The 54,692-nt window shown below is 69.9% G+C and carries 51 protein-coding genes; 26 read left to right on the top strand and 25 right to left on the bottom strand.

Going from position 1 to position 54,692, the window contains the following annotated elements; translation table 11 throughout:
• Positions 1-228: 228 nt before the first annotated feature.
• A complete protein-coding gene (locus VGO10_RS02485) occupies positions 229-1,353 on the bottom strand; it encodes a YbhN family protein (RefSeq protein ID WP_327464796.1) in 1,125 nt (374 codons plus the stop codon).
• Between the two features lie 50 nt (positions 1,354-1,403).
• On the opposite strand from VGO10_RS02485, the gene trpA reads away from it, so the two are divergent.
• The 9 genes from trpA (at position 1,404) to VGO10_RS02440 (ending at position 8,872) form a co-directional block, all read left to right on the top strand.
• On the top strand, positions 1,404-2,204 hold the full coding sequence (gene trpA / locus VGO10_RS02480) for a tryptophan synthase subunit alpha (protein ID WP_327464794.1): 801 nt from the start codon (positions 1,404-1,406) through the stop codon (positions 2,202-2,204).
• A 5-nt stretch (positions 2,205-2,209) separates the two neighbouring features.
• Complete coding sequence (locus VGO10_RS02475) at positions 2,210-3,118, top strand: DUF1835 domain-containing protein (RefSeq protein ID WP_327464792.1); 909 nt, start codon at positions 2,210-2,212, stop codon at positions 3,116-3,118.
• 21 nt (positions 3,119-3,139) lie between these two features.
• The gene (locus tag VGO10_RS02470; RefSeq protein ID WP_327464790.1) at positions 3,140-3,304 is read left to right on the top strand and encodes a hypothetical protein; all 165 of its coding nucleotides are present in this window, start codon (positions 3,140-3,142) and stop codon (positions 3,302-3,304) included.
• 144 nt (positions 3,305-3,448) lie between these two features.
• The gene (locus tag VGO10_RS02465; RefSeq protein WP_327464787.1) at positions 3,449-4,711 is read left to right on the top strand and encodes a branched-chain amino acid ABC transporter substrate-binding protein; all 1,263 of its coding nucleotides are present in this window, start codon (positions 3,449-3,451) and stop codon (positions 4,709-4,711) included.
• A gap of 72 nt (positions 4,712-4,783) precedes the next feature.
• Positions 4,784-5,842 carry a branched-chain amino acid ABC transporter permease gene (locus tag VGO10_RS02460; protein WP_327464785.1) on the top strand — a complete coding sequence of 353 codons (1,059 nt, stop codon included), beginning with the start codon at positions 4,784-4,786 and terminating at the stop codon, positions 5,840-5,842.
• Positions 5,843-5,847: 5 nt separating this feature from the next.
• Complete coding sequence (locus VGO10_RS02455; protein WP_327464783.1) at positions 5,848-7,065, top strand: branched-chain amino acid ABC transporter permease; 1,218 nt, start codon at positions 5,848-5,850, stop codon at positions 7,063-7,065.
• A gap of 58 nt (positions 7,066-7,123) precedes the next feature.
• Positions 7,124-7,879, top strand: coding sequence for an ABC transporter ATP-binding protein (locus VGO10_RS02450; protein WP_349258912.1), 756 nt, complete (start codon positions 7,124-7,126; stop codon positions 7,877-7,879).
• Complete coding sequence (locus tag VGO10_RS02445; protein WP_327464780.1) at positions 7,876-8,607, top strand: ABC transporter ATP-binding protein; 732 nt, start codon at positions 7,876-7,878, stop codon at positions 8,605-8,607. Before VGO10_RS02450 ends, VGO10_RS02445 begins: the two co-directional genes overlap by 4 nt.
• Before the next feature lies 1 nt (position 8,608).
• Positions 8,609-8,872: a hypothetical protein gene (locus VGO10_RS02440; protein WP_327464778.1), complete on the top strand. Its 264-nt coding sequence runs from the start codon at positions 8,609-8,611 to the stop codon at positions 8,870-8,872.
• Between the two features lie 15 nt (positions 8,873-8,887).
• On the opposite strand, the gene VGO10_RS02435 is transcribed toward VGO10_RS02440, so the two are convergent.
• Complete coding sequence (locus tag VGO10_RS02435; protein ID WP_327464776.1) at positions 8,888-9,799, bottom strand: TIGR01777 family oxidoreductase; 912 nt, start codon at positions 9,797-9,799, stop codon at positions 8,888-8,890.
• A 107-nt stretch (positions 9,800-9,906) separates the two neighbouring features.
• Positions 9,907-11,373 (bottom strand): NAD-dependent malic enzyme, encoded by a 1,467-nt coding sequence (locus VGO10_RS02430; RefSeq protein ID WP_327464774.1) that lies wholly within the window; start codon positions 11,371-11,373, stop codon positions 9,907-9,909.
• Between the two features lie 117 nt (positions 11,374-11,490).
• Here VGO10_RS02430 and VGO10_RS02425 point away from each other — a divergent pair, with 117 nt between their 5' ends.
• A complete protein-coding gene (locus VGO10_RS02425) occupies positions 11,491-14,106 on the top strand; it encodes a DNA polymerase I (RefSeq protein ID WP_327464772.1) in 2,616 nt (871 codons plus the stop codon).
• 14 nt (positions 14,107-14,120) lie between these two features.
• Here VGO10_RS02425 and VGO10_RS02420 read toward each other — a convergent pair whose 3' ends face one another.
• Positions 14,121-15,323, bottom strand: coding sequence for an NAD(P)/FAD-dependent oxidoreductase (locus VGO10_RS02420; RefSeq protein WP_327464770.1), 1,203 nt, complete (start codon positions 15,321-15,323; stop codon positions 14,121-14,123).
• Positions 15,324-15,408: 85 nt separating this feature from the next.
• Between VGO10_RS02420 and rpsA the strand changes: the two genes are divergently transcribed.
• From rpsA to VGO10_RS02405, 3 genes are read left to right on the top strand one after another with little or no spacing between them, the layout of a single operon-like run.
• The gene (gene rpsA / locus VGO10_RS02415; RefSeq protein WP_327464768.1) at positions 15,409-17,019 is read left to right on the top strand and encodes a 30S ribosomal protein S1; all 1,611 of its coding nucleotides are present in this window, start codon (positions 15,409-15,411) and stop codon (positions 17,017-17,019) included.
• A gap of 12 nt (positions 17,020-17,031) precedes the next feature.
• On the top strand, positions 17,032-17,700 hold the full coding sequence (coaE, locus tag VGO10_RS02410) for a dephospho-CoA kinase (RefSeq protein WP_327464766.1): 669 nt from the start codon (positions 17,032-17,034) through the stop codon (positions 17,698-17,700).
• The gene (locus VGO10_RS02405; RefSeq protein ID WP_327464764.1) at positions 17,697-18,356 is read left to right on the top strand and encodes a lytic transglycosylase domain-containing protein; all 660 of its coding nucleotides are present in this window, start codon (positions 17,697-17,699) and stop codon (positions 18,354-18,356) included. Before coaE ends, VGO10_RS02405 begins: the two co-directional genes overlap by 4 nt.
• A 100-nt stretch (positions 18,357-18,456) precedes the next feature.
• On the opposite strand, the gene VGO10_RS02400 is transcribed toward VGO10_RS02405, so the two are convergent.
• From VGO10_RS02400 to VGO10_RS02385, 4 genes are read right to left on the bottom strand one after another with little or no spacing between them, the layout of a single operon-like run.
• Positions 18,457-19,701 carry a sugar ABC transporter permease gene (locus tag VGO10_RS02400; protein WP_327464762.1) on the bottom strand — a complete coding sequence of 415 codons (1,245 nt, stop codon included), beginning with the start codon at positions 19,699-19,701 and terminating at the stop codon, positions 18,457-18,459.
• Complete coding sequence (locus VGO10_RS02395) at positions 19,698-20,474, bottom strand: ATP-binding cassette domain-containing protein (protein WP_327464760.1); 777 nt, start codon at positions 20,472-20,474, stop codon at positions 19,698-19,700. The genes VGO10_RS02400 and VGO10_RS02395 overlap by 4 nt, the downstream gene beginning before the upstream one ends.
• A 27-nt stretch (positions 20,475-20,501) precedes the next feature.
• Positions 20,502-21,629 (bottom strand): sugar ABC transporter substrate-binding protein, encoded by a 1,128-nt coding sequence (locus tag VGO10_RS02390; protein WP_327464758.1) that lies wholly within the window; start codon positions 21,627-21,629, stop codon positions 20,502-20,504.
• A gap of 54 nt (positions 21,630-21,683) precedes the next feature.
• A complete protein-coding gene (locus VGO10_RS02385; protein WP_327464756.1) occupies positions 21,684-22,898 on the bottom strand; it encodes an ROK family transcriptional regulator in 1,215 nt (404 codons plus the stop codon).
• Between the two features lie 234 nt (positions 22,899-23,132).
• On the opposite strand from VGO10_RS02385, the gene VGO10_RS02380 reads away from it, so the two are divergent.
• From VGO10_RS02380 to VGO10_RS02370, 3 genes are read left to right on the top strand one after another with little or no spacing between them, the layout of a single operon-like run.
• Entirely contained in the window at positions 23,133-24,548 is a 1,416-nt protein-coding gene (locus tag VGO10_RS02380; RefSeq protein WP_327464754.1) for a hypothetical protein, read from the top strand.
• Positions 24,548-25,279, top strand: coding sequence for a PulJ/GspJ family protein (locus tag VGO10_RS02375; RefSeq protein ID WP_327464752.1), 732 nt, complete (start codon positions 24,548-24,550; stop codon positions 25,277-25,279). Before VGO10_RS02380 ends, VGO10_RS02375 begins: the two co-directional genes overlap by 1 nt.
• Positions 25,279-26,898, top strand: a complete 1,620-nt coding sequence (locus VGO10_RS02370; RefSeq protein WP_327464750.1) for a hypothetical protein — start codon at positions 25,279-25,281, stop codon at positions 26,896-26,898. Before VGO10_RS02375 ends, VGO10_RS02370 begins: the two co-directional genes overlap by 1 nt.
• On the opposite strand, the gene VGO10_RS02365 is transcribed toward VGO10_RS02370, so the two are convergent.
• Positions 26,895-27,203: a metalloregulator ArsR/SmtB family transcription factor gene (locus VGO10_RS02365; RefSeq protein ID WP_327464748.1), complete on the bottom strand. Its 309-nt coding sequence runs from the start codon at positions 27,201-27,203 to the stop codon at positions 26,895-26,897. The two genes, VGO10_RS02370 and VGO10_RS02365, sit on opposite strands and share 4 nt — an antisense overlap.
• Before the next feature lie 82 nt (positions 27,204-27,285).
• Here VGO10_RS02365 and VGO10_RS02360 point away from each other — a divergent pair, with 82 nt between their 5' ends.
• Positions 27,286-28,245, top strand: coding sequence for a DMT family transporter (locus tag VGO10_RS02360; protein ID WP_327464746.1), 960 nt, complete (start codon positions 27,286-27,288; stop codon positions 28,243-28,245).
• An 8-nt stretch (positions 28,246-28,253) separates the two neighbouring features.
• Here VGO10_RS02360 and VGO10_RS02355 read toward each other — a convergent pair whose 3' ends face one another.
• Complete coding sequence (locus VGO10_RS02355; RefSeq protein WP_327464744.1) at positions 28,254-29,756, bottom strand: amino acid permease; 1,503 nt, start codon at positions 29,754-29,756, stop codon at positions 28,254-28,256.
• Between the two features lie 79 nt (positions 29,757-29,835).
• Between VGO10_RS02355 and uvrB the strand changes: the two genes are divergently transcribed.
• The 5 genes from uvrB to uvrA all read left to right on the top strand — a co-directional run bounded on the left by uvrB (position 29,836) and on the right by uvrA (position 37,752).
• A complete protein-coding gene (gene uvrB / locus VGO10_RS02350) occupies positions 29,836-31,860 on the top strand; it encodes an excinuclease ABC subunit UvrB (RefSeq protein ID WP_327464742.1) in 2,025 nt (674 codons plus the stop codon).
• Positions 31,861-31,862: 2 nt separating this feature from the next.
• Positions 31,863-32,624 carry an A/G-specific adenine glycosylase gene (locus tag VGO10_RS02345; protein ID WP_327464741.1) on the top strand — a complete coding sequence of 254 codons (762 nt, stop codon included), beginning with the start codon at positions 31,863-31,865 and terminating at the stop codon, positions 32,622-32,624.
• A 62-nt stretch (positions 32,625-32,686) separates the two neighbouring features.
• Positions 32,687-33,556 (top strand): DivIVA domain-containing protein, encoded by an 870-nt coding sequence (locus tag VGO10_RS02340; protein WP_327464740.1) that lies wholly within the window; start codon positions 32,687-32,689, stop codon positions 33,554-33,556.
• A gap of 96 nt (positions 33,557-33,652) precedes the next feature.
• Positions 33,653-34,738 (top strand): hypothetical protein, encoded by a 1,086-nt coding sequence (locus tag VGO10_RS02335; protein WP_327464739.1) that lies wholly within the window; start codon positions 33,653-33,655, stop codon positions 34,736-34,738.
• A 71-nt stretch (positions 34,739-34,809) separates the two neighbouring features.
• On the top strand, positions 34,810-37,752 hold the full coding sequence (gene uvrA, locus VGO10_RS02330) for an excinuclease ABC subunit UvrA (RefSeq protein WP_327464738.1): 2,943 nt from the start codon (positions 34,810-34,812) through the stop codon (positions 37,750-37,752).
• Positions 37,753-37,841: 89 nt separating this feature from the next.
• On the opposite strand, the gene VGO10_RS02325 is transcribed toward uvrA, so the two are convergent.
• The 3 genes from VGO10_RS02325 to VGO10_RS02315 all read right to left on the bottom strand — a co-directional run bounded on the left by VGO10_RS02325 (position 37,842) and on the right by VGO10_RS02315 (position 41,549).
• Positions 37,842-38,924, bottom strand: a complete 1,083-nt coding sequence (locus VGO10_RS02325; RefSeq protein ID WP_327464736.1) for a LysM peptidoglycan-binding domain-containing protein — start codon at positions 38,922-38,924, stop codon at positions 37,842-37,844.
• A 321-nt stretch (positions 38,925-39,245) separates the two neighbouring features.
• Positions 39,246-40,805: a sigma-70 family RNA polymerase sigma factor gene (locus tag VGO10_RS02320; protein WP_327464734.1), complete on the bottom strand. Its 1,560-nt coding sequence runs from the start codon at positions 40,803-40,805 to the stop codon at positions 39,246-39,248.
• 111 nt (positions 40,806-40,916) lie between these two features.
• Positions 40,917-41,549 (bottom strand): hypothetical protein, encoded by a 633-nt coding sequence (locus VGO10_RS02315; RefSeq protein ID WP_327464732.1) that lies wholly within the window; start codon positions 41,547-41,549, stop codon positions 40,917-40,919.
• A gap of 121 nt (positions 41,550-41,670) precedes the next feature.
• Between VGO10_RS02315 and VGO10_RS02310 the strand changes: the two genes are divergently transcribed.
• Together VGO10_RS02310 and VGO10_RS02305 are read left to right on the top strand one after the other, a co-directional pair.
• Positions 41,671-42,789 (top strand): hypothetical protein, encoded by a 1,119-nt coding sequence (locus tag VGO10_RS02310; protein ID WP_327464730.1) that lies wholly within the window; start codon positions 41,671-41,673, stop codon positions 42,787-42,789.
• Positions 42,786-43,406 (top strand): acyltransferase, encoded by a 621-nt coding sequence (locus tag VGO10_RS02305; RefSeq protein ID WP_327464728.1) that lies wholly within the window; start codon positions 42,786-42,788, stop codon positions 43,404-43,406. The genes VGO10_RS02310 and VGO10_RS02305 overlap by 4 nt, the downstream gene beginning before the upstream one ends.
• Positions 43,407-43,408: 2 nt before the next feature.
• On the opposite strand, the gene VGO10_RS02300 is transcribed toward VGO10_RS02305, so the two are convergent.
• From VGO10_RS02300 to VGO10_RS02270, 7 genes are all read right to left on the bottom strand, one after another.
• Positions 43,409-43,645: a hypothetical protein gene (locus VGO10_RS02300; RefSeq protein WP_327464726.1), complete on the bottom strand. Its 237-nt coding sequence runs from the start codon at positions 43,643-43,645 to the stop codon at positions 43,409-43,411.
• A 1-nt stretch (position 43,646) separates the two neighbouring features.
• Positions 43,647-44,756 (bottom strand): inorganic phosphate transporter, encoded by a 1,110-nt coding sequence (locus tag VGO10_RS02295; RefSeq protein ID WP_327464724.1) that lies wholly within the window; start codon positions 44,754-44,756, stop codon positions 43,647-43,649.
• Between the two features lie 7 nt (positions 44,757-44,763).
• The gene (locus VGO10_RS02290; RefSeq protein ID WP_327464721.1) at positions 44,764-45,390 is read right to left on the bottom strand and encodes a DUF47 domain-containing protein; all 627 of its coding nucleotides are present in this window, start codon (positions 45,388-45,390) and stop codon (positions 44,764-44,766) included.
• Between the two features lie 86 nt (positions 45,391-45,476).
• A complete protein-coding gene (gene panB, locus VGO10_RS02285; protein WP_327464719.1) occupies positions 45,477-46,367 on the bottom strand; it encodes a 3-methyl-2-oxobutanoate hydroxymethyltransferase in 891 nt (296 codons plus the stop codon).
• A 42-nt stretch (positions 46,368-46,409) separates the two neighbouring features.
• Positions 46,410-46,793 (bottom strand): aspartate 1-decarboxylase, encoded by a 384-nt coding sequence (gene panD, locus VGO10_RS02280; RefSeq protein ID WP_327464717.1) that lies wholly within the window; start codon positions 46,791-46,793, stop codon positions 46,410-46,412.
• A 6-nt stretch (positions 46,794-46,799) separates the two neighbouring features.
• The gene (gene panC, locus VGO10_RS02275; protein ID WP_327464715.1) at positions 46,800-47,660 is read right to left on the bottom strand and encodes a pantoate--beta-alanine ligase; all 861 of its coding nucleotides are present in this window, start codon (positions 47,658-47,660) and stop codon (positions 46,800-46,802) included.
• Complete coding sequence (locus VGO10_RS02270) at positions 47,657-48,376, bottom strand: DUF2520 domain-containing protein (protein WP_327464713.1); 720 nt, start codon at positions 48,374-48,376, stop codon at positions 47,657-47,659. Before VGO10_RS02270 ends, panC begins: the two co-directional genes overlap by 4 nt.
• Positions 48,377-48,503: 127 nt before the next feature.
• Here VGO10_RS02270 and VGO10_RS02265 point away from each other — a divergent pair, with 127 nt between their 5' ends.
• The gene (locus tag VGO10_RS02265) at positions 48,504-49,283 is read left to right on the top strand and encodes a uracil-DNA glycosylase (protein ID WP_327464711.1); all 780 of its coding nucleotides are present in this window, start codon (positions 48,504-48,506) and stop codon (positions 49,281-49,283) included.
• Between the two features lies 1 nt (position 49,284).
• Positions 49,285-49,827: a DUF1697 domain-containing protein gene (locus VGO10_RS02260; RefSeq protein WP_327464709.1), complete on the top strand. Its 543-nt coding sequence runs from the start codon at positions 49,285-49,287 to the stop codon at positions 49,825-49,827.
• On the opposite strand, the gene VGO10_RS02255 is transcribed toward VGO10_RS02260, so the two are convergent.
• From VGO10_RS02255 to VGO10_RS02235, 5 genes are all read right to left on the bottom strand, one after another.
• On the bottom strand, positions 49,824-50,492 hold the full coding sequence (locus VGO10_RS02255; protein WP_327464707.1) for an HD domain-containing protein: 669 nt from the start codon (positions 50,490-50,492) through the stop codon (positions 49,824-49,826). The two genes, VGO10_RS02260 and VGO10_RS02255, sit on opposite strands and share 4 nt — an antisense overlap.
• Before the next feature lie 10 nt (positions 50,493-50,502).
• Complete coding sequence (locus VGO10_RS02250; protein ID WP_327464705.1) at positions 50,503-51,273, bottom strand: hypothetical protein; 771 nt, start codon at positions 51,271-51,273, stop codon at positions 50,503-50,505.
• Positions 51,274-51,375: 102 nt separating this feature from the next.
• Positions 51,376-52,428: an LLM class flavin-dependent oxidoreductase gene (locus VGO10_RS02245; protein WP_327464704.1), complete on the bottom strand. Its 1,053-nt coding sequence runs from the start codon at positions 52,426-52,428 to the stop codon at positions 51,376-51,378.
• 10 nt (positions 52,429-52,438) lie between these two features.
• On the bottom strand, positions 52,439-53,329 hold the full coding sequence (locus VGO10_RS02240; protein ID WP_327464703.1) for a glycosyltransferase family 2 protein: 891 nt from the start codon (positions 53,327-53,329) through the stop codon (positions 52,439-52,441).
• 43 nt (positions 53,330-53,372) lie between these two features.
• Positions 53,373-54,365: a glycosyltransferase family 1 protein gene (locus tag VGO10_RS02235; protein ID WP_327464702.1), complete on the bottom strand. Its 993-nt coding sequence runs from the start codon at positions 54,363-54,365 to the stop codon at positions 53,373-53,375.
• Positions 54,366-54,692: the final 327 nt, after the last annotated feature.

The following is a 54,692-nucleotide window of genomic DNA, read 5'->3' as shown; positions in this document are numbered from 1 at the left end:
CGTCTGGTGCCCCTCAGAGGGACACCAGACGACCCGGATCTCTGGCGAGCAATATTTGGGGACCGAATCGCCCGCCCGGACGCACGCGGACGACCCCATGCGCCACGCACCCCCGGCCCCGCTCACTCCTTCGCCGCCGACAGACCACGCAACGCGGCGCCGACCACAACCCGCGCTGAGCGCCATCATCGCTGCGACGTGGAGCGTCCGCGGACGACCGAAACAGACTCACGCCGCATCCGGCTCAGCGTCATCCTCCTCAATGACCTCAGCCCCATCCGCCGCCCGCCGCAGCGTCGCCAGCGCCAGCACCCCAGGCAGCGCGGGCAGCCACACCGAGATCGCCCGATAGGCCAGCACCGCCACCAACGCGATCTCGGCATCGATGCCAAACGCCGCGCATGCGCCGACCATCCCACCCTCGACGCCACCAACACCACCCGGCAGCGGCAGCAGATTCCCGAGCATGCCCAACAAGTAGGCCATCGTCAGCTCCGCGACGTTCGGGTGCCCACCGAACGCCCAGAAGCACGCCCACAACGTCGCCACATCAAAGACCCACCACACCACCGTGCCGAGCAACCCAAGCTCGCGGCGGCGGACCAACTCGATGGTGAAGTGCGTGCCGTCGGCCAGCGCCTGCGGCGCCGCCAGTAGCGCCTGCCGCCAACGCCCCCCGCCCTGGCCCAACCGCCGCTGCAGCGCATCCGGCGCCTGGATCGCGATTCCGTAGGCGGCGAACAACAGCGCGCCCAACACCGCAGGCACAGCGCTGAGCAAAGGCTCCGCGCCCGCGATCGCCAGGCCGGTGCCAAACAGGACGATCGCGCCGACGAAGACCGCATAGGTCGCGACCAGGTGCGACGACACCTGCTTGGCCGCGCCCTTCGGACCATGACCGGCGCGCGACAGCGCCCACGTCGTCACCGCGATTCCACCCGCGCCACCGGCGGCCAGCAGGCGCGTGGCCGCGGTTGCTGCGAGCGTGATCTGGGCCGAGCGACGAAAGCCGAGCACGACCCGGTCGGCCGCGCTGACCGCCGCGACGTTCCACGCATAGCCCGCGTAGGAGATGGCCTCCAACCCGATCGCGGCAGCCAGCCAGGCCGGCGATCCGTCGCGGATGCGGTTCCACGTGTCCTCGATCCCCGCCAGGTGCGGTACCAGCAGATAGACGATGAGGATCAGCGCCGCGGTCGCCCCGAACCACACCAGCGCTCGGCGGCCGGTGGGCCCTGGCATGGGCAGCGCGGTCAGGACGCCGCGACGGCGATCGGCGTCTTCTTCCAGCGCAGAGCCGTCAGGCGGAAGGTCGTGCCGACGGGCTTCGGTGTCGTCGTCGTGGGCGGCCACGGGCGCAGCGAGCATAGGACGCGGTCTGGTCGTAGGCTTGCACGCTCCTCATGGACGGCCCCCAGCGCATCGCCGACGCCTTCGCCAACGCCAAGGGCCGCGCGGCCCTCATGCCCTATTTGATGGGCGGTTTCCCGACGCTCGGGGACTCGATCCGGATCGGCGAGGCCTATGTCGACGGCGGTGCTGATCTCATCGAACTCGGGGTGCCGTTCTCCGACCCGCTGGCCGACGGCCCGGTGATCCATGCCGCAGGGACCGAGGCGCTGCGCGCCGGCACGACGGTCGCGGGGGTCCTCACCGTCTGCCACACGCTCTCCCAGCGCGTCCCGGTCGTGATGATGATGTACGCCAACCTCATCTTCGCCAAGGGCCCTGACGCATTCGTCGGCGAACTCGCCGGCGCCGGTGCCAGCGGCCTGATCGTCCCCGACATGCCGTTGGAGGAGGGCGACGAGGTACTGGCGGCATGCGACGCCGCCGGCGTCGCCCTGGTCCCGCTCGTGGCGCCGACGACGCCCGACGAGCGCCTGGCCCGCATCGGCGCCCGCGCCCGCGGCTTCGTCTACACCGTCTCGGTCACCGGCACGACCGGCGAGCGCGCGACGCTCTCGGCGACCTACGGCTCGGTCATCGCCCGCACCAAGGCGCACACCAACGTGCCCGTCGCGCTGGGCTTCGGCATCGGCTCGCCCGAACAGGCCGCCCAGGCCGCCGAGGCCGGCGCCGACGGGGTGATCATCGGCAGCCGCCTGGTGCGCGCCGCCGCCGAGGCCGACGATCCGGCCGCTGCCGTGCGGGACCTGGTCAAGGGGTTCTCCGCGGCCTTGGCGGAGCCCGCGCCGAGCTGAGCCCAATGGCCGTCCTGCACGTCACCAACGGCGCGGCCGTCGCCGCTGACCTCCGCTCCCTCGGCGAGGTGCTGACGTGGGACGACGTGCTGCACGAGGGCCCGGTCCCGGCGCTGGATCCGGCGGCGCTGCGCGAGGTCCGAGCGCGCTTTCTGGCCGACGCGGGCCTCACCGACCTGGCCCAGGCACGCGCGCGGCTGACGGTCCGTGACGAGCGCCTCGACGCCGTCGACTTCTCCACGCGGATCGTCCTGTGGTTCGAGGACGATCTCTACGACCAACTGCAGTTGCTGCAGATCCTCGACCGTCTCGCCGCATCGGCCGAGAGCCGGCGTAGCCGCCCGGCCGGGCCGGTCGAGCTGGTCCGCCTCGCCCGCGGCCCGCGCAGCTTCCTGCGCGACCGGCTTGCCGCCGCGCGACCGCTCGGCGAGGGCGAGCACGAGCTGGCACGGCGGCTCTGGGCCGCGTTCACCTCGACCGATCCGCTACAGGTGCAGGAGGCCTGGCTGGCCGGCACGCCCGGCCTGCCCGACGTCGCACCCGCCCTCGGTCGCCTGCTCGAGGAGCACCCGGCCACGACCGACGGGTTGGCACGCACCGAGCGCCAGATCCTCGCCGCGCTGGCCGACGGCCCGCTGCCGCCCGCCGCGCTCTTCGCCGCGGCGACCACGCAAGAAGAGCGACCGTTTCTGGGCGACGCGACGCTGTGGTGGCGCGCCGCGCGCCTGACGCCGTTGGTCCGGCGAACCGACCAGGGTGTCTTCGCGCTGACCAGCGACGGTGCGCGCGTGTTCGCCGGAGAGGCAGATGCGGCCGCGCTGCTTGCTCCATTTGATCGCTGGGTCGGCGGCGTCCACCACACCGGTGCGCCCGCGGTGCGGTGGGATCCGGCGACGCGCCGCCTGCACCGCTAGGACGATAGGATCCGCCCAGCCATGGGACTCGTGTACTCCATCGTCGCCTCGCTCTGCCTCTGGATCGTCCTCTGGGCACTGGGCGCCAAGGCCCTCGACAGCTTCCTGCTGGCGGCACTGTTGATCATCATCGCCGTGACCGTCCAGATGCTGCAGAAGTACAACCCCTCCAAGCGCCAGCGCTGAGCGCGCTCGCCCTGCGCGAGCACCCATACGGTGGTCAACCAACGTTTCCACCTTGTGGTGTGGAGGGGTGACCATTGCGCGGCGTCCCTGACCCTGTTTAGACTCGCGCTCTCTCCGTATTCGATCCCTTGAGGAGGGGACACGTTGCGCGCACGACATGTGGCAGCCTCCGGCTGTCTTCTGGCTGCGCTGTCGTTCGGAGTTGCCGCTTGCGGCAGCGACGACAACAGCGGCAGCAGCAGTACCGGTAGCTCGGGTTCGAGCTCCGGATCCAAGAGCCTGACCATCTACTCCAGCCTCCCGTTGCAGGGCGACTCGCGAGCGCAGTCGCTCTCGGTCGTCAACGGCGAGAAGCTGGCGCTGGAGAGCCAGGGTGGCAAGGTCGGCGACTACACCATCAAGTACGTCAGCCTCGACGACTCCACCGCCGCAGCCGGCAAGTGGGATCCGGGCGCCACGTCGGGCGACGCCCGCAAGGCCGCTCAGGACAAGTCCACCATCGGCTACCTCGGTGAGTTCAACTCGGGCGCGTCGGCGATCTCGATCCCGATCCTGAACGAGGCCGGCGTCCTGCAGGTCTCGCCGTCGAACACCGCGACGGGTCTGACCCGTTCGCTTGGTGCCGACAAGGGCGAGCCGGACAAGTACTACCCGTCCGGCAAGCGCACCTACGGGCGCGTCGTCCCGGCTGACCACATCCAGGGCGCAGCCCAGGTCAGCTACCAGAAGGACAACGGCTGCAAGAAGACCTACTTGTTGAACGACAAGGAGGTCTACGGCTCCGGTCTCGTCAAGAACGTCGTCGCCGCAGCCAAGACCCAGGGCCTGCCGATCGCCGGCAACACCGGCATCGATCCCAAGGCCGCCAACTACCGCTCGGTCGCCACGACCATCAAGGCCACGGGCGCCGACTGCGTGTTCTTCGGTGGCATCACCGACAACAACGCGGTCCAGCTGTTCAAGGACCTCCACGCAGCGATGCCGACGGCGAAGCTGTTCGGCCCCGACGGCGTGGCGGAGACGGCGTTCACGACCAAGCTCGGCTCGTCGGTCGAGAAGGTCACCTACGTCACCAACCCGACGTTGGACCCGAAGCTCTACCCGGCCTCCGGCCAGGAGTTCTTCAAGAACTACAAGGCGAAGTACGGCGCCGATCCCGAGGCATACGCGATCTATGGCTATGAGGCCATGGGCGTGATGCTCGAGGCGATCAAGAACGCCGGCGCGAAGGGCAACGATCGCCAGGCGGTCATCGACGCCTTCTTCAAGATCAAGAACCGGGAGTCCGTGTTGGGCACCTACTCGATCGACGAGAACGGCGACACGACGCTGTCGGACTACGGCGGAGATCGCGTGGTCGACGGCAAGCTGGTGTTCGACAAGGTCATCAAGGCCCAGACCAGCTGACCCAACTCGTGACGTACCGGCCGGGACCTCGTGTCCCGGCCGGCGCCACGGGGTACTCGGCAAAAGGACCACATGGAAGCCGCATCCATCACCGAGACGGCGTCGGCGGGTCCACCCGCCCGCAAGCTCTCTGATGTCGTCAACGCCTACGCGTTGCCCCTGCTGCTGGTCGTGGCGCTGGCCGCCCAGTTCGTGCATTCACCCCATGACACGCTGGACGACGTCAAAACCGGACTTTCCAACGGCACCATCTGGGCGCTGATCGCGCTCGGGTACACGCTGGTCTACGGGATCGTCGAGCTCATCAACTTCGCCCACGGCGAGGTCTTCATGATCGGCTCGTTCGTCTCGGTGTCGCTGTGGGCCACCTTCGGCGTCGACGAGCAGACGGCCAAGCCGCTCATGGTCCTGTCGATCGTGGTGGTGCTGGCGCTGGCGATGTTCGCCAGCGGCACGCTGAACGTGCTGATCGAACGCGTCGCCTATCGGCCGCTGCGCAACGCGCCCAAGCTGGCGCCGCTGATCACGGCCATCGGGATGAGCTTCATCCTGCAGAACGTCGGCCTGCTGTGGCGCCCGACGCCAGACAGCGCGCCCGACCTCATCGGCTCCCAGAAGAACTACTTCACCGTCTTCAACGTCGGCATCGAGCACTCCGACGTCTTCGCCGTCATCGTGACGGCCCCGCTCCTCATCGCCCTGCTCTGGTTCGTCGGCTCGACGCGCTACGGCAAGGCCATGCGCGCCACCGCGCAGGATCCCGACGCGGCGCGCCTGATGGGCATCGACGTCGACCGCACGATCCAGCTGACCTTCCTGCTCGGCGGTTTGATGGCCGGTGCCGCCGGCCTCATCTACGCGCTCTACAACGGCACGATCCGCTTCAACCAGGGCTTCACCGCCGGGCTGATCGCGTTCACCGCGGCGGTTATGGGCGGCATCGGCAACCTCAAGGGCGCGGTGGTCGGCGGCCTGATCATCGGCGTGATCCAGGCCGTCTCGGACTCTGGTGACTACCTCGGGCTGCCGCTCGGCCCGCAGTGGACACCCGCCGTCGTCTTCGGCGTGCTGATCCTGGTCATGGTCTTCCGACCACAAGGCCTCTTCGGCGAAGAGACGCGGGAGGGCTGAGCGCCATGCTCGATGCCAGCCGCAGGCAGTTCAACCAGATGACGCGGCTGCTGCCGCCATCGGTGTGGATGGCCATCGGCCTCCTCCTGGCGATCCTCTTCCCGTACGTCGCGGGCACGGGGTCGCTGCTGGACGCCTCGATCCAGACGCTGGCCTACGTGATCATGGCGTTGGGGCTGAACATCGTGGTCGGCTTCGCCGGCCTGCTCGACCTGGGCTACGTCGCCTTCTACGCCATCGGCGCGTTCGTGATCGGCTGGTTCGGCTCCCAGCAGTTCCCGGATGTCAACGGCGGCAAGGGCATCCACATCCTGTCGAGCGATCGCGCGACCTTCCAGCTCAAGCTCAACGGCACCCACGCCGAGATCCCCGGCATCCACATCAACTTCTTCATCGTGGCGTTCATCGCGATGGGGATCACCGCGGTGTGGGGCATCCTCCTCGGCGCTCCGACGCTGCGTCTGCGCGGCGACTACCTGGCGATCGTGACGCTCGCCTTCGGCGAGATCGTGCCGCGCATCTTCGAGAACAGCACGAGCGGCCTGTTCGGCATCGGCACGACCGACTTCTCCAACGGCCGCCAGGGCATCACCCCGATCGACACCATCAACCTGCCGTGGTCCAAAGACCTGGTCTATTCGGACTTCAACTTGAAACCCGCGTATTGGGTGGCGCTCGCGATGGTCGTGTTCACGATCTTCGTCAACCGCCGCCTGCGCGACTCCCGGCTCGGACGGGCCTGGATCGCGGTGCGCGAAGACGAGGTCGCGGCGGCGTCGATGGGCGTCAACCTCGTGCGCACGAAGCTCTGGGCCTACGCCATCGGCGCGGCATTCGGCGGCTTTGCGGGCGCGTTCCTGGGCTCCTACAACAACACCGTCAACGTCGATCAGTTCGAGTTCGGCTTCTCGGTCTTCGTGCTGGCGATGATCATCATCGGCGGCATGGGCAACATCTGGGGCGTCATCGTCGGGGCGGTCGCCCTCTCGATGCTCAACCGCTACGGGTTGCCCGAGCTCAACCAGCTGCCGATCGGCTTTGACCCGACATCCGTGTCCTACGGCGTCTTCGGCTTCTTCTTGTTGATCATGATGGTGCTCCGTCCCGAAGGGCTCATCCCGTCCGGCCGAAGAAAGCTCGAGCTGCACGAGGGCGAGATCGAGGGCGAGGAGGCCGAGATGGTTGGCGACATGGCGCAGATGTACGAGGTGCACAGTGAGTGAGCAGGAGCAGTTCACCACCAACCTGGACGGCACGCAGGTCGACCACAGCGGCCCGCCGGTGCTCGACGCGACCGGCGTGTCGAAGGTCTTCGGCGGCCTTGTCGCCGTCAACGACGTCGACTTCGTCGTCCCGCGCAAGTCGATCGTCTCGCTGATCGGGCCCAACGGCGCGGGCAAGACCACGTTCTTCAACTGCCTCACCGGGCTCTACCGGCCCACGACGGGGCGTGTGATCTTCGAGGGCCAGGACATCACCGCCAAGCGCGCTGACCTCGTCACGGCGGCGGGCGTGGCACGCACCTTTCAGAACATCAAGCTCTTCCGGACCATGACGGCGATCGAGAACGTCCAGGTCGGGATGCACCCGCGGCTGAAGTCGCGGGTGACCGGCATGGTCCTGCGCACGCCGTTCGTGCGGCGCGAGGAGAAGGCCGCCACGCAGCGGGCGATCGAACTGCTCGACTTCGTCGGCCTCAAGCGCAAGGACGAGCTGGCCATGAACCTGCCCTACGGGGACCAGCGGCGGCTGGAGATCGCGCGTGCGCTGGCGTCGGACCCCAAGCTCCTGCTGCTCGATGAGCCCACGGCCGGCATGAACGCCGCCGAGTCCGAGGAGCTGCGCCGCCTGATGGACCGGCTGCGCACCGAGCAGGACATGTCGATCCTGCTGATCGAGCACGACATGAAGGTCGTCATGAACGTCTCTGACCACATCACGGTCCTCGATCACGGCGAGAAGATCGCCGAGGGGTCGCCGCAGACCGTCCGCCAGGATCCGAAGGTCATCGAGGCCTACCTGGGGAGTCAGGCATGAGCGACGGCAACGGCGCCACGCCGGTCCTGCACGTCGACAACATCCACTCCTTCTACGGCGCGATCCAGGCGCTCAAGGGCATCTCGCTCGAGGTCTACGAGGGTGAGATCGTCACGCTGATCGGCTCCAACGGCGCGGGCAAGACGACGACGCTGCGCTCGATCTCGGGCATTGTCCCGCCACGCGAGGGCGCGATCTACTACCTGGGCAACGACATCACCGGCATGCCCGGGCACCAGGTCGCCTCGATCGGCATCGCCCATTCGCCCGAGGGCCGGCGCATCTTCCCCCGCATGACGGTGCTGGAGAACCTCGAGATGGGGGCCTTCACCCGCAAGGACAACGCGGCGATCCGTGCTGACGTCGAACGCGTCTATGAGATGTTCCCGCGGCTGAAGGAGCGCCAGAAGCAGAAGGCCGGCACGATGTCGGGCGGCGAGCAGCAGATGCTCGCGATGGGCCGTGCGCTGATGGCCCAGCCCAAGCTCCTGCTCCTCGACGAGCCGTCGCTCGGCCTCGCGCCCGTGATCGTGGACAAGATCTACGAGATCATCCGCGAGATCAACCAGCAGGGCGTCACGATCCTGCTCGTCGAGCAGAACGCCAACTACGCGCTCGACGTCTCCTCACGAGGCTACGTCCTGGAGACCGGGACCGTCGCGCTCTCTGACAAGTCCTCCGCGCTGCGAACCGACGAGCGCGTGATGGCCGCCTACCTGGGGACCTGACATGACCGCCTCGCTCATCGTCGCCGCCATCGGCGTCAAGGCCTTCTACTTGTTGTACATCTGGCTCGTCTCGGCGTGGGTGGCCAGCTGGCTGTCGAACCGCAAGGGCTACGGCGAGAAGTGGGGCCTGGGCACCGGGCTGTTGCTCAGCGCGATCGGCGTGCTGATCTGGCTCGTGGTCCCGGCCAAGACCACGTCGATCGTCTCCCAGCGCAAGCTGCGCAAGGAGCAGGAAGAGCAGGCGGAGGCGGAAGCGCAGGGCTGAGCCCGGCGGCCGGCGCTACCTCAGCGCGTCGGCCAATGCCGCGTCGAGGTCTGCGTACTTGTAGGTGAACCCGGCGGCCAGGGCGTGCTCGGGTACGGCGCGCTGGCCCTCGGTGACGATCTCGGCCATGTCGCCGTAGAGCAGGCGGATCGCAAAGGCCGGGACCGGCGCGACGGCCGGGCGATGGAGCGCTCGCCCGAGGGCCTTGCTGAAAGCCTTGTTGGTCACCGGCTCGGGGGCGGCGCCGTTGTAGGCACCGCTCCAGGACGCGTCAGTGGCCGCGTGCAGGTAGAGGCTGACGAGGTCGTCGACGTGGATCCACGGCAGGTACTGGTTGCCGCTGGCGACCGGCCCGCCGACGCCGAGCTTGAACGGCGGCAGCATCGTCTTCAGCGCGCCGCCGCTCTTGTCGAGCACGACGCCGGTGCGGATCTTGACGACGCGCGGGTGGGTCGGGGCGTCTGCCGCGGCGTCGGCCTCGCGCTCCCACACGACGCAGACGCGCGCCAGGAAGTCGTCGCCGGCGGGAGAGGACTCGGGCACGCGCTCGTCGCCGTGCTTGCCGTAGTAGCCGACGGCAGAGCTGCTGACCAGCACCTTCGGGCCGTCCGCGCCAGCGGCGGCCATTCCCGCCACGAGGTTGCGGGTGCCGACCTCGCGGCTCTCGAGGATCCGGCGCTTGACCTCGTCGTTCCACCGCTGGGCGACCGGTTCGCCGGCGAGGTGGATGACCGCATCGCGGCCGCGCAGCGCCTCGGCGGGCGCGGGGCCCGACAGCGGATCCCAGGCGATGGCCTCGACGCCGAGCGCCGCCTGCGCCTTCTCGGGCGAGCGCGACAGCACCGTGACGGTGTCGCCGTGGTCGCGCAGCGCGCGGACGAGCTTGGTGCCGATCAGGCCGGTGGCGCCGGTGAGGGTGACGTGCATCTCCTCACCGTACGACCAATCTGTGTCGGCGGATCAGGGCCGCGGTGTGGGAGCCTCTGGCGAGCACCCGCCGCTGAACGAGCGCTCTACGCGAGGCTCAGCCTGGATCAGTTGCGCAGCTGCTCGATGTCGAGCGCCGCGAAACCGATGGTGTCACCGGCGCGGTCGTCACCGGCGCGACGGGCCTCGGCGGCGACGGCGTCGGCGACGGCGGGCGCGACATCGCGGTTGAAGACCGACGGGATGATGTAGTCCTCGCGCAGCTCGGACTCGGGCACGATGTTGGCGATGGCAGTCGCGGCAGCCATCTTCATCGCCTCGGTGATCTGCGGCGCGCGGACATCCAGCGCGCCGCGGAAGATGCCTGGGAACGCGAGCACGTTGTTGATCTGGTTGGGGTAGTCACTGCGGCCGGTGGCGACGATGCGGCAGTAGGGCGCGGCCTCCTCGGGGGAGACCTCGGGCGTCGGGTTGGCCATCGCGAAGACCATCGCGTCCTTGTTCATGCGCGCCAGCGCCTCGGCCGGGAAGACCTTGGCACCGGAGAGGCCGATCATGAGGTCCATGCCGTCGATGACCGACGCCGGCGTTCCACCGAGGCGGTCCGGGTTGGTCGCCTCCGCGTACCAGCGCTTGATCGGCGGCATCGAGCCGTCCTGGTAATCGCCGCGGTCGGTTGACAGCACGCCACACGAGTCGGCGCCGACGACGTGCCGAACGCCGGCCTCCATGAGGATCTTGGTGACCGCGACGCCGGCGGCGCCCAGGCCGATCACCAGGACACGCAGGTCGGCGAGCGACTTGCCGGTTAGCTTGCAGGCGTTGATCAGCGCGGCGAGCGTGACGATTGCGGTGCCGTGCTGGTCGTCATGGAAGACGGGGATGTCGAGCTCGGCCTTCAGCCGGTCCTCGATCTCAAAGCAGCGCGGGGCGGAGATGTCCTCCAAGTTGATCCCGCCGAAGGTCGGCGCGATCTGCTTGACCGCCGCGACGATCTCGTCGGGGTCCTTGGTGTCCAGGCAGATCGGGAACGCGTCGACGTTGGCGAACTCCTTGAAGAGCATGGCCTTGCCCTCCATCACGGGCATCGCCGCGCGCGGGCCGATGTCGCCGAGGCCCAGGACCGCGGTGCCGTCGCTGACGACGGCCACCGTGTTGCGCTTGATCGTGTACTGAAACGCCTTGTCGGGATCGTCGTGGATCGCCATGCAGACCCGCGCGACGCCCGGGGTGTAGGCCATCGACAGGTCCGCGCGCGTCTTCAGCGGCGACTTGTTGTGCTGCTCGATCTTGCCGCCGATGTGCAACAGGAACGTGCGGTCGGTCGTGTCGACCACCGTCACGCCGTCGAGCGCCGCAAGCGCACCGACGATCTGGTCCCAGTGCTCGGCGCCCGTCGCGTCGACGGTGATGTCACGCAGCAGCACGTTCTCCTTGACCTCGACCAGGTCGATCGACCCGATGCTCGCCCCAACCTCGCCGATCGCGCTCGCCACCAGCCCGAGCATGCCGGGGCGGTCGGCGATCTCGACGCGGATCGTGAGGCTGTATTGGGCAGAGGGAGAAGGGGACATCTGCGCGAGACTCTAGGGGGTCGTCGGTCTGCGAAGCCGTCAGGCCACCTGCGTACTTGTATGGCACGCGCCTGCGGAGATCCCGACGCTCGCCCACCCCCGCTAGGGTCCTCTGCGATGTCGGAGAACGGGTCAGCCAGCAGCCATGACGAGCTCTACCTGATCGACGGCAGCTCGCTCGCCTACCGGGCGTTCTTCGCGCTGCCGGAGTCGATCGCGACCTCGACGGGCGTGCCGACCAACGCGATCTTCGGGTTCGCGTCGATGCTCGTGAAGCTGCTGACCGAGCATGGCGTCAAGCCGACGATCGTCGTGTGGGACGCGGGCCACTCCGGACGCAAGGAGATCTCGGTCGACTACAAGGCGACGCGCCAGTCGCGGCCCGATCTGCTCAAGGAGCAGTGGCCCCATCTCGCGCCGCTGGTCGAGGCGTTCGGCTACCGCAACGTCACCGTCGACGGCTACGAGGCCGACGACGTCATCGCCTCGATCGCCGAGAAGGCGCGCGCGCAGGACGTGCCGGTGGTCATCGTCACGGGCGACCGCGACATCTTCCAGCTGATCGATCCGGACTCGAAGGTCCGCGTGATGGCGACCGGCCGCGGCATCACCGACACCAAGTTGTACGACTACCAGGCGGTCATCGACCGCTACGGCCTGCCGCCCGAGTCGATCCCGGACTTCTACGGCCTCAAGGGCGACACGTCCGACAACATTCCCGGCGTCCCGGGCATCGGCGACAAGACCGCCGCGACCCTGCTGCAGCAGTTCAACGACCTCGAGACGGTGCTCGCCTCGGTCGACCAGATCTCCGGCGCCAAGCGCAAGGAGAACCTCGTCAATCACGCCGATGACGCCCGTATCTCCAAGCAGCTGGCGACGATCATGCGCGACGTCCCGGTCGACGTCGACCCCGCCCAGGAGGCCGCGCGCGAGCCCGACCGCTCCAAGCTGCGCGACGTCTTCCGCCAGTTCGAGCTGCGCGCGCCGCTCGCGCGGCTCGAAGATGCGCTGGCTGCTGACGATCAGGCCGGCGTCCCCGCGGCGATGCCCGCCGAGGCCGCGACGGTCCGCGTGCGCGTCCGCGAGGGCGGCGTCGCCGAGGTCCGGGCGCTGGGGCCGGCGGGCTCGGAGGTCACGCTCGCGCTGGAGGCGCCGGTCGTCGACGAAGGCCAGCTGCTTGCGCAGGATCCGCTCTGGAAGTTCGGCGCGGTCGTGGGGGAGGAGGCCGTCGTCGGCGCCGTCGCCGACCCCGCCGAGCTGATCGCCGCGCTCGGCGAGCGCCCCGTCATCGGCTACGACGCCAAGGCGTGGGGCGCGGTCCCGCCCAACCTGACGCACGACCTGCTGCTCGCCGCCTACCTGCTCGAGCCCGCGCGCCGCGGCTTCCCGTTCGCCGAGATCTGCGAGGAGCGCGGGCTGAAGACCGAGGCGTCCGAGCCGCTCGCGGCCGCCGCCGCGCTCGGCCAGGCGCTGGCCGCGTGGCAGCGCGAGCAGCTCGACGACCGCGGGCTCACCGGCCTGATGGACGAGGTCGAGCTGCCGCTCGTCGCGGTGCTCCGCGACATGGAGGTCGCCGGCGTGCGGCTCAACAAGGAGCGCTTGGCGCTGATCCGCACGCGCGTGCTGGACGAGATCGCCGACCTCGAGCGCGAGATCTTCCGGCTGGCCGACGAGGAGTTCACCATCGGCTCGCCCCAGCAGCTCGGCGCCATCCTGTTCGACAAGCTCGGGCTGTCGCGCAAGCGCCGCGGCAAGACCGGCTTCTCGACCGACGCGCGGGTGCTGCAGGCGATCCGTGGCGAGCACGAGATCATCCCCTCGATCGAGCGCTGGCGTGAGCTCAACCAGCTCATGAAGACCTACCTCGACGTTCTGCCGCAGCTGACCGACGCCGAGTCGCGCATCCACACCACCTTCGTGCAGGCCGCCGCGACCACGGGCCGCCTCGCCTCGACCAATCCCAACCTGCAGAACGTGCCGGTGCGCACCGAGCTCGGCCGCGAGATCCGCGGCTGCTTCGAGGCTGCGCCTGGCAACGTGCTCGTCAGCGCCGACTACTCCCAGGTCGAGCTGCGCGTCATGGCCTTCATCGCCGACGAGCCCGTGCTCAAGGAGATCTTCGTCCGGGGCGAGGACGTGCACACCGCCACGGCCTCGACGGTCTTCGACAAGCCGGCTGCAGAGCTCACGCCGATGGATCGCTCCAAGGCCAAGATGATCAACTACGGGATCGTGTACGGGTTGAGCGACTACGGCCTGGCCGATCGCCTCAACATCGCGCGCGAAGAGGCCAAGCTGTTCATCGACACCTACCTGGAGCGCTTCTCGCGGGTCGCCGCGTTCATGGCCTTGACGATCGAGCAGGCCAAAGAGCAGGGCTACGTCACGACGCTCTTCGGCCGCCGTCGTCAGATCCCCGAGTTGCGGGCCCGCAACTACCAGGTGCGGACGCTCGGCGAGCGGCTGGCGGTCAACACCGTCATCCAGGGCACGGCGGCCGACATCATGAAGCTGGCGATGATCGGCGTGCACCGCGCGCTGCTCGCCTCAGGAATGACCACGCGGATGATCCTCACGATCCACGACGAGCTGCTCTTCGAGGGCCCGCCCCAGGAGGCCGACCGCGTCAAGGAGATCGTCGAGCGCGAGATGATCGCGCCGTGGGGCGACCGCACGCCGCCGCTGGCGGTGGACGCGGGTTCCGGCCTCACCTGGCTCGCGGCCAAGTAGGGCTTGAGCGGCTGTTAGGCCGCGGCCAGCGTGCCGACGCCGTCGGGCGCCCTGAGCATGAGCGGCTCCGCCGGCTCTTCCCACGGCGCGCTCGACCATGGGCTCGCGCCGTCGAGCGCGAACGATGGCGGTGCGATGTTGAGGTAGTGCCGGAAGGCCCAGCGGATGAACCGGGGCCGGCTCATCAGATCGAGCGCCGTGTCCATCGCGGGGTACTTGTTGATCCCGCTGACGACGGTCTGCACGCGCCACAGCCAGTCGAAGGCGTAGCGGTGCTCCTCGTTGAAGGCGTGGTAGCGGACCAGCGCCTGCTCGCGGGTCTGGCGGCCGTCGAGCACCTTGCGCAGCTCGCGGCCGACGGCCAGCCCGAAGTAGAGCGCGGTGCGGATGCCCTCGGCCGTCGTCGGCAGGCAGTGGCCGGCGCTGTCGCCGGCGAAGAAGACGCCGTCGCCCGTCGCCGGCCGCAGGCGGTGGGGGATCCAGTTGCCCTGATAGCCGCCCTCGAGGCCGATGCCGAGATCGTGGGCGAGCTGGACGGTGGGCTCCTTGACCTTGATGTGCGGGTCGAAGGAACCGACGCCGGTGCGTAGCTCGTCGCCGGCGGGGAAGGCCCAGGAGTAGCCGGGGACGATGTACTTCGGATCGAGCCACAGCTCGAGGTCGTCGCCGGTGGCCGGCGGGTGGACTTCGAGGCCGCGCGACAGGCGGGCCTCCGGCGGCTGGATCGCGTCGCGCTGCTCGCTCAGCACGCGGCGCCAGCCGAGCGCGTCGACGACCAGCGGCGCGCGCAGATCGCCGCGATCGGTGTGGACGGTGTGGACCGTCCCGCGCGTGATGCCGTCGACCTTGGCGGTGTCGAAGGTGAAGTCGCCCTGGGCGGCCAGGAGCTCGCAGAGCTGCGCGTAGTCGAAGGTCGAGAACGACCACGACAGCGTCCACCGATACGTCTTCTCCGGGCGGTGCATGACGAGGTCGCGGAAGGTCTGGCGGATCGAAGCCTCGAGCCCGAGGTTGACCAGCCACTCGGTCGGCGCCGCGCAGGCCGAGGTCTGGCGCTCGCCGATCTCGTAGCGGTCGACGATCAGCACCCGCGCGCCGCTGCCGCTGAGCTCGCGGGCGACCGCGAGGCCCGCGAAGGACGCCCCGCAGATCACCACGTCGTACTCGCCGCCGAGCGGGGTACGCTCGGCCCCTCTCTTCGTCGCGCGAACGGGCATCCGACGCCCGATCGTATCCGTGCCCGGCGGGCGCGTGAGCGCAGGGTTCCCATGTGCGGTTTCGCGCTACCCTCTCTGGTCGCACATGACCCAGACCATCACACCTACCCCCGAGGCGAAGATCGTCGAGGGCAGCAATGGATTGCTGCTCGAAATCGACGGTCATATCGTCCCGAATTACGACGCTACGTTCTCACCCTTTGAAGAGGGTGACGTTGTCAGTGGCCGCGTAGTTCGCATCGATAACGACGAGGTTCTCGTCGATATCGGCTACAAGTCCGAGGGCGTTATCCCCTCGAACGAGCTGTCGATCCGCAAGAACGTGGATCCGCATGACGAGGTGGAGCTCGGCGAAGAAGTCGACGCCCTCGTCCTTACCAAGGAGGATCAGGACGGCCGCCTGATCGTCTCCAAGAAGCGCGCGCGCTTCGAGAAGGCATGGCGCAACATCGAGGCCGCTGCGGAGTCGGGTCAGCCCGTCACCGGCACGGTCATCGAGGTCGTCAAGGGCGGACTGATCGTGGACCTCGGTGTCCGCGGCTTCCTGCCTGCCTCGCTGGTCGACATTCGCCGGGTGCCCAACCTCGATGAGTACATGGGCCAACCGATCGAGTGCAAAGTTATAGAGCTTAATCGGTCGCGAAACAATGTGGTCCTGTCGCGACGGGCCGTGCTGGAAGAGGAGCGCAAGGAGCAGCGTCAGGAGATCTTGGATCGCCTGCAGCCTGGCCTTGTTGTCGAGGGCGTTATCTCGAACATCGTCGATTTCGGCGCGTTCGTGGATCTGAACGGCATCGACGGACTCATCCACATCTCCGAGTTGTCGTGGTCGCACGTCAACCACCCCTCGGAAATTCTGAACATCGGTGACACCGTGCAGGTCAAGGTCCTTGACATCGACCGTGACCGCCAGCGCATCTCCCTCGGTCTCAAGCAGACCCAGGAGGATCCGTGGCAGCGGGTCGTCGACACCTACAACGTCGGTGACGAGCTCGAGGGCACCGTCACGAAGGTCGTCACGTTCGGCGCGTTCGTCGAGATCCTCGACGGTGTCGAGGGCCTCGTGCACATCTCCGAGCTTGCCGCCCATCACGTGGAGAACCCGCGTGAGGTCGTCCAGCCGGGCGACGTCGTGCGCGTGAAGATCCTCGAGATCGACTCCGAGCGGCGCCGTTTGTCGCTCTCGATCAAGCGTGTCGAGGGTCAGGTCCTGCCGAGCGAGACCCGCGCCCGCGAGGCCGGCCTCCCGCTGCCCGGCGAGGGCCAGCCGCCCGCCAGTGCCGGCGATCTGGACGACGTGGCCGACCTCGGCCTGTCCGAGGACGTCTTCGCCGGTCAGGGCGATCCGGACGCCGCGGTTGCGGTGGACGGCGCTGAGGCTGAGGCCGATGCGATCGACCCCGCCGACGCTGCCGCCGAGGAGTCCGGGCTGCCGATCGAGGCTGCCGGTGACGCCGAGGTCGAGGCCGCCGACGAGCCGGTCGCCGAGGCCAGCGACGAGCCTGCCGAGGAGGCCGCGGTTGCGGTCGCCGACGAGGAGCCGGTTGCCGAGGCATCGGTCGACGCCGAGGGCGACGCGCCCGAGCCTGCCGACGAGCCCGCCGCCGAGGCGAGCGACGAGCCGGCCGCCGAGGTCGAGGTCGAGGCCACCGACGAGCCGGAGGCCGCCGCATCCGGCGACCAGCCGGACGCGTGAAGGCCGCGGCTCGTGGCCGCATTCCCTGAGCAGGACGCTTCACCCAGCGGCCGCACCGATTCCGGTGCGGCCGCTGGTCGTCGCAGTGGGGTGCCCTTCGTCGCGCTGACCGGCGGGATGGGTTCGGGCAAGTCGACCGCCTGCGCGGCGCTGGAGCGCCTCGGTGCGGCGACGATCTCGACCGATGCCGTCGTGCACGGGCTCTACGGCTCGGCCAAGGTGCGCGATGCCGTCGTCGCGCGCTGGGGCGAGGAGGTCGCGCCCGGTGGGGTCGTCGATCGCGGTGCGATCGCCCGCCATGTCTTCGGCGCACCCGCCGAGCGCGAGTGGCTCGAGGGGCTGTTGTGGCCGCTGGTCGGCGAACGTGTCTGGGCGTTCAAGCTGGAGCAGGAGGCTGCCGACCCGGCGCCGAAGGCCGCGGTGGTGGAGACCCCGCTGCTCTTCGAGGCCGGCATGGACGGCATCTACGACGCGACGATCGCGGTGATCGCCGACGAGGACGTGCGCCGTGAGCGGGCAGCCGCGCGGGGGCACGAGGCCGTCGACGAGCGCGCCGCACGCCAGCTCTCGCAGGACGAGAAGGCGCAACGTGCGACCTTCGTGGTGCGCAACGACGGTACGGAAGCTGACCTCGAGGCCACGCTGTCCTCGGTGCTTGACAAGCTGGGCCCCGTCGCATGAGCACCCGCACCGCCGCCGCCACGCGCCGCAGTTCCCCGGCGCCCAGGGTTGCCGAACGCCGGCGCCGCGCCCAACTGCGCCGCCGTCGTCTGATTGCGATCGCCGCGGCGGTCGGCGTCACGCTTGCCGCCGTCTTCGCGCTGCAGCCGATCTTCCACCACGCGGTGCGCGAGATCGCGCTGCCGCTGCGCCACGAGGACATCATCCGCCAGCAGGCCCGCGACAAGGGCCTGGACCCGGCGCTGATCGCCGGCGTCATCTACGCCGAGTCGCACTTCATCGACGGCCGCACATCGTCGGCGGGCGCCGAGGGGCTGATGCAGCTGACGCCGGCAACGGCGCAGTACATCGCCCACAAGTCCGGCGGGACGGCCTTCCGCGTCTCCGATCTCGGCACCGCCCAGGTCAACATCGCCTACGGCGCGTTCTACCTGCGCTACCTGATGGCGCGCTACGGCTCCGACGTGCCGCTGGTGCTCGCCGCCTACAACGCGGGCGAGGGCAACGTCGACAAGTGGATCGCGCAGGCCCGCGCCAAGGACAAGGCCTTGGACATCAGCGCGATCCCATTCGGCGAGACGCGCAGCTACGTCACCAAGGTGCTCGACGCGCGCCGGCAGTACCGCACGCAGTACCGGTCAGAGCTCGGGCTCTAGGCCCAACGGCGCGAGCGCCTCGGCGACGGCCCGGTCGAGGGACGACCCATGGTCGCTCGGCGACCACGAATCGTCCCTCGACGCGCGTGGGGCGGGTGGCTCAGACGCGACCCGAGGCTGCGCGGCCCATGCGAGCGGCGGAGTCCAGCACGACGGCCCCGAGCAGCACCGCGCCCGTGACCATGAACTTCGTCGCCGACGTGTAGGCCAACAGATCCATGCCGTTGGAGATCGAACCGATCACCAACGCGCCCAGCAGCGCGCTCCAGACGTTGCCGCGGCCGCCGAAGAGCGACGTGCCGGCGATCACGGGGCCGGCAATGGAGTTCAGCAGCAGGTCTGAGCCGCCCGACGACTGGTTGACGGCGAGCAGGCGGGAGGCGGCCATGATGCCGCCGACCGCCGCCATCGACGACGCCAGCGAGAAGACGACGACGCGCACGCGAAAGACGTTGATGCCCGAGCGACGCGCCGCCTCCATGTTGCCGCCGACCGCGTAGATGTGGCGCCCGAACTTCGTGCGCCGCGTCCAGAAATCGAAGGCCGCGACGAAGCCGAGCAGGATCAAGACCGCCACCGGGACGCCGCGGTCCTGGTTGGCGACGTAGACGAACAACAATCCGGCCAGCGCGACCGCGCCGATGCGGATGCCGACCAGCAGCATCGAGGGCGCGTTGAGCCCGGCGGCCACGCGCTTCTGACGGCCGCGCATGTTGCCCACGCCATAGAAGACGATGCAGACGATCGCGATGATCCAGCCGGTCGAGTCGGCCAGGAACTTGCCGGCCAGGTCGGTCAGCAGGCCGGGCTCGAGGTTCACGGTGCCGGTCTCGCCGAGCACCTTGAGCTGGAGGCCCTGCCAGCCCAGCAGTCCGGCGAGCGTGACCACGAACGTCGGTATTCCGAACCTCGTGGAGACGAAGCCCTGGAAGAAGCCGATCGCGGCGCCGACGCCGACGCCGGCGATGATCGCCGGGACGGGCGCCCAGCCGTGCTGGACACTGAGCACCGCGACGATCGCAGAGCAGACGCCGGAGACGGCGCCGACCGACAGGTCGATCTCGCCCAGCAGCAGGACGAGGACGACGCCGACCGAGATCAGCGCGACCGCCGTGATCTGCAGCGACAGGTTGACGATGTTGGTGGAGCTGAGGAACCGGCTCTCCTGGGACTGGAAGATCGCCCAGACGATTGCCAGCAGGAAGAGCACGCGCAGCGACCCGAGGTCGCCCGTGCGTATGCGGTTGAGGAAGTCGCGACCGGAGGTCGGCAGCGACTCCTTCTGCGCCGCGGCCGCGGTCTCGGGCTCGGCCGGCGGAGGGGTGGGGGCTGCGGTGGTGCTCACTGGGTCACCGATCCTTCCGTCTTGTGGCCGTTGTTTCCGGTGAGGCCCGTGATCGCCGCGACCACGTCCTGCTCACTGGCCGAGGCGACGTCGAACTCGCCGCCGTCGGCGCCCAAGCGCATCACGAAGATGCGGTCGCAGACATCGAAGACGTCGCGCAGGTTGTGGGAGATCATGATGACGCCGAGGCCGCGGCCCTTGAGCCGCTTGACCAGCGCCAGCACCTGCGCGGTCTGCGCGACGCCGAGCGCCGCGGTCGGCTCGTCCAAGATCACCATCTTGGGCTCACCGAGCAGCGAGCGGGCGATCGCCACCGACTGGCGTTGACCGCCGGACATAGCCCCGACTTCGCCGCGAACCGACTGGATCGTGGTCACCGAGAGCTCCGCAAGCAGCTCGTTGGCCTTGTTCTCCATGGTGACCTCGTCCAGGAGGCCACCAGCGATGGCCTCCCGTCCGAGGAACAGGTTCTCGACGACGTCGAGGTTGTCGCACAACGCCAGGTCCTGGTAGACCGTCGCGATCCCCAGGCCCGTGGCGTCCTGCGGGGTGGTGACGCTCTTCGCGCCACCGTCCCACAGGTACTCCCCTTCATCAGCGGGGTGGATGCCCGAGATGACTTTGACGAGCGTGGACTTGCCGGCGCCGTTGTCTCCGACGAGGCCAACAACCTCGCCGGGCATGACCCGGAAGTCCACGCCGTTCAGCGCACGTACAGCGCCGAACCTCTTGGTGATCCCCCGCAATTCCAGCAGGGGCGTGGTCTCCGCCATCTCGAGCTCCTCCTCAGGACTGAGTGGTTACTGGATACCCGCGGACTTGCAGGCGGCAGCGTACTGCCCGGCGCAGATCTGAGCGGCCGTCCAGAACTTGTCCTTGATGATCGTGTCGTTGATGTTGTCGACGGTGACCGCGACCGGGTCGAAGATCACCGAGGGCACGTTGCCCGCGCTGCCGTTCGGCGTCTGCACGTTGATCGTGCGTGCGTTCGGCCGCTTGCCCTGCACCAGGTCGACGGCCAGCTGCGCGGCGATCTCGGCCTGCGGCTTGATGGCCTTGTAGACCGTCATGTACTGGTCGCCGGCGACGATGCGCTGGACGCCGGCGAGCTCGGCGTCCTGGCCGGTCGTCGGGATCTTCTGCGGGTCGACGCCGTTGGACTTCATTGCGGCAATGGCGCCGCCGGCGTTGCCGTCGTTGGCCGCGTAGACGCCCACGAAGCCGTTCTTACCCAGCGCCGTGATCGCCTGCTCCATCTCCGACTGCGCCTTGTCTGGCGACCAGTCAGGCGTGTCGTACTCCTTGGCGACCTTGAAGCCGCTGCCGTCGATGACGCTGTGCGCGCCCTCCTTGAACAGCTTGGCGTTGTTGTCGGTCGGGGCGCCGTTGATCATCACCAGCGAGCCGGAGGTCTTGCCGTCCTTCTTGAGCTTGTCGATCAAGCTCGTCGCCTGCAACTTGCCGACCTTGGCGTTGTCGTAGGAGATGTAGTAGGCGACCTTGGAGTTGCTGATCAGCCGGTCATACGAGATGACCGGGACCTTGGACTGCGCCGCGCGCGTCACGATGGCCGCGGCCGAAGCTGCGTCCACCGGGTCGAGCACGAGGACCTTGGCGCCCTGCGTCAGCGCAGCCTCAGCCTGCTGCTGCTGCTTGGACGCGTCCTGGTCGGCGTTGGAGTAGATCTCCTGGCAGTCCGGGCAGATCTCCTTCAACTTGCGCTCGAAGTTCGGACGGTCCTGTGACTCGTAACGGGCCGTCTTGGACTCGGGCAGGAGCAGCGCGATCTTGCCGCTCTTGGCGCCACTGCTGGCGCTCGTGCTCGAACCGGTGTTCGAGCTGTTGTCGTTGTTGTCGCTGCCGCAGGCGGCGACACCGAATGTGAGGGCTGCGGCTGCGATGACCGAAACCCATTTCGTACTACGCATGGAAAGCACGCTCCTCCTCGAGGTGCAGGGGACAGGGACTAGGGAAAGTTCGGTTCACGCCTGGACCTCGGCGAGGTGGTCGACGGGCGTGGAGAAGGTCTCTGCGTCCTGGAGGACGAGCGCGAGCGCGCCGAGCACCTGGGCGCGGTCGCCGAGCGGGCCGTGGTGGACTTCGACGTCGTCGCCGGCGCTGGAGATCGCGTGGCGCTGGCACTCCTGGCGCAGCGGGTCGAGCAGGACGTCGCCGCAGGCCGCCATCTCGCCGCCGACGACGATGCGGCTCGGGTTCAGCAGGTTGACCAGGTTGGCGACGGCGCGGCCGATGTGGCGGCCGGCGTCGGCGACGACACGGGTCGCGGCGGGGTGGCCGTCGAGCGTGAGCGCGACGACGCGGCCGAGCGTGAGGTCGGTGCCGAGCGTGGGGCGCAGCAGCTCCACGGTGGCGGCACCGCTGGCCAGCGTCTCCAGGCAGCCGCGGTTGGCGCAGCGGCAGACTGGGCCGTGCTCGTCGATGATCGTGTGCCCGATCTCGCCGGCGGTGCCGCCGGCGCCGACGTAGAGGCGGCCGCCGAGGACCAGCCCGGCGCCGATGCCCGTCGCGAGCTTGAGGTAGATCATGTCCGCGACGCCGTCACCGGCGCCCCAGACGTGCTCGGCGAGCGCGCCGAGGTTGGCGTCGTTGTCGACGCGGACCGGCAGGCTGAGGCGGTCGCTCATCGCGTGCGCGGCTGCGACGCCGACCCAGCCGGGGAGGATGGAGGTCGAGCCGACGGTGCCGGTGTCGGCGTGCACCGGGCCCGGGAGGCCCATGCCGACGCCCAGCACGCAGCTGCGATCGACGCCCGCCTGCGCGAGGGCGGCCTCGACGAGCGCGCCTGCGGCTTCGAGGCCCTGCTCGGCGCGATGGTCGCTCGGCAGTTCCTGGCGCATCTCCGACAGGACGGTATGGCCGAGGTCCGCCACAGCCACCGTGACGTGGCTCTTGCCGAAGTCGACGCCCACCGCTGCGCCCGCGCGGCGGTCGAGAGAGACCAGGACCGGCGGCCGGCCGCCCTGCGCGCCGGGGGCCGAGGAGTGGTCCACGCGCTCGGCGACGAGGCCGTCGCGGACGAGGTCGCCGATCAACGAGGAGACGGTCGTCCGCGACAGGCCGGTACGCCGGGCAAGCTCGGCGCGACTGGTGATCCCTGCGACGCGGAGTGCGCTGAGCACTCTCCTTCGGTTTCGCTCGCGCAGGGACTCGAGCGATCCGGAGCCCTCATGACCCATCTCAAGTTCGACCTTCTCACGCACGGGAAAGGTTTGTCAAGAGACAGTGCGAACTGGCGCGGGGCCGTGCGTCGCTTTGTCCACCACGCGACAGAACCACCCGCCGACCGGGTGGATGTGGGGGAGGTTGCTCACCTGCCGTCGTCGACGGAGATCTGGTCAGCAGCCGGACTCGTGGACGTCCGTACGACTGGGCTACACCCGCGGCGTCCTGCTGCCGACTTTCAGGGAGTGATGCCCGGCATCTCCCGCCGCCGAAACCTCTCGGCACCACCAAGCGCCCGCGATGAGGCCGGTTTCGCGCTGATCGAGGTCATGGTCAGCGCCGTGCTGCTCATCGTGCTGTCGCTGTCGACGCTGTCGGTCATCGACCGCGCGCACTCGACCTCTTCGAACAACCGCTCGCGCGACGTGGCGGCGCAGATCGCCCAGTCCGAGCAGGACGTGCTCCGCCAGATGCCGATCTCGTCGCTGGCGGGCGGGTACCACACCGTCAACGTCCCCAGGGTGGTCGGCAACATCACCTACAGCGTGAGCTCCGACGCCGACTGGGTCACCGACAGCGGCGGCGCCGTGACCTGCTCGACCACCGGGCGCGTCGCCTACCTGTCGAGCACGACCACCGTCACGTGGCCGGGCATGGGCACGGTCAAGCCGGTGACGGTCGACGCGATCGTCGATCCCGGCGTCGCGGCCTTGGGCGCCAACAAGGGCGCGCTGACCGTCCTGCTCAGCGGGGCCGACGGCACCGGCACCGAGGGCATCACCGTGACCGCCGACGGCATCTCCTCGGTGACCGACGAGAACGGCTGCGCCGTCATCGCCAACCTGGACGCCGGACCGCAGACGCTGACCTACAACACGGGCGGCTACGTCGACAAGGACGCCAAGCAGTCCGTCAGCAAGCCAGTCACCGTCGGCGCCGGAACGATCGCGCAGGCCACCGGCTTCTACGACTCGGCGGGGCAGATCAACGCCACGATCGTCGATGACTCCACGCCGGCGCAGCCGGCCAAGTGGGTGGGATCCGTCGCGTTCGATCACGCGCAGCGCTCCACCCCCACGCTCTTCACGGCGACGATCGATGGCACACAGTCGAATGCGTCGACCGCCGTGTTCCCGTTCGCCTCGTCTTACAAGGCGTTCGTCGGTAACTGCACGGGCAACGACCCCTCGAACACCCTATATACCAACGCGGGCGCCGCCCCGGGAGCGCAGGTGAACCCGGGCCAGACGAAGTCGGTGACCGTGACGATGCGGAAGGTGACGTTGAACGTTGGGAACGGGACGGACGCTGCCGCTACGAAAGTTCTGGTCACGCCTGAGACCACCGCACCTTCCATGTCTCCGGCGGCGCCCGCGGTTGGGTGCACCGGGACCTACACGGTCAACAATCCCGCGCTCGATGGCACCGGCAACATCAAGTTCCCGCTCCCCTACGGGGTGTGGCGTGTGTGTGGCTCCAAGTTGATGTCCAACGGCCAATATCAGCAGAAGTCGTCCACTGCCTGGGGGACATCAGGCAGCGCCGCACCGTTTGTCGTGACCACGCCGACCACCACCGGTGCGTACGCGCCAGACACCTCGGTGACTTTCACCGCCTTCTCAGGCAACGGCAACAAGGGCGCCCTGCCCCCGGTCACATGCTGATGTCCACCCGCCGCCTCCGCAACGACCAGTCCGGCTTCAGCCTCGTCGAGCTGCTGATGGCGATGGCCCTTGGGTCGATCGTCCTCACCGCGCTCATGACGGTCTTTCTCGGCGGGATCAAAGGCACGGTGCAGATCAGCGATCGCGTGGACGCGCTGCAGCGCGGGCGCATCACGATCGACCGGATCACCACGCTGCTGGACTCGCAGACCTGCCTGCTGAGCGACAGCGGCGTCGGTCAGTCGCCGATCCTCGACGGCCAGGACAGCCAGGTGTCGTTCTACGCGTCGCTCGGCGTGGTCGACAGCGACCCGACGATCTACCGCCTGCGCTATGACGCGGCGAGCAAGGGCTTCTACGAGGACCGCTTCCTCCCGGTCCGCAACGCTTCCGGCGTCCTCGGCTACCCCAGCTATCCGGCGAGCCCCGACTCCAGCCGCATCATCGGGACGAACATCCTCCCGGTCGCGGCGGGGACGCCCATCTTCAGCTACTGGCGGTTCATCACCACCAACGGGCCGACGCTGGGCATGGTCGATCCGACGGCGCTCACCACGCCGCTGTCGGGCGCATCAGAGCTCGCTGCGGTGCGCGTCACGATCTCGTTCGTCACCCAGCCGGAGCACACCAACGGCTCCACCGCCGATCTGCGCGCGACGTCGGTGGTCAACGGCGTCGCCACCGTGGGCAGCGCCAATGCCGGCGAGCCTTCTAAGGGAGTCAACTGCTGATGTGGATCCTGGAACGCGTGCGACGGATGAAGCGGCTGGCCGGACGCCAGGACGGCTTCACGATGCTCAACGTCATGTTCGCGATGATGGCGCTCGGTACCTTCAGCGTCTCGGCGTGGGCGCTGTCGACCGGCGACATTCCGCTGGCGCGCGCCGATCAGGATCACAAGCGCGCCTACGAGGCCGCCCAGGCGGGCCTGCAGTGGTACTCCTACGAGCTGGACCGCGACTCCGCCTACTGGACCAAGTGCGACACCGCCCAGATCAGCCCCGGCGTGCCGGCGCCCGTCAACATCGAGGGCGCCAACCCGCGCAAGTGGGCGAACCTGCCCGGCGGCTCGAAGTACACGCTCGAGATCATGAAGAAGCGCGACACGAGCGGGAACCCGACGACGGCCTGCTCGACCGCGAACGCCGTCGGCACGGCGCTGCAGAACAACACGCTGCGCATCCGATCGACCGGCAAGGCCAACGGCATGACGCGCAGCATCGTCGCGACCTTCAAGCGCCGCAGCTTCATGGACTTCGTGTACTTCACCAACAGCGAGGCGCAGGATCCGATCGTCGGCGGCGGCACCGACGCCGTCTGCAGCTCCCAGCGCACCGCGCGCGGGAACAACTGCACCGAGATCACCTTCGTCGGCCCTGACGTCGTCAAGGGGCCGCTGCACACCAACGACAGCAGCGTCCTGACCGCCGGCGGCACGATCCAGTTCGGGCGTGACGGCCAGAACGACGCCTTCGAGGTCAACGGGCCCTCACCCGGCTACGTCGGCAGCGGCTCGCCGGTGTTCAAAGGCCCGCAGGTCTTCACGGCGGGCCAGATGGACCCGCCGCCCGGCAACGGTGCGCTCAAGGCGCTCGCGACCGGCTGGACCTTCACCGGCGACACCTGCCTGGTGTTCAAGAGCAACCAGACGGTCGACGTCTACCAGAATCAGAACTGGGCCGCGACCGGCCGCGTCACCTGCAACACGAGCAGCGGCGGCACGCTGACCAACAAGCCGCTCACCGGCGCCGGCGCGCCGCCCAACGGCGTCATCTACGTGCAGACCGACCCCGCCGTCGTGCCCAGCAACTGCGGCTACGACAAGTACCAGCGCTATCTCAACGACAAGGCCTGCGGTGACGTGGCCGTCTCGGGGACCTACGCCAACAGCGTCACGGTCGGCTCCGAGAACGACATCGTCGTCAACGCCGACGTCAAGCAGGCCGCCGGCAGCGACTCGATGCTGGGGCTGGTGGCGACCGGGTTCGTCCGCGTCTACCACCCGATCGCGGGCATCGGGTCCAGCGACTGTGGCAGCACCAACGACACGCCTGCCGGCTTCGCGGCGATCCAGCAGATCGACGCGGCGATCCTCTCGCTGGCCCACTCGTTCATGGTGGACAACTACATGTGCGCCAACTCCGAGGGCACGTTGACCGTCAACGGCGCGATCGCGCAGTCCTACCGCGGCGTCGTCGGCACCGGCAACGGCTCCACCGGCTACATCAAGAACTACAACTACGACGATCGCCTCAAGGTCCGCGAGCCGCCGAACTTCCTCGATCCGATCAAGACCAGCTGGCGGATCGTGCGCCAGGTCGAGCAGAAGCCTCCGACGACGACGCCCTAGGCGGGCGCCGGCTGAGCCTGCAGCACGGCCTCGAGCAGCCCCGGAAAACGGGCCTCGAGGTCGTCGCGTCGCAGCGAGACGTGGCGGTTGGTTCCTTCGATGCGGGTGCTCGTCACGCCCGCCTCGCGCAGGGTCTTGAGGTGGTGCGAGCGGGTGGACTTGCTGATCCCGAGCTCCATCGAGCCGCAGACCTGCTCGCCCTGGGCGGCCAGCTCGCGGACGATCTTCAGCCGCACAGGATCGCCGAGCGCCTGCAGGACGGAGGTGAGGTCGAGATCCTCGGTGTCGGGCTGGAACGGCTCCACGACCACAGGGTAGCGGATCGTTCGACATGCATCGAACAAGCTGCTACTTTGGTTCGACCTCCGTCGAACAAGGATGCTCCCCATGCCCCGGTTCCTTCCCTCCTTGCTGGCCGTCCTCTGCTGGGGCGGCATGTTCCCGATCGCCGACGCCGCGATGGACCACGTCGATGCCGCCCACATCACGTCGATCCGCTACGGCGTCGCGTCGCTCGTCTTCCTCGCGCTGCTGGCGGCCTTCGAGGGTCGCACGGCGCTGCGCTACGACGGCCGCTTCGGCCGCGCGCTGCTCTTCGGAACGCTCGGCTTCGCAGGCTTCAACCTGCTCTCCTACGCGGGGCTGCGGCACACCACGCCGCAGCACGCGTCGCTGATCGCGGCGACGCTGCCGGTGCTCACGGTCCTCACGCGCTGGCGCCTGACGGGCGAGCGGCCGTCGTCGCGGCTGCTGGCGTTCATCGGGGCGGCGTTCGCCGGGGTCGCGCTGGTGGTGGTCGGCGACGACCCGGCCGCTGCGGCCAAGGGCGGCGTCGGCGACCTGCTGGTGCTGGCCGGCGCCCTCTGCTGGGTGCGCTACACGCTGAGCGCCGCGAGTGAGTTCGGCGACTGGTCGCCGCTGCGCTTCACGGCGTTGAGCGCTGCGGCGGGCACGCTTTCGATCCTCTCGATCACCGCCGTCGGCGACATCAGCGGCCTGCTCTCGCCGCCGAACCTCGGGGAGGTGGGCGCCGCCGGGTGGGGCATCGCCTATGTGATCGTCTTCGGCGCCGTCGTCGCCGTCCTCGGCTGGAACGCGGGTGTCAAGCGGCTCGGCGCGGCCAACGCCGCGTTGTTCATGAACCTGGTCCCGGTGACGACGTTCACGATCCAGGCCGTGCGCGGGGCAACGCCCGGAGCGGTCGAGCTGCTCGGCGCGGCCGTGACGCTGGCCGCCCTGGTCGCCGCGAACGCGACGCTGCGCGCGCCGGCACCGGCGCCTGCGGTGAGCGAGGACGCGGAGCTGGAGGCGGTGCGCGCTGGAGTGGCCGTGCGCGTCGCGGCCTGAGCGCCGCGCTAGCGAGCCGGCGACACGGTCGCCGGCTCGCCGTCGCCGCGCTCGTCGTCGTTACCCACGCGTGAGTGCAGGCGGCCGTAGAAGGCGTATATCAACAGGCCGATCGCCAGCCAGATCCCGAAGCGCCACCACGTCGTGTCCTGCAGCTTGGTCATCAGGTAGATGCACAGTCCCGCGCCGATCAGCGGGAACAGCGGGACGAGCGGGACCCGGAACGGGCGCTCCATGTCCGGCTCGATCCGGCGCAGCACGATGACGCCGATGTTGACCAGCAGGAACGCGAAGAGCGTGCCGATGTTGACGAGCTCGGCGAGCTCGCTGAGCGGGATCAGCGCGGCCATGATCGCGATCAGGACGCCGAAGCCGACGATGATGCGCACCGGCACCTTGCTCTTCGACAGCTTGCTGAGCCAGCCGCCGCCTGGCACGAGACCGTCGCGGCACATCGAGAAGAAGATCCGCGTCTGGCCGTAGAAGATCGTCAGCACGACGCTGGTGATCGCGATCAGCGCGCCGAAGGACATGATGTCGCCGGCCCAGCTGCCGAGCCCGGCGCCGCTGCGGATCGCCTCGGTCAGCGGCGCGTCGGCGCCGGCCAGCTTGTCGGCCGGCACGAGGCCGATCGCCGCGATGGCGACCAGGATGTACACCACGGTCACGATCACCAGCGAGCCGATGATGCCGATCGGGAGGTCACGTTGCGGGTTCTCCGCCTCCTCGCCGGTGGTAGAGACCGCGTCGAAGCCGATGTAGGCGAAGAAGATCAGCGCGGCGGCGTCGACCGTGCCGTTGGTGCCGTGCGGGGCGAAGTCGTCGAAGTGGCTGCCGGTGAAGTGCGTGACGCCGACGACGACGAAGAACACCAGGATCAGCAGCTTGGTGAGGACGAGCACCGTGTTGGCCCGTGCGCTCTCGCGCACGCCCGCCATCAACAGGAACATGACCGCGATGACCAGGCCCGCGGCGAACAGGTTGACTGTGCCGCCGTCGCCGGGCGGCGCGGTGATCGAGGTCGGCAGCGGGATGCTGAAGAGCGAGTCGAGCAGGTCCTTCAGGTAGCCGCCCCAGCCGACCGCGATCGTCGAGACCGAGAACCCGTACTCGATGATCAAGTCCCAACCGATGATCCAGGCGACCAGCTCGCCGAGCGTCGCGTAGCTGTAGGTATAGGCCGATCCGGAGACCGGGATCGCGGCCGCCAGCTCCGAGTAGGAGAGCGCGCTGAAGATGCACGTGATGCCGGCCAGCGCGAAGCTCAGGACGATCGCTGGGCCCGAGTCGCCGATCGCCTCGCCGATGATCACGAAGATGCCCGTGCCGATCGTCCCGCCGATGCCCAGGGCCATCAGGTCGAGCGCGCCGACGGCGCGGCGCAGGCTGGACTGCTCGTCGTCGTCGGCTTTCAAGTGCTTGCCACGCTTGCGCGCGAAGATGCCGCCGAACGCGCCACCTCCGTGTGCGGGTGGTGCGTATCCGCCGCCGCGCCCTGCCGCCGTAGCCATGGGAGCAGGTGTTTCCGGGTCGTCGGAGCGTCAAACCGGACGCTGCGAGCCGGTCCGTGCGGGCGGCTAACCTCAGGGTATGCCGCCCTTCCGCCTCGATGCCGCCTACAGCCCGATGGCCGATCAGCCCAAGGCCATCGACGGCATCGTCGAGGCACTTGGCAACGGCGTCCCGATGACCACGCTGCTGGGCGCGACCGGCACCGGCAAGACCATGACGATGGCCTCGGTGATCGAGCGCGTGCAGCGCCCGACGCTGGTCATGGCCCACAACAAGACGCTCGCAGCGCAGCTCTGCAACGAGTTCCGCAGCTACTTCCCCGACAACGCGGTCGAGTACTTCGTCTCCTACTACGACTACTACCAGCCCGAAGCCTACGTCCCGAGCAAGGACCTGTACATCGAGAAGGACTCGGCGATCAACGAGGAGATCGACCGGCTGCGCCACGCGGCGACGGCCGCGCTCTTCGGCCGTCGCGACGTGATCATCGTCGCCTCGGTGTCGGCGATCTTCGGCCTCGGCTCGCCGGAGACCTACAACGACAACTTGGTCCTCCTCAAGAAGGGCGAGGAGGTCGACCGCGACCTGCTGCTACGCAAGCTGGTGACGATCCAGTACAACCGCAACGACCAGGCGCTGGGGCGCGGCACGTTCCGGGTCCGCGGGGAGGCGCTGGAGGTCTTCCCGGCCTACAGCGAGCGCACGGCCTATCGCGCGACGTTCTTCGGCGACGAGGTCGAGTCGCTGCAGGAGTTCGACCCGCTGACCGGCGAGCTCGTCCACGGCGACATGGAGCACGTCGGCATCTGGCCCGCATCGCACTACAACGTGCGCGAGGGCACGGTCGAGAAGGCGGTCGAGGAGATCGGGCGCGAGCTCAACGCGCGCTGCATCGAGCTGGAGTCCGAGGGCAAGCTGCTGGAGTCACATCGCCTGCGCCAGCGCACGCAGTACGACATGGAGATGCTGCGGGAGATGGGCTTCTGCAACGGCATCGAGAACTACTCGCGGATCCTCGACGGCCGGATGCCCGGCGACCGGCCGTACTGCCTGCTGGACTATTACCCCGAGGACTTCGTCCTGATGATCGACGAGTCCCACCAGACCGTGCCGCAGATCGGTGGCATGTACGAGGGCGACCGCTCACGCAAGCAGACGCTGATCGACTACGGCTTCCGGCTGCCGAGCGCGCTGGACAACCGGCCACAGACCTTCGACGAGTTCCTGTCGATCACGCCGCAGATGCTGTTCGTCAGCGCCACGCCGGGCAACTACGAGCGCGCGCACTCGGGCGCGACGGTCGAGCAGATCGTGCGCCCCACGGGCATCATCGACCCCGAGGTCGACGTGCGCGCGACGCGCAACCAGATCGACGACCTCATGAACGAGGTTCGCGAGCGGGTCGACAAGAACGAGCGCATCCTGGTCACCACGCTCACCAAGAAGATGAGCGAGGACCTCACCGACTACCTGCTCGAGATGGGGTTCAAGGTTCGCTACCTGCACTCCGAGGTCGACACGCTGGAGCGCATCCAGATCATCCGCGACCTGCGCCTGGGCGAGTACGACGTCCTGGTTGGCGTCAACCTGCTGCGCGAGGGGCTCGACCTGCCCGAGGTCTCGCTCGTGGCGATCCTCGACGCCGACAAGGAAGGGTTCCTGCGCGGTGAGACGTCGCTGATCCAGACGATCGGCCGCGCGGCGCGAAACGTCGATGGCAAGGTCATCATGTACGCCGACAAGGAGACCGCGGCGATGAAGGCCGCGCTGTCGGAGACCGACCGCCGCCGCGCGATCCAGGTCAAGTACAACGAGGATCACGGCATCACCGCGGCCTCGATCGTCAAGGGCATCAGCGACATGTCGGAGTTCCTGCAGGGCGAGAGTAAGACGCCGCGCGGCAAGCGCCGCTCCGACCGCAAGAAGGTCAAGACCGAGGCGATGACGTCGACCGAGCTCGACCGGACGATCATCGAGTTGGAGAAGGAGATGCTCGAGGCCGCCGAGGATCTGCGCTTCGAGTACGCGGCGCGGCTGCGCGACGAGATCCGGGAGCTGCGGCGCGACCTGCGGCAGCTGACCGACATGGAGGCGCCGGCGTAGGGGTGCTCGCCGAGGCGTTGTTGGAGTGGTACGGCCGCGAGGCACGGGATCTGCCGTGGCGGCGCACGCAGGATCCGTACGCGATCCTCGTCTCCGAGGTCATGTTGCAGCAGACGCAGGTCGCACGGGTCGTTCCGCGCTATCTCGCCTGGCTGGAGCGCTGGCCGACGCCGGAGGCGCTGGCGGCCGCGCCGGTCGCCGATGTCCTGGCCGAGTGGGTCGGGCTCGGCTACAACCGGCGCGCGCTGCGGCTGCGGGAGGCGTGCGCCGCGGTCGCCGACGGCGGCTGGCCTGAGGATCTGCGGACGCTGCCGGGCATCGGGCCCTACACCGCGGCGGCGGTCGGCGCGTTCGCGTTCGGGCGCGACGAGCTGCCGGTCGACACGAACGTCCGGCGTGTGTTGAAGCGCACCGGGTTCGCTCCCGCAGACACCCCGCCAGAGCTGGGCCAGGCGCTGATGGAGCTCGGGGCCATGGTGTGTCGCGCGCGCGAGGCGGCCTGCGGGGTCTGTCCGGTCGCGGCGTCCTGCGCGTCGGCGGGGACGGTGGTCTTTGCACCCCGGGGCCGCGCTGGCGACGGGGTGGTGCGCGAGCGCTTCGAAGATTCGAACCGCTGGGTCCGCGGGCGGATCGTCGAGGCGCTGGCGGCGGGCACCGAGCTTCCGGAAGGGATCGAGTTGGAGCGGTTGGAGCGAGCGATCGAGGGGCTCGTGCGCGACGGGTTGGTGCGGCGTGGCGCGGATGGGCTCAGCCTTCCGGCATAGATCGCGAGAGCATCCCGCCCTCGTGGGTCGGACCGACAGGTGGATCCTCTAGGGTTCGCCCCATGGCCCTGGATCGTCAAAGCATCGAGAAGCGCGACTTCCCCATCGGCCGGCGAGGCTACGAACCCGAGGCGGTCGACGCGCACCTTGCGCGCATCGCTGAGGAAGTCGAAGAGCTGCGGCGCCGGTCCGGTGGCGCAGCGGCGTCCGGTGGCGCTTCGTCGAGCCCCGCCTCCCTCGCGCAGGCCGCCTCCGAGCAGGTCCGCTCGATCGTCGAGGCCGCGGAGTCCAGCGCGGCGGCGATCGAGCGTGGCGCACAGGACGAGGCGCTGCGCATCCGCGACGAGGCCGAGTCCGACGCCCGCCAGACGCGCGACGAGGCCGTCGCCCAGAGCCAGGAGCAGGTCGGCAACGTCCGCTCCGTGACGACGCAGATGCTGCAGCGCGTCGACGCGATGGAGTCCGAGCTGGCCGGCCTGGTCGAGAGCCTGCGCACCGGTGCCAACCGCCTGACCGCCGACATGTCGCTGCTGGAAGGCGGCATGGGCGACCTCTATGACGCCGCTGGTCGTGGCGAGGTCGCCGCACCGACATCGGCCGCCCCGACGCCGCCGCGCTCCGCCGCGTCCGTGCCGCCGCCGGCTGCCGCCGAGACAGCCGACGATGCCGACGGCGACGGGCCGTTCGTCGCCGATGAGCCGGAAGCCGCTGAGGAGCTCTTCGTCGAGGAGACGGTGGTCGTCGAGGTGGCGGCGCCCGAGGCTGAGGCCGCGTCGGGCGAGGGCGACACCGAGGGCGCGCGCCTGGTCGCGCTCAACATGGCGCTCAACGGGACCTCCCGCGAGGAGACGGACCGCTACCTCGCCGAGAACTTCGATCTTGCCGACCGCGGCGGGCTGCTCGACGAGGTTTACGCGACGGTCGAGCCCTGATCGAGGGCGGCGCCCTCGATGGGACCGTCGTGGCCGCGTCGGTCGAGCCCTGAGGCTCGCCCGCAACTCCACGGGACCTCCGGAGTTCGGGGGCTGATGCTCCGTCTCTGCCTGTGCCTGCTGGTGGCGGGCGCGATCTTGTTCGCGCCCGCGATTGCCCCGGCCGCTGAGTCTGCTGTGCCGAAGGGCTTCTTCGGCGTCATGGTCAACGGGCCGCTCGACGATCCGGCGGTCGATCTCGATGCGCAGGCGGCGCAGATGAAGGCCTCCGGCGTCCAGTCCTGGCGCGTGGAGCTGTCGTGGGATCTGGTCGAGCCGGCGCCCGGGCAGTTCGCGTGGGCGGCGACCGACCGCAAGGTGCTGGCCGCAGCGCGGCAGGGGATCGATGTCCTGGGCCTGGCACTGCGCGCCCCGGCGTGGGCCAACGGCGGCAGCACGAACCCGTTTACGCCGCCGAAGCGGCCGTCGGACTTTGCGGCGTATCTGCGAGCGCTCATCGCTCGCTACGGGCCGCGCGGCTCGCTCTGGACCGAGCACCCCGAGGTTCCGCGCCACGCCGTGCGCGCGTGGGAGATCTGGAACGAGCCCAACCTGAAGGACTACTTCACCGCGCAGCCGTTCGCCAAGCCGTATGCGGCGCTGCTGCGAGCGGCCTACCCGGCGGTCCACGGCGCCGACCCGGGGGCGACGGTCCTGATGGCGTCGATGGCCAACTACTCGTGGCGCGACCTCGCCAAGCTGCTGTCGGTCGGCGGGCCACGGTTGCGCTTCGACGCCGCCGGCGCGCATCCGTTCTCGGGCCGGCCGTCCAACGCGGTCAAGATCGTGCGGCTCAACCGCGAGGCGCTCGATCGCCGCGGTTACGCCAAGGTGCCGCTCTGGCTCACGGAGCTGACGTGGTCCTCGGCCAAGGGCAAGAAGGTGCCGCTGACGCAGAACTGGGAGACGACCGAGGCCGGGCAGGCGTCGCGGCTGCGCGAGGTCTACCGGCTGCTGCTGGCGCAGCGGCGATCGCTGAAGCTGGCGCGGGTCTTCTGGTACACGTGGGCCACGCTCGACAACGGCTCGCCGAACTCGTTCGACTATTCCGGCCTGCTGCAGTACCGCCCGGACGGGACGTTCCGCGCGAAGCCCGCGCTGGGCGCGTTCCGGGCCGTTGCGCGGGCCGCCGAAGCGCGCTGAGCAGCGCTTTTTCGCGGCCGCGTCCGAGCGCGAAGAGAACGTCTGTTCGCCTGGCTACACTGCTGCGGACCGTGCCGCCGAAGAACGCCATCGTCGTCTCCGGCGCCCGTGAGCACAACCTCAAGGGCGTCGATGTCACCCTGCCTCGCGATGCCCTGACGGTCATCACGGGCCTGTCGGGATCGGGCAAGTCGTCGCTCGCCTTCGACACGATCTATGCCGAGGGTCAGCGCCGCTATGTCGAGTCGCTCTCGGCCTACGCGCGCCAGTTCCTGGGGCAGATGGACAAGCCCGACGTCGACTCGATCGAGGGCTTGTCACCGGCGATCTCGATCGACCAGAAGACGACGTCGCGCAACCCGCGGTCGACCGTCGGCACGGTCACCGAGATCTATGACTACCTCCGCCTGCTGTGGGCGCGCATCGGCCATCCGCACTGCCACATCTGCGGCAAGCCGGTCCAGGGCCAGTCGGCCGAGCAGATCATCGACCAGGTGCTGGAGCTGCCGGAGGGCGAGCGCTTCATGGTGCTCGCGCCGGTCGTGCGTGGCCGTAAGGGCGAGTACGGCAAGGCCTTGAAGAACCTGCTGGCCGAGGGCTTCCAGCGCGCCAAGGTCGACGGTGAGCTGCGCGGGCTGGACGAGGAGATCGTCCTGGACAAGAAGTTCAAGCACGACATCTCGGTCGTGGTCGACCGGCTGGTCATGCGCGAGGGGATTCGCAAGCGGCTGGCGGACTCGATCGAGACGGCGGTGGCGCTGGCCGACGGGATGGTCGAGATCGAGATCGTGCCGCGCGAAGGCGCGAGCTCGGCCCAGGCGGGCGGGTCCGGGTCTGTGACGCTCTACAGCGAGAAGTTCGCGTGCATCGATCACGGGCCGGTCATTCCGGAGCTGGAGCCGCGGATCTTCTCCTTCAACTCGCCCCACGGCGCCTGCGAGCGCTGCACGGGCCTGGGGTCGCAGATGGAGATCGACGCGATCATGGTCGTGCCGGACCCGTCGCTGTCGCTGGGGGAGGGCGCGATCGCGCCGTGGGCCAACAGCGCGTCCAACTACTACGAGCAGATCACCGAGGCGATCGCCGAGAAGTACGGCGTCGACATGGAGACGCCGTGGGGTCAGCTCTCGGCCGAGCATCAGGATCTCTTCCTCACCGGCACCAACGGCGACCGCGTCGAGGTCTCCTACCGCAACCGCTATGGGCGGCGGCGGTCGTACTCCACGCGCTTTGAGGGGATCATCTCCAACCTCGAGCGGCGCTACCGCGAGACCGACTCCGAGGGCGTGCGGGAGAAGATCGAGGAGTACATGTCGCTCGTGCCGTGCCCGGTGTGCAAGGGCGCACGCCTGCGGCCGGAGTCGCGGGCCGTGCTGGTCGGCGGCCTGGCGATCCACGAGTTCTGCGCCATGTCGGTCCGGCGCGCGGTGGTCTGGCTGGACGAGGTCGAGCTGACCGAGACCGAGCGCCACATCGCGCGGCTGATCTTCCGCGAGATCCAGGAGCGCTTGCAGTTCCTGGAGAACGTGGGCATCGGGTACCTGTCGATGGAGCGCGCGGCGGCGACGCTGAGCGGCGGCGAGGCGCAGCGGATCCGGCTGGCGACGCAGATCGGCTCGGCGCTGGTGGGCGTGTTGTACGTGTTGGACGAGCCGTCGATCGGCCTGCATCAGCGAGACAACACCAAGTTGATCGGGACGCTCGAGCGGTTGCGCGATCTGGGCAACACGGTGCTGGTCGTCGAGCACGACGAGCAGACGATGCACGCGGCCGATCACCTGATCGACATCGGGCCGGGCGCCGGCGAGCACGGCGGCAGGATCGTCGCCCAGGGGACGGCCAAGCAGGTCATGAAGGTCAAGTCGTCGCTGACGGGGCAGTTCCTGGCGGGCACGCGCACGATCGAGGTGCCGGCCAAGCGGCGTGTTCCGAGCGGCTACATCGAGATCCGCGGCGCGTCGCAGCACAACCTGAAGAAGGTCGACGTCAAGGTGCCGCTCGGCGTCATGACGGTGGTGACGGGCGTCTCGGGCTCGGGCAAGTCGACGCTGGTCAACGAGGTGCTGTTCAAGGCGGTGGCCAACAAACTGCACCGCGCCCGGACGCGCCCGGGCGCGCACACGGCGGTTCTGGGGCTGGACGCGGTCGACAAGATCATCCAGATCGACCAATCGCCGATCGGCCGCACGCCGCGCTCGAACCCGGCCACGTACACGGGCCTGTTCGACGTCATCCGGGACCTGTTCAGCAAGACGCCCGAGGCCAAGGTGCGCGGCTACAAGCCGGGCCGGTTCTCGTTCAACGTCAAGGGCGGGCGCTGCGAGGTCTGTCGCGGCGACGGGCAGATCAAGATCGAGATGCACTTCCTGCCCGACGTCTACGTGCCGTGCGAGCAGTGCCACGGCAAGCGCTACAACCGCGAGACGCTCGAGGTCCGCTTCAAGGGCAAGACGATCGCCGACGTGCTCGACATGCCGGTGGCGGAGAGCGTCGAGTTCTTCCAGCACATCCCGAAGATCCACCGGCGGCTGGAGACGCTGCGCGACGTGGGTCTCGGCTACATCCGGCTGGGCCAGCCGGCCACGACGCTCTCGGGGGGCGAGGCGCAGCGAGTGAAGCTGGCGACCGAGCTCTCGAAGATCGCCACGGGGCGCACGTTGTACATCTTGGACGAGCCGACGACGGGCCTGCACTTCGCCGATGTCCAGCGGTTGTTGGAGGTGTTGCATCGGCTCGTGGACGCCGGCAACTCGATCGTGGTCATCGAGCACAACCTCGACGTCATCAAGACGGCAGACCGCCTCATCGACATGGGCCCGGAAGGCGGTGAGGAGGGCGGTCAGGTCGTCGCGATCGGCACGCCCGAGGAGGTCGCCGGCACTCCGGGCTCGCACACCGGTGAGTTCCTCGCGGAGTTGGTGACGCCAAAGGCGTCCAAGGCGCCGAAGAAGCCGCGTGGGGCGGCTGCGGCGGCGCGCAAGCCGCGGGCCAAGAAGGTCCCGGCGACGGCCTGAGGTATCTCGCGTCGCCGTCGCCGCGGCGTCGAGGGACGACTTGTGGTCGCTCTAGACCCACTGTTCGTCCCTCGATGCGTTGGCGCTGGTCAGCCGCCGAAGCGGGCGCGGAGTGCGAGGACGTTGGCGACGTAGCGGCGGGTCTCGGGGAGCATGCCGATGCGGCGGACCGAGCCGAGGCCCTGGTAGTAGGCGGCGACGGCCGTGGTCGGGTCGCCGCCGGTGTCGCGCAGCAGGCGGGCGAGCAGGACGGAGCCGGCGCGGACGTTGTCGGCGGGGGAGGCGGGGTCGAGGCGGCCGGCGCCGAGCTCGTTCTGGACGTAGCTCCAGGTGCTCGGCATCACCTGCATGATCCCGCGGGCGTTGGCGACGCTGACCATGGCGTTGTTGAAGCCGCTCTCCTGCCAGGCGATGGCGGAGGCCAGCGAGGCGGGCGCGCCGTTGGCGGCGGCGATGGAGCCGATCTCCGCAGCGTTGAGGCGGCCGGGGGAGCCGGTGGCCGCGCCGGTGGCGGGCACGTTGGCTGCGGCAGTGGCGGGCCCGATGGCGGTGGCGGGGCCCGCAGCTGGGATCTTCAGGCGGGTGCCGGCGATGACGAAGGCATTGGGGGCCAGGCCGTTGGCTGCCGCGAGTGAGACGGGTGTGATGCCGTTGGCGGCGGCGATGCCGGTGAGGGTCTCGCCGCGGACGACGGCGTGGCCGCCGCTGAGGCTCTGCGCCGCCGTCGGGGTGGCGGCGGTCTGGCCCGATGCGGCGGCGCTTGGGAGCCGCAGCGATGTGCCGGCGACGAGCGTGCCGGTGGAGCTCAGGCCGTTGACCGCGGCGAGCTGGCTGAGGCTGACGCCGTGCTCGGCGGCGATCGCGCTGAGCGAGTCGCCGAGGCGCACGCGGTAGCCGCCGAAGGGGGCCGGGGTGGTGGCTTGCGCGTCTGTCGCGCTCGCGGTCGTCGTCGTGCCGGGCGCGGGGACGGTCAGCGAGCGTCCGGCGATGACGAACGCATCGGCCGGCAGCCCGTTGGCGGCGGCGAGCTGCGCGGGGGAGAGGCCGTTGGCCGCCGCGATCCCAGACAGGGTCTCGCCGGGTGTCACGAGATGCGACACGCCTGCGCTGGCGGCAGCGGGCAGGGCGAGCAGCGAGACAACGGCAGCGAGGACCGGCAGGCGGGAGAGCATGTTCATCACCTTGCCGCGCGATCGTGGCCGGTGAACACTGCGCGCGGGATTAGGTCACCTTGCAAGGCGGTGTGCATGTGTCCGGGGGAGGACATCGTTGGGGTTCGGCGCGCGTGTGGCGCTCAGCGCTGGCGCTGGTCGTGGTGCGGCACGTGGTCTGTCGTCACCGGGGAGAGCGAGCGGGAGCGGCGGCGCGTGGCGTCGGCCTGTCGTCCGCTCTGGTCCGGGGCCGGAGAGACGAGACGCGTGGAACCCGCGATATACGCGGGTGTGGCGCGATCGATGACACCGAACCCGCGTATATCGCGGGTTTGGTGTCGTTCAGTTGGAGCCGGAGTGGTCTGACGAGCCGGAGTCGTCGCTGCCTGATCCGCGTCCGCCGGAGTCGGTGGTGGTGGTGGTGGGCGGCGGTGGGGCGACGGTTGGCGTCGGTGCGGTGGCGGTTGGGGTGGTCGCGCCTGAGGCGTCGTCGCTCGAGCCACGGCCGCTGCCGGAGCTGTCGTCGGCCCCGCTGCTGCCCGAACTGCCTCGGCCTGAGCTCCCGCCGCCGCTCGAGCCGCTGCTGCTCGAGTCGCCGCCGCCTGAACCGCCGTTGCTGCTGCTCGAACCGCTGCCGCTGCTGCCGCCGCTCGAGCCGCTGCCGCCTGAACTGCGTCCGCTCGAACTGGAGCCGCTCTCGCTGCCGTCGCTGCCGTCGCTGTCCTTGGATCCGCCGTGACTGCCGCTCCCGCGACCGCTGCTGTTGCCGCTTCCGCCCGACCCGCTGCTGCTGCTGGATCCTGAACGGCCGCCGTGGTCGTCAGAGCCGGAGTCGCTGGTCTGGTCGTCGCGGCCGCTTCCGCTGCCGCCGGAGTCAGACCCCCGTCCGCCAGAGCCGCTGCCGCTCGAACCGTCGTGGCCGCGGCCGCGGCCGCGATCGTGCCTGCCGTTCTTATCGTCCTTGTCGTGACCGTGGCGAGAGCCGGAGCCGGCGCCCCCTCCGCCAGGTCCGGTCGTCGCCGAAGAGCCGGTGCTGCCGGCCGCCGCCGGGAAGCTGACGGCGCCGGCCTTCACCAGTCGGGCCTTCGTCGCGGATCCGGCGGAGGAGCGCTCAGCTGCGTCCTGCCCGGTGTGCCGGTGGTGCACCACGCGCTCGGTGCCGACCGCTCCACCGACCAGTGCGCCCGTCGCGACGACGCCGGCGGTCAGCTTGGCCAGCGTCGCCCCGGCACCGGCGCCGACCGCGGCGTCGGTCCAGCCCGCGCTGCTTGGGCCGGCCAGCGCCTCGGCCAGGCGGACGATCAGCGGGTAGGGCGTGATCGCCGTCACGGCGGTGCGCAGCGCGACGCGGGCGCGCATGAGGTGCTGGCGGGCGGAGCCCTTGGTGACGCCGAGCGTCTCGGCGATCTCCTCGTGCGAGCGACCTTCCAGCTCGCGCAACACCAGGGCGGCGCGCTGCCGCTCGGGCAGCTCCTGCAACGCGGCGACCGTCGCCTGGAAGCGCTCGCTGCGCTCGAACGCGGCGGCGGGACCGTCCTCGGCGACCGTGGCGGCGCCGGACGCGGCGTCCAGCGATACGTCGTCGCGAACCGCGCGCAGGACGTTGAGCGCGGCGTTGTGGGCGATCCGGTAGAGCCAGGAGCGAAGGTGTCGCACCTCGTCGGTCCTCTTCAAGGCGTCGTGGGCGTTGATCAGCGTCTGCTGCACGGCATCGTCGGCCCGGCTGGGGCCGACGATGCCGGCGCAGTAGCGCGTCAGCGGCGTCCGGTAACGATCGACGATGGCATCGAAGGCGGCCTCGTGGCCGGCGGCGGCGAGCTCGGCGAGGCGCTCATCGCTCTGCAGGCGCAGCAGCGACGCACCCGCTAGGCGGGCGGGATGGCGCAACGGAGATGGGCTCATCGTCTCACTGACCAGATCCTTCGGCGATGTGTCGATGCTAGTGCCGGAACCGCGCACACGACGCGACTCGGGATTGGCTCCCGTGCCGCGCCGTGTCGGGACAGGCGGTCGCTACTTGAGGACGACGACCTTCTTCCAGGTCGCGGTCCCGCCCTTCAGCGACAGCTTGGCGTCGGAGACCTGCGCGCCGGCGACCAACGCGTCGGTGCCGCAGCGGGCGCCGTGGTCGTCGTTGTGGTCGTGGCCGTGGTCGTCACCGGTGGTGGGCGCGGGGACCGTCGTGGACGGCGCCGTCGTGGTCGAGGCGGGCGTCGTGGTCGAGGCCGGCGTCGTGGACGTCGCGTTGTCATCGCCGCGGTCGTCGCCGACGTCGTGGTTGTCGCCGTCGTCGCGGCCACCGCGGCCCGAGCCGCTGTTGCCGTCGTCGTTGCCGTGGCGCGACGCGGTCGCGACCGTCGGGACGACCGGGGCGCTCTTGCACAGGATGACCGTGCGGCGCTTGACGTCGGCCGTGAAGCTCTTGCCGTTCGGGAGCGTGATCGTCAGCTCGCCGTTGGTGAACGATGCGATCGTGCCGGTCGCCGAGCCGGTGACGTCGCGGGCCTTCTTGGCGTGATGCTTGTGGTGGTGGTGACGGCCGTGATGGTGGCCGTGGTCATCACCGCTGCCGTGCGCCGCGGCGACGGCCGGGACGGCAAGCAGGGAGAGCGCTGCGATGGTGCCGATGATCCGATTCTTGGTCATGGTCCCCTCCTGTTCGGGTGTGCTTTCAGGTCCATGACACGGCGCACACACGAAGATCACACAGACGTCCGGCCAGCGGCTCGGCTTTGCCGCCACGGCGACGTGTACGGTGCAGATCTCAATGGCTCTGGAACCATCCGTCGTCACGGTCACCGGCCCGGATCGCGCCACGCTGCTGACGGATCTGACGCTGCGCTTCGGCCACATCGAGTTGGTCAGCGAGCGCGAGATCGTCTTGCCGGGAGGTGGGCGCGGCCACGAGTTGACCGTCCGCCACCGCCCGTTCACGTCCGAGCTCGGCGGGTTTGCGGCGCCGCCGCCGGCGCCCGCACCGCTGGTCGCGCCCGTGGCCGCCGCGCCCGCGGCCGCACCTCCTGCGGCCGCCGCGCCCGCGCCCGCACCTCCTGCGGCCGCCGCGCAGGCTCCCACGCCGCCCGTGGCCGCCGCGCCGGAGCCCGCCCCCGCGGCTCCGCCGCCGGCCGCGCCCACTCCCGATCTCGCCGCCGCCAAGGCCGAGGCCGAGCGTCTTCTCGCTGACGCCCGCGAGCAGGCCCAGCAGGCCCTCGACCAGGGACGCAACGACGCCGAGCAGTTGCGCGCTGACGCCCGCGAGGAGGCCGCCCGCATCGCCGCGACCGCCGAAGAGGACAAGGCCCACGCGGTCGCCGCAGCCCGAGCCGAGGCCGACGAAGCGATCGCGGCCGCCCAGCTCGACGCCGAGCGCGCCCGCGCCGAGGCCGCCGCTGGCGAGGAGGCCCGCATCCAGCAGGTCGTCGCCGTCCGCCTGCGCGAGCTCGACCAGGACGCCGACGGCCGCCGCACCGGTGCCGAGCATGAGGCGCGCCGGACCATCCAGGCCGCCCAGGAAGAGGCCGTCCGGATCAAGCAGGCCGCCGAGAAGGAGCTCGCCGACGGCCGCGCCGAGGCCCGCATCATCACCCGCGAGGCCCGCGAGCAGGCTGATGCGCTGCTGCGCGAGGCGCGCGCCCAGGCCGACCTCGCCTCGGTCGAGAGCCGCGCGCTTAGCGAGGCCGTCCGCGACGCGCAGCATCGGCTCCGCGAGCTCGGCAGCCAGATCACCACGCAGCTGCAGGCCGCCCAGAAGGACCTCAACGACCGCACGTCGCTGCACAGCGTCCAGGCGCGCCTGCGCGCCGGTGGCACCGAGGGCAGCGCCGCCGAGATCGCCGAGCACCTGTCCCGGATCCTGCGTGAGGGCGGGAACCGGGAGGAGCAGTGAGCCGCGGCCGCTTGTGGCTCCAGAAGTGGCGCTGGTATGAGCGCAACGCGCTCCCGCACAACCGCATCGGCATCCATCGCGAGCTCGCCCGCCGCGAGTCCTTCGCCCGCTGGCCGATCCAAGGCAATGTCCTGGAGATGCTCCAGGAGGATCGCCTCCAGCTCGGCCCGCACGTCCTCTTCGAGCCCAACGTCTGGATCACCGGCCCCGCACCCGCGCGCATTCGGATTGGCGGCGGCACGTTCCTCAACATGGGGGTGATGGTCGCGGCGGTGGAGCTGGTCGAGATCGGCGAGCACTGCATGTTTGCCAACGGCTGCTTCGTCACCGACGGCAACCACCGCTTCGATGACCCCGTCACCCCGGTGCCGTGGCAGGGCTTCACGACCAAGGGGCCGACCCGGATCGGCGACAACGTCTGGTGCGGCGCCAACGCCGTGATCACCAGCGGCGTCACGATCGGTGAGCGCTGCGTGATCGGCGCCAACAGCGTCGTGACGACCGACATCCCATCGTTCTCGATCGCCGCCGGCTCACCGGCGCGCGTGCTGCGCACCATCGCGTACGCCGAGCACCCGTCCGGCGGCCTGCCGCCCGACGCGCCGGTCGCCGGCTAGAGCTATTTGTTGACGATCACGCCGACGCCGAACACGACGACGGCGGCGAAGGCCAGCCCGGACACGATCGCCACGACGCTGTAGAGCATCGCGGTCGTGGCGGCACCGGCGCGCTGAGCGTCGGTTGCCCGCGCTGATCCCACGATCATCAGCGAGAACGTGACCGACACGGCGAGCGCGGCCAGCGGCGCGACCCACAGCAGCTCACCGATCTTGTCCCACTCGATCGTCGCGAGCATCTCAGGCCTCCGCCGACGCGGTGATGGCGGGACCGCGGCGCACGCGTGAGCCGAACGCCGCGGCGACCAGGCCGATGACCATCAACAACACGACGATGACGCCGAGTGCGTCGTCGCCGAGCACCGACGTCAGCCCGTAGGCGACGCCGCCGATGACGGCCGCACACGGCAGCGTGAGGACCCACGCGATCACGATGTTGCCTGCGACGCCCCAGCGCACGGCCGACAACCGCTTGGCCGCGCCCGCGCCCATGATGCCGCCCGAGATCACGTGCGTGGTCGAGAGAGGGAAGCCGAGATGCGAGGCGGTGAGCACGACCGCCGACCCCGCGCCCTGAGCCGAGAAGCCCTGGGCCGGATCCATCTTGATGATGCGGCTGCCCATCGTCCGGATGATGCGCCAGCCGCCGAAGTAGGTGCCGAGCGAGATCGCCGTCGCCGAGCTGACCACGACCCAGGTGGGCACGTGGAAGTTGTCGCCCGACAGGTTGCCGTTGGCGATCAGCGCGAGCGTGATGATGCCCATCGTCTTCTGCGCGTCGTTGGTGCCGTGGGCCAGCGAGAAGAGGCTGCCGGTGACGAGCTGGCCGAGGCGGTAGCCGCGGTTGACGACGCCCGGGCGCTGGCGGCCGACGACGCGGTAGGCCACGAGGATCGAGATGCCCGCGACGGCGAAGGCCAGCGTCGGGGCGATCAGCGCCGGGATGACGACCTTCTCGAGGATGCCGTCGCCCTCGATGGCGCTGGGGCCGACCGCCACGAACGCCGAGCCGACCATGCCGCCGATCAGCGCGTGCGACGAGGACGAGGGCAGGCCGAACCACCACGTGGCGAGGTTCCAGGCGATCGCGCCGATCAGGCCGCCGAAGACGATCGTGGAGGTGATCGCGTCGGGCGACACGATGCCCTTGGCGACCGTCGCCGCGACCTGCAGCGAGACGAACGCGCCGACGAAGTTCAACACGGCCGACATGGCGACCGCCGCGCGCGGCGACATCGCGCGCGTCGAGATGCTCGTCGCGATCGCGTTGGCCGTGTCGTGGAAGCCGTTGGTGAAGTCGAACGCCAGCGCCGTGGCGACCACGATGTACAGGACGATGTCGCTGCCCATGATCGACCTACGAGTTCTTGATGACGATGCCTTCGAGCACGTTGGCCACGTGCTCGCAAGCGTCGATCGCCTGCTCGAGGCGCTCGTAGATGTCCTTCCAACGGATCACGACCATGGGGTCGATGCCGTGGTCGAACAGGGCGGCGATCGCCTCGCGGACGACGCGGTCGCCGTCGTTCTCCAGGCGGTTGATCTCCACCGTGTAGTGGTTGATGTCCTTGAAGCCGCGCATGCGCGGCAGCGCCTCGGCCACCTGCCGGGTCGCCTGCACCAGGATGTGGGACATCCGGACGGCCTGCTCCATCGGCGCCTCGATCCGATAGAGGCCCATGTAGTCGGCGACCTCCTCGGTGTAGTCGATGATGTCGTCGAGCGCCGAGGCCAGCAAGAGGATGTCCTCGCGGTCGATCGGCGTGACGAACGTCTGGTTGAGGCGGTGGATGATGTCGTGCGTGATCCGGTCGCCCTCCTGCTCGCAGACGAGGATGTCGCGAGCGAGCTCCTTGCGATCCGGCCAGCTGCTGAGCATCTGGTCGAGGAGGTCGGCGGCGCGCGCGATGTTGCCTCCCGCCTCCTCGAAGAGATCGAAGAACTCGCGGTCGCGCGGGGCGAAGACCTGGGACAGACGGGCCACGCGCGGCAGCGTAGCGTGTGAAGACGATGTGAAAGCCTGCGGCCGGATGGGCGGGCCGATCTCCGCCCACCCGGCGTTGGCGTACGTCAGTCCTGCAGCGTCGCCTTGAAGGCGGCCAGCTCTTCATCCGGGATCGAGTAGCCGTGGTCCGGACGCGGGTAGCGGTGGGTCCGAACGTCCTGCGCGTAGGCCGCGACGCCCGCGACCATCTCGTCCAGGATGTCGGCGTAGCGCTGCACGAAGCGCGCGCCGCGACCCTCGCGGATGCCGAGCAGGTCGTGGAAGACCAAGACCTGGCCGTCGGTCGCCGGGCCGGCGCCGATGCCGATGACCAGCGCGTCCATCTTCGGCATGACCGCTTCGGCCACAGCGCTCGGGATCGCCTCGAAGACGATCGAGAAACAGCCGGCCGCCTGCAGGGCGAGCGCTTGACGGGCGACCTCGGTCGCCGCCTCGGCCGTCCGGCCCTGCGCGCGGTAGCCGCCCAGCGCGGTCGACGTCTGCGGCGTGAGGCCGACGTGGCCCATCACCGGGATGCCCGCCTGCACGATCGCGCGAGCGCGGGCGACCGAGACCTCGCCGCCGCCCTCGAGCTTGACCGCGTCGCAGCCGGCCTCCTTGATGAACCGGAACGCGGTCTGCACGGCCTGCTCGTCGGAGACCTCATAGGAGCCGAACGGCAGGTCGCCGACCAGAAACGGCGTCGTCAGGCCGCGGCGCACGGCCTTGGCCAGGACGAGCAGCTCGTCGAGCTCGACGGCGACCGTCGAGGGGTAGCCGAGGACCGTCATCGCGCCGCTGTCGCCGACGAGGACGAGGTCGACGTTGGCCTTGTCGACCGCGAGCGCGCTCGGATAGTCATAGGCGGTGACCATGACCAGCGGCTCGCCGAGGCGCTTCTTCTCGGCCAACCGCGGGAGCGTCATCGGCAGGCGCGAGGCGTCGGCCGGGACGGTGATGTTGCGCATCGTGGACATGCTGTCTTCCAACCTCCTGTGAACCGGATCGGTTGACGCCCTCTAACTGAGGAGGGTCGCCACCGCCGCATCCACGTCGATGATGTTGTTGGTGTCCTTCTCGACATGGACGACCCGGGGCTCGTAGCGCTCCAGGTCGGCCTCGTCGTACTGCCCGTAGGAGATGACGATGATCGTGTCGCCGCGGTGCACGAGGCGGGCCGCGGCACCGTTGACCTTCATCGCACCCGAGCCACGCTCGCCGGCGATGGTGTAGGTCTCGAAGCGGGCGCCGTTGTCGACGTCCACGACATGGACCTGCTCGTGCTCCATGATGTCGGCGGCTTCGAGCAGGTCGGGGTCGATCGTGATCGACCCGACGTAGTGCAGGTCACAGTCAGAGACCGTGGCACGGTGGATCTTGGACTTGAGCATGACGCGCTGCATACGCGGTCAGTGCCTTCCGTTCGGGTTGAGGATGGTGTTGTCGATGAGTCGCACCGGCCCCACGTGTGCCGCGACCGCCAGGAGCGTCTCCTGGTCGACCGAGCCCACGGGGCGCAGGTCTTCGGGGTCGACGAGCGCGAGGTACTCGGGCTCGACGTCGAAGGGGGTCATGGCGGCGCGGGCCGCCAAGGTGATGGTCGCGGCGTCGCGCGTGCCGGCGGCGAGCGCGTCCTGCGCGGCGCGCAGGGCGCTGCTGAGCGCGAGCGCGCGCTCGCGGTCCTCGGCGGCGAGGCGCACGTTGCGGCTGGAGAGCGCGAGGCCATCGGGCTCGCGCACGGTGGGCGCGACCTCGACGCGCGTCGGGAGGTCGAGGTCGGCGGCGAGGCGGCGGATGACGAGTGCCTGCTGGGCGTCCTTCTGGCCGAAGAGCGCGAGGTCGGGGCCGACCATGTTGAGGAGCTTGGTCACGACGGTGGTCACGCCGTGGAAGTGATCGGCACCACGGTGGGCGCCCTCGAGAGTGTCGGTCAGCGGGCCGTCGACGCGGACCTGCGTGGTGAAGCCAGGCGGGTAGACCTCCTGCAGCGACGGCGCGAAGAGCAGGTCGGCGCCCGCGTCCTGGGCCAGGCCGGCGTCGCGCAGCTCGTCGCGCGGGTAAGCGTCGAGGTCGGCGGCGTCGTTGAACTGCGTGGGGTTGACGAAGAGCGAGACGACGACGAGGTCGGCCTGCTTGCGCGCGGCCTCGATCAGGCTGAGGTGGCCGTCGTGGAGGTAGCCCATCGTCGGGACGAGCGCGACGGTGCGGCCGTTGCGACGCGGCTCGGCCAGCGCGGCGCGCAGCTCGGCGACGGTGCGGACGGTCCTCATGCTGGGACCTTCGTCTGAGCCAGCTCGCGCGTGGCGTCGGTCAGCGCGTCGAAGAGGTCCGTCAGGTCGGGGGCGCGCTCGACGACCGCGGCGCGCTGCTTGTCGACGGTGGCCTCGTCGCCGCGGGCGATGGGGCCCGTGAGGGCGGCGCGGGCGCCGTCGGCGACCCAGTTGTCGACCGTCGCGCGCACAAGTGGGGCGAGCGCGGCGCGGTCCAGGCCGCCGACGCGCTCGGCGGCCCACTCGAGCGTGACGAGGAAGTTGGAGGCCATCGACGCGGCGGCGTGGTAGGCGGGGCGGTCGGCGTCGGCGATCTCGATGGGGGTGAGGCCGAGCGCCTCGGCGAGGGTTCGTGCGGTGGCGAGCGCGGTGTCCGTGGTGCCGGCGACGGCCGCGGTGGCGCCCGTGAAGTCCGCGCCTGCGGCGGTGATGGTCATCAGCGGATGAAGCGAGAACGCCTCGGGGTGGCCGTGCAGCGGGGCGAGCGTCGTGGCGCCGGAGCAGTGGCCGACGAGCCGGCCGGGGGCGACGTGTGCCGCCGCGTTGGCGATCTCGGCATCCGGGACCGCGAGGAAGACGACATCGGCGGTGTGCGCCGTGGCGCCGCGGCCGAGTGGGCCGTCGACGGGTGCGCCGGCAGCGCGCAGCGCAGCGGCAAGCACCGTTCCAAGACGGCCGTGACCGACGACCGCACAGGCGGGAAGGACAGGAGTCATGTCAGGTGTCGGATCCAGCTCCCCGCCGAGGGGATGCCGGTCGCGAAACTCGGTGACCACAATGGTACCCCGGAATTAGCGGAATGGCATAGCGAGACGGTCCGTTCGTCCGTCTAGGGTTCAGAACGTGTCGTCCCCGGACGAGCGGCGCGAAGCGCTCAAGGAGCTCTTTCACGAGGCACGCGGCTGCGTGCGCTGCCCGCAGCTGGCGCAGACGCGCCACACCGTGGTCTTCGGGGCGGGCAACGCGAATGCCGACCTGATGTTCGTCGGCGAGGCGCCGGGGCGCAACGAGGACGAGCGCGGGCTGCCGTTCGTGGGACAGGCAGGCAAGCTGCTGGACACGCTGCTGGGCGAGATCGGGCTGGCGCGCGACCAGGTCTTCATCGCGAATGTCTTGAAATGCAGACCTCCCGGCAACCGCGATCCGCATCCGGTCGAGATCGAGCGCTGCCAGGAGTACCTGTTCCGGCAGATCGAGCTGATCGAGCCGACGGTCATCTGCACGCTGGGCAACTTCGCGACCAAGCTGCTGCGCCACGACACGACGGGGATCATGCGCCTGCACGGGCGGGCGGAGGTCCGGATGGTCGGGCCGCGGTCGGTGCGGCTGTTCCCGGTCTTCCATCCGGCGGCCGCGCTGTACACGCCGAGCAACGTGGATGTGCTGCGCCAGGACTTCCGCGCGCTGCCGGAGTTACTGGCGCTGGGTGCGCCGGAGCAGCCGCCGGCGTTGGTCGAGCCCAGCGTTGAAGACGAGCCGAATTCGGACCCGCCCGCCCCGCCGGACGCGGTCGCGCCGGGAGAGGCACAGCCGGCGATTGCGGCGGAGGTCGAGGCGGCGCCCGAGCCGGAATCGGAGCCCGCGCCCGCCGAGCCGCATCCCGCCCAGCTCGGGCTGTTCTGAGGTGGCGCGCCAGATCGCGCTGCTGCGCGGCATCAACGTCGGTGGCAACAAGAAGGTCGCGATGGCGCGGCTGCGCGAGGTCTTCACCGATGACCTGGGGCTGACCGATGTCAAGACCTACGTCAACTCCGGCAACGTCGTCTTCGGCGGGCGCAAGACGAGCGCGGCCAAGATCGAGAAGGCGATCGCGGCGGCGTTCGGCTTCGACGTCTCGGTGATCGTTCGGACCCGCGACGAGATCGCTGATGTGGCCGCGGCCAATCCGCTGGCCAAGGTCGCCAACAACCCGGCGCGCTATCTCGTGCTCTTCAGTGGTGGTGGCACGATCGATGCCAAGCTCGTCGCCGAGGTCGATCGCGACGCGCTGAAGCCGGAGGTCTTCGCGATCCGCGGCAGCGAGGCCTACCTCTGGCTGCCGAACGGCGTGCAGAACTCCAAGCTGCTCAAGACGATCAACGAGAAGCGCCTCGGGGTGACGCTGACCGGCCGCAACTGGCGGACGGTCGAGAAGCTGCTCGCGCTGGCCGACGCCGACGCGGGCTAACCGTCGAAGAGCGTGCGCGAGTCCGGCCCCTGGTGGGTCTCGGCCAGTGCGGTGATCGCGTCGACGGTGCGGCGCAGCTCGTCGACATAGGGCTGGGCGGGCGCGCCGAGCCGGCCGCGCTCGCGCTCGAAGGCGGCGGCGAGCTCGCGGTAGTAGACGCGGGTGGCGAGGCCCTGGCCCTGGCCGAAGCGCGCCCAGAGGTCGTCGCCGAGCGTGCGGTAGTCGAGCAGGACCGACCGCGCGTTGTGGATCTTGTCGGCCAGCGAGACGCGTAGCGCCGCGGGCGACTTGGTGGGGAAGGCGTCGACGTAGCCCTTCTTGCGCCGATACCAGCCGGCGCCGCCGCTGGACACGTCGTCCTTGGGGTCCAGCGTGTCGCTGTTGGCGCGGACGATCTCCGCCACGGCGGGGCCGAACGCCGCCTCGATCTCGGCCAGCGCCGTGCGGCCGCCGCCGTCCTCGACGACGTCGTGCAGCAGGCCGCCGATCGCCTCGTCCTCGTCGCCGTGCATCTCCAGGACCAGCGACGCGACCGCGAGGAGATGCGCGGCGTAAGGGACCGGCGTGCCCTTGCGCAGCTGCAGCGCGTGGTGGCGCGTGGCGTAGTGCAGCGCCGCGTCGAAGCGCGAGGTCAGCAGCGGGATGTCGGTGAAGGACTCGGGCACTGAGGCCTTTCTACCGCGTCGCGCGTGGGCGGGCGCCGAGCCGCGCCAGCAGCGCGTCCCAGGTTGCGCCGCGCGCCTCGGCGGCGCGCTGGTCCTCGCCGCGGAAGCCGACGCCCGGTGGGACGCCGACGTCAGCGGCGCTCAGCGTCTCGATCCGCTCCGGCGCGCCCGGGACCTGGGCCAGGCGATCGCACGCGGCGGCGAGCGGGTCGCCGCTGCCGTCAGTCAGCACGAAGGTCAGGACGCCGCGCGAGGCGAGCAGCGCGGCGGCGAGCGGTGCGGCATCGAGGCCGGCTGCGGCCTGCGGCTCGGCGACAGCGGGAGGCGCGGCGATCGCGCCGCCGGCGTCGGCCTCCGCGGGCTGCGCCATGGCCGTCTTGGGCTCGCGTGCGTCGATGACCAGCGCGGCGGTCGCGTCCTGGCTTGGCAGGTAGAGCGTCCCGGCGACCGCGTCCTTCCAGCGCCGTGCGCGAACGCCCTCGTCCATGAGTCGCCGCGTGATCGTGCGGTTGGAGGCTGCGCCGTCGGTCCCCTCGACGCGGACGTCGACGTCGATCGGGCGCAGCGAGCGCAACGCAGCGACGGGACCGGCGGTCGGCTTGGCCGGGATCCAGGCGGTCAGCAATCCCTCGGAGGTGGATGCGGCGGCGCGCCAGACGAAGCCGTCGTCGTCACGGAAGCGCCCGCGCCAGGTCAACGCCGCGTTGGGCGCTGCGCCGCCGACCTCGAGCAGCAGCGGGTCGTCGACCAGACCGGGGGAGGCACCGCGAATGTCCAGCATCGCCCGACAGCATGGCGCGCACGCGCCTCGGGCGGCATCGAGGGACGACTGGATCTCGCTCAGCGAGATCGAATCGTCCCTCGACGGCCCCCGGGGGTGTTCTCAGGTCTGGCGTGCGCGGAGCGTGTCGCTCTCGCGCTCGAAGCGCTTGGCGCCGCCGCTCGCCTCGCCGCGGAGGGCCGGCAGGACCTCGTCGCCGTAACGGCGGATCGAGGTCAACGGGTCGAGGTCGCCGATCGATTGCAGGCAGATCGTGGTGACGGCATCGTCGACGTCGATCATCTGGCGGATCCGGTCGATGTGCTCTTGCGGATCGGCGCTGATCAGGAAGCCCTCGTGCGCGAACTCCTCGTCGCTCATACGCGCCTCGGCGTCGGCGGCCATCTTGTCGAGATCATGATGGTCTTCGAGGTAGTACTCGGGGAACTGCGTGGTCTTCCACTTCTTGGTGGCCTTGATGATCGCCGCCTCGTCGTCACCGAGGCAGAAGCCGGCCTGCAGGACGATCTCGCCGACCGGCTTGTCGTGCTTGGCGCAGGCCTTCTTGTAGGCCTCGATCACCGCGGGAGCGCTCTCGGGGTCGCCGAGGGTCCAGAGGCCGTCGCCGTACCTGCCGGCGATCGCGGCGGCGTCGGGCCCGAAGGCGCTCACGATCATGCGCGGGCGCGTCTTGGCCATGGTCATCAGGCGCGCCTCATCGAGCTTGAACCAGCCGCCGTCCATCGTCACGGTCTCGCCGTCCCAGAGGCGTGTGATCGCCTCCAGACCGCGCGCGAAGCGTTCCAGCATCTCCTTCGGCCCCGGCCAGTCGAGGCCGAGCGGCACCTCGCTGATCGCCTCGGCCGAGCCGACGCCGAGCACCGCGCGACCGGGGTAGAGCTCTTCCAAGTTCATGAAGAACTGTGCGACGACCGCCGGGTGGTAGTGATGGAGGATCGGCGTGACGCTCGTGAAGAGCGGCTTGTCGGCGATGACCTGGCCGGCGGCGGGCAGGTAGGCCCAGGCGCTTGCACCTTGGCCGCCCGGAAACCAGGAGACGAAGTGGTCGGACGAGCCGATGGCGTCAAAGCCGGCCTGGTCGGCGGCCTTGGCCTGCTCGAGCATCTGTGAGGGCGGAAATTCCTCGGTTGAGGCGGCAAACCAGAACTGGGTCATGCCCAGTGCGTTACCCGCGACGGGCGGATCGCAATGCGCGGAGCTGAGCGCGTTCGCGCCCGGCCGGCCGGCGCAGCAGCGTGCGCGCGGCGGCGCGCGTAGCGAAGGTGAGCGCCTGGGCGGCGTCGTCGAGCGCGAGCGCACGGCGGCCGAGGTTGGCGCGCACGACGGCGCGGCGGCGTTGGGCGAGCAGCTCGTGCGGCTCGCCGTTGTAGGCCGGACCGGTGCTGTGGCCGCCACGGTGCTGGAGCGCCAGGTCGGGGTGGAGAATCGTCGGGACGCCGACGGCGCGGGCGCGCAGGCAGAGGTCGAGATCCTCGAAGAAGAGGAACTGGCCGGCGTCGAAAGGCCCGAGGCGGCGCAGGGTGTCGGTGCGTGCTGCGACCGCGGCGGCGATCGCCCAGCCGACGGGCCGCTCGTCGCCATCGGCCCGCCATGGGTCGACGTGGTTGCGGAGGGGCTGCGGCAGCGCGCGCGGATGCAGCAGCGCGGGCAGCAGCGCGCTGACCCGTCCGGGGACCGGATGCGCGCTGCGCTGGAGTGAGCCGTCGGGGTTGAGGAGCCGCGGGACGTGCAGCGCGTCCTCGCGGCGGGCGTGGCGCGCGAGCCGCTCGATCACGGGCGGCTCGAGAACGGTCACGTCGGGGTTGAGCAGCAGCGTGACCGACCCCGTCACCCGCTCCACGCCGAGGTTGTTGGCCGCGCCGAAGCCGACGTCGCCGGCTTCGATCACCTCGGCGCCGAAGGCCCGCGCGATCTCGGGCCCGTCGTCCTGCGAGCCCGCGTCGACGACGACGAGCTGCGGCTGCGGTGAGACGGGCTCCAGCGAGCGCAGCAGCCGCTGGAGGTCTTCAGCGGAGTCATGCAGGACGGTGACGATGCCGACGGCCGCATCGCTCACGGTGTGGCCCTCGTGCATCGGAGGGTGAGGGAGTGAGCGGTGCTCACGGGCGCGCCGTCGCCTCTTCGAGGATCGCGCGCAGCTCGCGCGCAGCGGCATCCCAGCTGCGCGGCGGCGAAAGCTCGGCGACAAGGCGCGCGCGCTCGGCCGGCAGGCGCTGCAGAGCCTCGGCCAGCGCGCCGGCGTCGCCCGGCGGCACGCGCAGCGTGCCGGGCAGCCGCAGCGTCGGAAGGTCGCTGACGATCGACGGCGTGCCGTAGCCGGCGGCCTCGCGCGGTGGGAGGCCGAAGCCCTCCAGGAAGGACGGCAGGACGACGGCCTGTGCCCCGGCGTAGAGCTCCTGGAGCTCGTCGTCGGTCACGTGCCCGAGGTGCGTGGCGCCCGCCACCTTCTCGCGCCCCTCACCGGCGACCAGCAGCTCGACGCTGTCGAGCTGCGCGCGCGTCCATGCGTCGCCGAGCACGTCGAGCCCCTTGCGCGGCTCCAGTGCGCCGACGTACAAGAAGTACGTTCCGGCCCGTGGAGCGACACCATCAACATGGTCGACACCCGGCTCGATGACGCGCGCCTCGACGCCCCAGCGCTCCGTGAGCTGCCCCGCCACCGCCGGGGCATCGCAGACCACGACGCGCGCACCGCGGGCCAGCGCCGCCGGGCGCGCCAGGCGGTGCCAGAAGCGCTCGTAGGCCGTGAAGTCGCCCGGGCGGTCCTCCCAGGAGAGGTCGTGGACGGTCAACACGTAGGGGTTGCCGACCGCGACCGGCGCCGGCGCGGGCAACCAGGTCACGTCGACTTCCCCGAGCAGCCGGTCGACTCGCGGGCGGCCGGCAACCGCACCGGTCAGGTGCAGGAGCCGCGATGGGAGCACGGTCCGCCGCAGCTCCACGCCGCGCAGCGCGCCCACGGGCTGGTGGCCTGGGACCAGCGCGCGCACCTCGACACCGTTCAGCGCGGCAAGCGCGGCCGACATCCGGCGCGTGTAGCGGGCCACGCCGCGTCGCGACGCAAGCGCCCGGGCATCGACGCCGACGAGCATGGCCTGAACCTACCGGGCTCGACCGTCCACGGCACGATGTCACGCGCCCGCCGCGACGGTTCTCAACCAGCGCGCGGCTCCGGGTCGTCTCGGGTGGGCGGGCTCACTATGAGGCGACCCGGATCCGTTGCGGGGGACTGGCCCCGCGGTTACGCGCGGGCTAGTTGGTGATCGTGTTGGTGTAGTTGTCGACGATGCGGTTCAGCGCTTCGACGCTGTGGCGGTTGGCGTGGATCTCGGCCAGGATGATGGCGAGGTCTTCGGCGTCGTCGCCGATGTCGTCCAGCAGGTCGAGGTTGGTGTCGAGCAGGTCGCTGCGGCGCTTGT

The organism is Baekduia sp. (genome assembly GCF_035996765.1).
GTDB lineage: Bacteria > Actinomycetota > Thermoleophilia > Solirubrobacterales > Solirubrobacteraceae > Baekduia.
Note: the sequence above shows the minus strand (reverse complement) of the source record. Positions and strands in the feature narration are given on the sequence as shown.

Bases quoted from the DNA above. Each gene is read 5' to 3' on its own strand.
- VGO10_RS02295 (WP_327464724.1), bottom strand. From the start codon at position 44,756: ATGGGCAGCGACATCGTCCTGTACATCGTGGTCGCCACGGCGCTGGCG.
- VGO10_RS02435 (WP_327464776.1), bottom strand. From the start codon at position 9,799: ATGCACGTCACCCTCACCGGCGCCACCGGCCTGATCGGCACCAAGCTC.
- VGO10_RS02455 (WP_327464783.1), top strand. From the start codon at position 5,848: ATGCTCGATGCCAGCCGCAGGCAGTTCAACCAGATGACGCGGCTGCTG.
- trpA (WP_327464794.1), top strand. From the start codon at position 1,404: ATGGACGGCCCCCAGCGCATCGCCGACGCCTTCGCCAACGCCAAGGGC.
- VGO10_RS02475 (WP_327464792.1), top strand. From the start codon at position 2,210: ATGGCCGTCCTGCACGTCACCAACGGCGCGGCCGTCGCCGCTGACCTC.
- panD (WP_327464717.1), bottom strand. From the start codon at position 46,793: ATGCAGCGCGTCATGCTCAAGTCCAAGATCCACCGTGCCACGGTCTCT.
- VGO10_RS02445 (WP_327464780.1), top strand. From the start codon at position 7,876: ATGAGCGACGGCAACGGCGCCACGCCGGTCCTGCACGTCGACAACATC.
- VGO10_RS02370 (WP_327464750.1), top strand. From the start codon at position 25,279: ATGTGGATCCTGGAACGCGTGCGACGGATGAAGCGGCTGGCCGGACGC.
- VGO10_RS02405 (WP_327464764.1), top strand. From the start codon at position 17,697: ATGAGCACCCGCACCGCCGCCGCCACGCGCCGCAGTTCCCCGGCGCCC.
- VGO10_RS02385 (WP_327464756.1), bottom strand. From the start codon at position 22,898: ATGGGTCATGAGGGCTCCGGATCGCTCGAGTCCCTGCGCGAGCGAAAC.
- VGO10_RS02440 (WP_327464778.1), top strand. From the start codon at position 8,609: ATGACCGCCTCGCTCATCGTCGCCGCCATCGGCGTCAAGGCCTTCTAC.
- VGO10_RS02395 (WP_327464760.1), bottom strand. From the start codon at position 20,474: ATGGCGGAGACCACGCCCCTGCTGGAATTGCGGGGGATCACCAAGAGG.
- uvrB (WP_327464742.1), top strand. From the start codon at position 29,836: ATGCCGCCCTTCCGCCTCGATGCCGCCTACAGCCCGATGGCCGATCAG.
- VGO10_RS02335 (WP_327464739.1), top strand. From the start codon at position 33,653: ATGCTCCGTCTCTGCCTGTGCCTGCTGGTGGCGGGCGCGATCTTGTTC.
- VGO10_RS02300 (WP_327464726.1), bottom strand. From the start codon at position 43,645: ATGCTCGCGACGATCGAGTGGGACAAGATCGGTGAGCTGCTGTGGGTC.
- VGO10_RS02390 (WP_327464758.1), bottom strand. From the start codon at position 21,629: ATGCGTAGTACGAAATGGGTTTCGGTCATCGCAGCCGCAGCCCTCACA.
- VGO10_RS02270 (WP_327464713.1), bottom strand. From the start codon at position 48,376: ATGACTCCTGTCCTTCCCGCCTGTGCGGTCGTCGGTCACGGCCGTCTT.
- VGO10_RS02310 (WP_327464730.1), top strand. From the start codon at position 41,671: ATGGCTCTGGAACCATCCGTCGTCACGGTCACCGGCCCGGATCGCGCC.
- VGO10_RS02460 (WP_327464785.1), top strand. From the start codon at position 4,784: ATGGAAGCCGCATCCATCACCGAGACGGCGTCGGCGGGTCCACCCGCC.
- VGO10_RS02425 (WP_327464772.1), top strand. From the start codon at position 11,491: ATGTCGGAGAACGGGTCAGCCAGCAGCCATGACGAGCTCTACCTGATC.
- VGO10_RS02245 (WP_327464704.1), bottom strand. From the start codon at position 52,428: ATGACCCAGTTCTGGTTTGCCGCCTCAACCGAGGAATTTCCGCCCTCA.
- VGO10_RS02430 (WP_327464774.1), bottom strand. From the start codon at position 11,373: ATGTCCCCTTCTCCCTCTGCCCAATACAGCCTCACGATCCGCGTCGAG.
- rpsA (WP_327464768.1), top strand. From the start codon at position 15,409: ATGACCCAGACCATCACACCTACCCCCGAGGCGAAGATCGTCGAGGGC.
- VGO10_RS02235 (WP_327464702.1), bottom strand. From the start codon at position 54,365: ATGCTCGTCGGCGTCGATGCCCGGGCGCTTGCGTCGCGACGCGGCGTG.
- VGO10_RS02250 (WP_327464705.1), bottom strand. From the start codon at position 51,273: ATGCTGGACATTCGCGGTGCCTCCCCCGGTCTGGTCGACGACCCGCTG.
- VGO10_RS02315 (WP_327464732.1), bottom strand. From the start codon at position 41,549: ATGACCAAGAATCGGATCATCGGCACCATCGCAGCGCTCTCCCTGCTT.
- VGO10_RS02420 (WP_327464770.1), bottom strand. From the start codon at position 15,323: ATGCCCGTTCGCGCGACGAAGAGAGGGGCCGAGCGTACCCCGCTCGGC.
- panB (WP_327464719.1), bottom strand. From the start codon at position 46,367: ATGTCCACGATGCGCAACATCACCGTCCCGGCCGACGCCTCGCGCCTG.
- VGO10_RS02360 (WP_327464746.1), top strand. From the start codon at position 27,286: ATGCCCCGGTTCCTTCCCTCCTTGCTGGCCGTCCTCTGCTGGGGCGGC.
- VGO10_RS02320 (WP_327464734.1), bottom strand. From the start codon at position 40,805: ATGAGCCCATCTCCGTTGCGCCATCCCGCCCGCCTAGCGGGTGCGTCG.
- VGO10_RS02340 (WP_327464740.1), top strand. From the start codon at position 32,687: ATGGCCCTGGATCGTCAAAGCATCGAGAAGCGCGACTTCCCCATCGGC.
- VGO10_RS02325 (WP_327464736.1), bottom strand. From the start codon at position 38,924: ATGCTCTCCCGCCTGCCGGTCCTCGCTGCCGTTGTCTCGCTGCTCGCC.
- VGO10_RS02380 (WP_327464754.1), top strand. From the start codon at position 23,133: ATGCCCGGCATCTCCCGCCGCCGAAACCTCTCGGCACCACCAAGCGCC.
- VGO10_RS02470 (WP_327464790.1), top strand. From the start codon at position 3,140: ATGGGACTCGTGTACTCCATCGTCGCCTCGCTCTGCCTCTGGATCGTC.
- panC (WP_327464715.1), bottom strand. From the start codon at position 47,660: ATGAGGACCGTCCGCACCGTCGCCGAGCTGCGCGCCGCGCTGGCCGAG.
- VGO10_RS02355 (WP_327464744.1), bottom strand. From the start codon at position 29,756: ATGGCTACGGCGGCAGGGCGCGGCGGCGGATACGCACCACCCGCACAC.
- VGO10_RS02375 (WP_327464752.1), top strand. From the start codon at position 24,548: ATGTCCACCCGCCGCCTCCGCAACGACCAGTCCGGCTTCAGCCTCGTC.